Annotated in this window: 71 protein-coding genes (1 of these 71 running past the window's edge); 7 read left to right on the forward strand and 64 right to left on the reverse strand. The window is 58.3% G+C overall.

What is annotated here, in order from left to right; translation table 11 throughout:
• The 4 genes from AC6LJW_RS11260 to AC6LJW_RS11275 form a co-directional block, all read right to left on the reverse strand.
• A partial coding sequence (locus AC6LJW_RS11260; protein ID WP_498087261.1) for a hypothetical protein occupies nt 1–421 on the reverse strand: 421 nt, incomplete at its 3' end.
• Nucleotides 422–1,048: 627 nt separating this feature from the next.
• Nucleotides 1,049–2,215, reverse strand: a complete 1,167-nt coding sequence (locus tag AC6LJW_RS11265; protein ID WP_498087262.1) for a ParB/RepB/Spo0J family partition protein — start codon at nt 2,213–2,215, stop codon at nt 1,049–1,051.
• A gap of 2 nt (nt 2,216–2,217) precedes the next feature.
• A complete protein-coding gene (locus AC6LJW_RS11270) occupies nt 2,218–3,300 on the reverse strand; it encodes a ParA family protein (protein ID WP_498087263.1) in 1,083 nt (360 codons plus the stop codon).
• Between the two features lie 321 nt (nt 3,301–3,621).
• A complete protein-coding gene (locus AC6LJW_RS11275; protein WP_498087264.1) occupies nt 3,622–5,208 on the reverse strand; it encodes a DUF4942 domain-containing protein in 1,587 nt (528 codons plus the stop codon).
• A 214-nt stretch (nt 5,209–5,422) separates the two neighbouring features.
• Here AC6LJW_RS11275 and AC6LJW_RS11280 point away from each other — a divergent pair, with 214 nt between their 5' ends.
• Nucleotides 5,423–5,977 (forward strand): hypothetical protein, encoded by a 555-nt coding sequence (locus tag AC6LJW_RS11280; protein ID WP_498087265.1) that lies wholly within the window; start codon nt 5,423–5,425, stop codon nt 5,975–5,977.
• 113 nt (nt 5,978–6,090) lie between these two features.
• On the opposite strand, the gene AC6LJW_RS11285 is transcribed toward AC6LJW_RS11280, so the two are convergent.
• The 6 genes from AC6LJW_RS11285 to AC6LJW_RS11310 all read right to left on the reverse strand — a co-directional run bounded on the left by AC6LJW_RS11285 (nt 6,091) and on the right by AC6LJW_RS11310 (nt 9,355).
• Complete coding sequence (locus AC6LJW_RS11285; protein WP_498087266.1) at nt 6,091–6,642, reverse strand: hypothetical protein; 552 nt, start codon at nt 6,640–6,642, stop codon at nt 6,091–6,093.
• 149 nt (nt 6,643–6,791) lie between these two features.
• On the reverse strand, nt 6,792–7,331 hold the full coding sequence (locus AC6LJW_RS11290; RefSeq protein ID WP_498087267.1) for a hypothetical protein: 540 nt from the start codon (nt 7,329–7,331) through the stop codon (nt 6,792–6,794).
• A 145-nt stretch (nt 7,332–7,476) separates the two neighbouring features.
• Nucleotides 7,477–7,803 carry a hypothetical protein gene (locus AC6LJW_RS11295; protein WP_498087268.1) on the reverse strand — a complete coding sequence of 109 codons (327 nt, stop codon included), beginning with the start codon at nt 7,801–7,803 and terminating at the stop codon, nt 7,477–7,479.
• A gap of 87 nt (nt 7,804–7,890) precedes the next feature.
• On the reverse strand, nt 7,891–8,388 hold the full coding sequence (locus AC6LJW_RS11300; RefSeq protein WP_498087269.1) for a hypothetical protein: 498 nt from the start codon (nt 8,386–8,388) through the stop codon (nt 7,891–7,893).
• Nucleotides 8,389–8,431: 43 nt separating this feature from the next.
• A complete protein-coding gene (locus AC6LJW_RS11305) occupies nt 8,432–8,803 on the reverse strand; it encodes a hypothetical protein (RefSeq protein ID WP_498087270.1) in 372 nt (123 codons plus the stop codon).
• Nucleotides 8,804–9,061: 258 nt separating this feature from the next.
• Nucleotides 9,062–9,355 carry a DUF3892 domain-containing protein gene (locus AC6LJW_RS11310; protein WP_498087271.1) on the reverse strand — a complete coding sequence of 98 codons (294 nt, stop codon included), beginning with the start codon at nt 9,353–9,355 and terminating at the stop codon, nt 9,062–9,064.
• A 558-nt stretch (nt 9,356–9,913) separates the two neighbouring features.
• Here AC6LJW_RS11310 and AC6LJW_RS11315 point away from each other — a divergent pair.
• Nucleotides 9,914–10,255, forward strand: a complete 342-nt coding sequence (locus AC6LJW_RS11315) for a hypothetical protein (RefSeq protein WP_498087272.1) — start codon at nt 9,914–9,916, stop codon at nt 10,253–10,255.
• A 431-nt stretch (nt 10,256–10,686) separates the two neighbouring features.
• Here the strand turns inward: AC6LJW_RS11315 and AC6LJW_RS11320 are convergent, their stop codons facing one another.
• The 5 genes from AC6LJW_RS11320 to AC6LJW_RS11340 all read right to left on the reverse strand — a co-directional run bounded on the left by AC6LJW_RS11320 (nt 10,687) and on the right by AC6LJW_RS11340 (nt 15,115).
• Nucleotides 10,687–11,634, reverse strand: coding sequence for a hypothetical protein (locus AC6LJW_RS11320; RefSeq protein ID WP_498087273.1), 948 nt, complete (start codon nt 11,632–11,634; stop codon nt 10,687–10,689).
• A gap of 4 nt (nt 11,635–11,638) precedes the next feature.
• Nucleotides 11,639–12,592 (reverse strand): hypothetical protein, encoded by a 954-nt coding sequence (locus AC6LJW_RS11325; RefSeq protein ID WP_498087274.1) that lies wholly within the window; start codon nt 12,590–12,592, stop codon nt 11,639–11,641.
• Between the two features lie 547 nt (nt 12,593–13,139).
• A complete protein-coding gene (locus AC6LJW_RS11330; protein WP_498087275.1) occupies nt 13,140–13,802 on the reverse strand; it encodes an SOS response-associated peptidase in 663 nt (220 codons plus the stop codon).
• A 233-nt stretch (nt 13,803–14,035) separates the two neighbouring features.
• Nucleotides 14,036–14,515, reverse strand: coding sequence for a hypothetical protein (locus AC6LJW_RS11335; RefSeq protein ID WP_498087276.1), 480 nt, complete (start codon nt 14,513–14,515; stop codon nt 14,036–14,038).
• Between the two features lie 96 nt (nt 14,516–14,611).
• Nucleotides 14,612–15,115 (reverse strand): hypothetical protein, encoded by a 504-nt coding sequence (locus AC6LJW_RS11340; RefSeq protein WP_498087277.1) that lies wholly within the window; start codon nt 15,113–15,115, stop codon nt 14,612–14,614.
• Between the two features lie 375 nt (nt 15,116–15,490).
• Between AC6LJW_RS11340 and AC6LJW_RS11345 the strand changes: the two genes are divergently transcribed.
• Complete coding sequence (locus tag AC6LJW_RS11345) at nt 15,491–15,763, forward strand: hypothetical protein (protein ID WP_498087278.1); 273 nt, start codon at nt 15,491–15,493, stop codon at nt 15,761–15,763.
• Between the two features lie 59 nt (nt 15,764–15,822).
• The gene (locus tag AC6LJW_RS11350) at nt 15,823–16,467 is read left to right on the forward strand and encodes a hypothetical protein (RefSeq protein ID WP_498087279.1); all 645 of its coding nucleotides are present in this window, start codon (nt 15,823–15,825) and stop codon (nt 16,465–16,467) included.
• Nucleotides 16,468–17,716: 1,249 nt separating this feature from the next.
• Here the strand turns inward: AC6LJW_RS11350 and AC6LJW_RS11355 are convergent.
• From AC6LJW_RS11355 to AC6LJW_RS11495, 29 genes are all read right to left on the reverse strand, one after another.
• Entirely contained in the window at nt 17,717–19,129 is a 1,413-nt protein-coding gene (locus AC6LJW_RS11355; RefSeq protein WP_498087280.1) for a hypothetical protein, read from the reverse strand.
• Between the two features lie 394 nt (nt 19,130–19,523).
• Nucleotides 19,524–20,039 (reverse strand): hypothetical protein, encoded by a 516-nt coding sequence (locus AC6LJW_RS11360; protein WP_498087281.1) that lies wholly within the window; start codon nt 20,037–20,039, stop codon nt 19,524–19,526.
• Nucleotides 20,040–20,060: 21 nt separating this feature from the next.
• Nucleotides 20,061–20,345 (reverse strand): hypothetical protein, encoded by a 285-nt coding sequence (locus AC6LJW_RS11365; RefSeq protein WP_498087282.1) that lies wholly within the window; start codon nt 20,343–20,345, stop codon nt 20,061–20,063.
• Nucleotides 20,346–20,403: 58 nt separating this feature from the next.
• Entirely contained in the window at nt 20,404–20,709 is a 306-nt protein-coding gene (locus tag AC6LJW_RS11370; protein ID WP_498087283.1) for a hypothetical protein, read from the reverse strand.
• 366 nt (nt 20,710–21,075) lie between these two features.
• Nucleotides 21,076–21,549, reverse strand: a complete 474-nt coding sequence (locus AC6LJW_RS11375; protein ID WP_498087284.1) for a helix-turn-helix domain-containing protein — start codon at nt 21,547–21,549, stop codon at nt 21,076–21,078.
• Between the two features lie 95 nt (nt 21,550–21,644).
• The gene (locus AC6LJW_RS11380) at nt 21,645–21,824 is read right to left on the reverse strand and encodes a hypothetical protein (protein ID WP_498087285.1); all 180 of its coding nucleotides are present in this window, start codon (nt 21,822–21,824) and stop codon (nt 21,645–21,647) included.
• A 102-nt stretch (nt 21,825–21,926) separates the two neighbouring features.
• Nucleotides 21,927–22,181: a hypothetical protein gene (locus AC6LJW_RS11385; RefSeq protein ID WP_498087286.1), complete on the reverse strand. Its 255-nt coding sequence runs from the start codon at nt 22,179–22,181 to the stop codon at nt 21,927–21,929.
• Between the two features lie 169 nt (nt 22,182–22,350).
• Nucleotides 22,351–22,566 (reverse strand): hypothetical protein, encoded by a 216-nt coding sequence (locus AC6LJW_RS11390; protein WP_498087287.1) that lies wholly within the window; start codon nt 22,564–22,566, stop codon nt 22,351–22,353.
• Nucleotides 22,566–23,258 carry a hypothetical protein gene (locus AC6LJW_RS11395; protein ID WP_498087288.1) on the reverse strand — a complete coding sequence of 231 codons (693 nt, stop codon included), beginning with the start codon at nt 23,256–23,258 and terminating at the stop codon, nt 22,566–22,568. The genes AC6LJW_RS11390 and AC6LJW_RS11395 overlap by 1 nt, the downstream gene beginning before the upstream one ends.
• A gap of 14 nt (nt 23,259–23,272) precedes the next feature.
• Complete coding sequence (locus AC6LJW_RS11400) at nt 23,273–23,707, reverse strand: hypothetical protein (RefSeq protein ID WP_498087289.1); 435 nt, start codon at nt 23,705–23,707, stop codon at nt 23,273–23,275.
• A 360-nt stretch (nt 23,708–24,067) separates the two neighbouring features.
• Nucleotides 24,068–24,697 (reverse strand): hypothetical protein, encoded by a 630-nt coding sequence (locus tag AC6LJW_RS11405; RefSeq protein WP_498087290.1) that lies wholly within the window; start codon nt 24,695–24,697, stop codon nt 24,068–24,070.
• Between the two features lie 13 nt (nt 24,698–24,710).
• A complete protein-coding gene (locus tag AC6LJW_RS11410) occupies nt 24,711–25,061 on the reverse strand; it encodes a hypothetical protein (protein ID WP_498087291.1) in 351 nt (116 codons plus the stop codon).
• A 212-nt stretch (nt 25,062–25,273) separates the two neighbouring features.
• A complete protein-coding gene (locus tag AC6LJW_RS11415; protein ID WP_498087292.1) occupies nt 25,274–25,666 on the reverse strand; it encodes a hypothetical protein in 393 nt (130 codons plus the stop codon).
• On the reverse strand, nt 25,663–26,178 hold the full coding sequence (locus AC6LJW_RS11420) for a hypothetical protein (RefSeq protein WP_498087293.1): 516 nt from the start codon (nt 26,176–26,178) through the stop codon (nt 25,663–25,665). Before AC6LJW_RS11420 ends, AC6LJW_RS11415 begins: the two co-directional genes overlap by 4 nt.
• Nucleotides 26,179–26,574: a hypothetical protein gene (locus tag AC6LJW_RS11425; RefSeq protein ID WP_498087294.1), complete on the reverse strand. Its 396-nt coding sequence runs from the start codon at nt 26,572–26,574 to the stop codon at nt 26,179–26,181.
• An 11-nt stretch (nt 26,575–26,585) separates the two neighbouring features.
• Entirely contained in the window at nt 26,586–26,810 is a 225-nt protein-coding gene (locus AC6LJW_RS11430; RefSeq protein WP_498087295.1) for a hypothetical protein, read from the reverse strand.
• Between the two features lie 300 nt (nt 26,811–27,110).
• Nucleotides 27,111–27,617 (reverse strand): hypothetical protein, encoded by a 507-nt coding sequence (locus AC6LJW_RS11435; RefSeq protein ID WP_498087296.1) that lies wholly within the window; start codon nt 27,615–27,617, stop codon nt 27,111–27,113.
• Nucleotides 27,618–27,627: 10 nt separating this feature from the next.
• Nucleotides 27,628–28,179, reverse strand: coding sequence for a hypothetical protein (locus AC6LJW_RS11440; RefSeq protein WP_498087297.1), 552 nt, complete (start codon nt 28,177–28,179; stop codon nt 27,628–27,630).
• Entirely contained in the window at nt 28,172–28,555 is a 384-nt protein-coding gene (locus AC6LJW_RS11445; protein ID WP_498087298.1) for a hypothetical protein, read from the reverse strand. Before AC6LJW_RS11445 ends, AC6LJW_RS11440 begins: the two co-directional genes overlap by 8 nt.
• Nucleotides 28,556–28,595: 40 nt before the next feature.
• Nucleotides 28,596–29,816 carry an SGNH/GDSL hydrolase family protein gene (locus AC6LJW_RS11450; RefSeq protein ID WP_498087299.1) on the reverse strand — a complete coding sequence of 407 codons (1,221 nt, stop codon included), beginning with the start codon at nt 29,814–29,816 and terminating at the stop codon, nt 28,596–28,598.
• Between the two features lie 40 nt (nt 29,817–29,856).
• On the reverse strand, nt 29,857–31,626 hold the full coding sequence (locus tag AC6LJW_RS11455) for a carbamoyltransferase family protein (protein ID WP_498087300.1): 1,770 nt from the start codon (nt 31,624–31,626) through the stop codon (nt 29,857–29,859).
• A 10-nt stretch (nt 31,627–31,636) separates the two neighbouring features.
• A complete protein-coding gene (locus AC6LJW_RS11460) occupies nt 31,637–32,170 on the reverse strand; it encodes a hypothetical protein (protein ID WP_498087301.1) in 534 nt (177 codons plus the stop codon).
• 92 nt (nt 32,171–32,262) lie between these two features.
• Nucleotides 32,263–32,412, reverse strand: a complete 150-nt coding sequence (locus AC6LJW_RS11465) for a DUF5989 family protein (RefSeq protein WP_498087302.1) — start codon at nt 32,410–32,412, stop codon at nt 32,263–32,265.
• A gap of 463 nt (nt 32,413–32,875) precedes the next feature.
• Entirely contained in the window at nt 32,876–34,501 is a 1,626-nt protein-coding gene (locus tag AC6LJW_RS11470; protein ID WP_498087303.1) for an ATP-binding protein, read from the reverse strand.
• Nucleotides 34,502–34,840: 339 nt separating this feature from the next.
• Nucleotides 34,841–35,479 (reverse strand): hypothetical protein, encoded by a 639-nt coding sequence (locus AC6LJW_RS11475; protein WP_498087304.1) that lies wholly within the window; start codon nt 35,477–35,479, stop codon nt 34,841–34,843.
• Nucleotides 35,480–35,489: 10 nt separating this feature from the next.
• The gene (locus tag AC6LJW_RS11480; protein ID WP_498087305.1) at nt 35,490–36,122 is read right to left on the reverse strand and encodes a DUF6012 family protein; all 633 of its coding nucleotides are present in this window, start codon (nt 36,120–36,122) and stop codon (nt 35,490–35,492) included.
• 23 nt (nt 36,123–36,145) lie between these two features.
• Nucleotides 36,146–36,748: a hypothetical protein gene (locus AC6LJW_RS11485; protein WP_498087306.1), complete on the reverse strand. Its 603-nt coding sequence runs from the start codon at nt 36,746–36,748 to the stop codon at nt 36,146–36,148.
• On the reverse strand, nt 36,745–37,023 hold the full coding sequence (locus tag AC6LJW_RS11490) for a hypothetical protein (protein WP_498087307.1): 279 nt from the start codon (nt 37,021–37,023) through the stop codon (nt 36,745–36,747). The genes AC6LJW_RS11485 and AC6LJW_RS11490 overlap by 4 nt, the downstream gene beginning before the upstream one ends.
• 99 nt (nt 37,024–37,122) lie before the next feature.
• Nucleotides 37,123–38,025 carry a recombination-associated protein RdgC gene (locus AC6LJW_RS11495; RefSeq protein ID WP_498087308.1) on the reverse strand — a complete coding sequence of 301 codons (903 nt, stop codon included), beginning with the start codon at nt 38,023–38,025 and terminating at the stop codon, nt 37,123–37,125.
• Between the two features lie 183 nt (nt 38,026–38,208).
• On the opposite strand from AC6LJW_RS11495, the gene AC6LJW_RS11500 reads away from it, so the two are divergent.
• From AC6LJW_RS11500 to AC6LJW_RS11510, 3 genes are all read left to right on the forward strand, one after another.
• Nucleotides 38,209–38,934 carry a hypothetical protein gene (locus AC6LJW_RS11500; protein WP_498087309.1) on the forward strand — a complete coding sequence of 242 codons (726 nt, stop codon included), beginning with the start codon at nt 38,209–38,211 and terminating at the stop codon, nt 38,932–38,934.
• 99 nt (nt 38,935–39,033) lie between these two features.
• Nucleotides 39,034–39,942, forward strand: coding sequence for a hypothetical protein (locus AC6LJW_RS11505; RefSeq protein WP_498087310.1), 909 nt, complete (start codon nt 39,034–39,036; stop codon nt 39,940–39,942).
• A gap of 26 nt (nt 39,943–39,968) precedes the next feature.
• Nucleotides 39,969–40,394 carry a hypothetical protein gene (locus AC6LJW_RS11510; protein ID WP_498087311.1) on the forward strand — a complete coding sequence of 142 codons (426 nt, stop codon included), beginning with the start codon at nt 39,969–39,971 and terminating at the stop codon, nt 40,392–40,394.
• A gap of 119 nt (nt 40,395–40,513) precedes the next feature.
• Here the strand turns inward: AC6LJW_RS11510 and AC6LJW_RS11515 are convergent, their stop codons facing one another.
• The 20 genes from AC6LJW_RS11515 to AC6LJW_RS11610 all read right to left on the reverse strand — a co-directional run.
• Nucleotides 40,514–40,987 (reverse strand): hypothetical protein, encoded by a 474-nt coding sequence (locus tag AC6LJW_RS11515; protein ID WP_498087312.1) that lies wholly within the window; start codon nt 40,985–40,987, stop codon nt 40,514–40,516.
• A gap of 295 nt (nt 40,988–41,282) precedes the next feature.
• Nucleotides 41,283–42,608, reverse strand: coding sequence for a hypothetical protein (locus AC6LJW_RS11520; protein ID WP_498087313.1), 1,326 nt, complete (start codon nt 42,606–42,608; stop codon nt 41,283–41,285).
• A gap of 53 nt (nt 42,609–42,661) precedes the next feature.
• The gene (locus tag AC6LJW_RS11525; protein WP_498087314.1) at nt 42,662–43,195 is read right to left on the reverse strand and encodes a hypothetical protein; all 534 of its coding nucleotides are present in this window, start codon (nt 43,193–43,195) and stop codon (nt 42,662–42,664) included.
• Between the two features lie 44 nt (nt 43,196–43,239).
• On the reverse strand, nt 43,240–43,824 hold the full coding sequence (locus AC6LJW_RS11530; protein WP_498087315.1) for a hypothetical protein: 585 nt from the start codon (nt 43,822–43,824) through the stop codon (nt 43,240–43,242).
• A gap of 4 nt (nt 43,825–43,828) precedes the next feature.
• Entirely contained in the window at nt 43,829–44,419 is a 591-nt protein-coding gene (locus AC6LJW_RS11535; RefSeq protein WP_498087316.1) for a hypothetical protein, read from the reverse strand.
• A gap of 15 nt (nt 44,420–44,434) precedes the next feature.
• The gene (locus tag AC6LJW_RS11540; protein ID WP_498087317.1) at nt 44,435–44,851 is read right to left on the reverse strand and encodes a hypothetical protein; all 417 of its coding nucleotides are present in this window, start codon (nt 44,849–44,851) and stop codon (nt 44,435–44,437) included.
• A 159-nt stretch (nt 44,852–45,010) separates the two neighbouring features.
• Entirely contained in the window at nt 45,011–45,412 is a 402-nt protein-coding gene (locus AC6LJW_RS11545; RefSeq protein ID WP_498087318.1) for a hypothetical protein, read from the reverse strand.
• A 118-nt stretch (nt 45,413–45,530) separates the two neighbouring features.
• Complete coding sequence (locus tag AC6LJW_RS11550; RefSeq protein WP_498087319.1) at nt 45,531–45,746, reverse strand: hypothetical protein; 216 nt, start codon at nt 45,744–45,746, stop codon at nt 45,531–45,533.
• A 201-nt stretch (nt 45,747–45,947) separates the two neighbouring features.
• The gene (locus tag AC6LJW_RS11555; protein WP_498087320.1) at nt 45,948–46,268 is read right to left on the reverse strand and encodes a hypothetical protein; all 321 of its coding nucleotides are present in this window, start codon (nt 46,266–46,268) and stop codon (nt 45,948–45,950) included.
• Between the two features lie 54 nt (nt 46,269–46,322).
• The gene (locus AC6LJW_RS11560) at nt 46,323–46,565 is read right to left on the reverse strand and encodes a hypothetical protein (RefSeq protein WP_498087321.1); all 243 of its coding nucleotides are present in this window, start codon (nt 46,563–46,565) and stop codon (nt 46,323–46,325) included.
• A 409-nt stretch (nt 46,566–46,974) separates the two neighbouring features.
• Complete coding sequence (locus AC6LJW_RS11565) at nt 46,975–47,685, reverse strand: metallophosphoesterase (RefSeq protein WP_498087322.1); 711 nt, start codon at nt 47,683–47,685, stop codon at nt 46,975–46,977.
• 3 nt (nt 47,686–47,688) lie between these two features.
• Nucleotides 47,689–48,009, reverse strand: coding sequence for a hypothetical protein (locus tag AC6LJW_RS11570; RefSeq protein WP_498087323.1), 321 nt, complete (start codon nt 48,007–48,009; stop codon nt 47,689–47,691).
• A 76-nt stretch (nt 48,010–48,085) separates the two neighbouring features.
• Complete coding sequence (locus AC6LJW_RS11575; RefSeq protein ID WP_498087324.1) at nt 48,086–48,514, reverse strand: hypothetical protein; 429 nt, start codon at nt 48,512–48,514, stop codon at nt 48,086–48,088.
• Nucleotides 48,511–49,080 (reverse strand): hypothetical protein, encoded by a 570-nt coding sequence (locus AC6LJW_RS11580; protein WP_498087325.1) that lies wholly within the window; start codon nt 49,078–49,080, stop codon nt 48,511–48,513. Before AC6LJW_RS11580 ends, AC6LJW_RS11575 begins: the two co-directional genes overlap by 4 nt.
• 364 nt (nt 49,081–49,444) lie before the next feature.
• On the reverse strand, nt 49,445–50,440 hold the full coding sequence (locus AC6LJW_RS11585; protein ID WP_498087326.1) for a FitA-like ribbon-helix-helix domain-containing protein: 996 nt from the start codon (nt 50,438–50,440) through the stop codon (nt 49,445–49,447).
• Nucleotides 50,441–50,544: 104 nt separating this feature from the next.
• Entirely contained in the window at nt 50,545–51,354 is an 810-nt protein-coding gene (locus AC6LJW_RS11590) for a hypothetical protein (RefSeq protein WP_498087327.1), read from the reverse strand.
• 45 nt (nt 51,355–51,399) lie between these two features.
• Nucleotides 51,400–51,849: a DUF6283 family protein gene (locus AC6LJW_RS11595; protein WP_498087328.1), complete on the reverse strand. Its 450-nt coding sequence runs from the start codon at nt 51,847–51,849 to the stop codon at nt 51,400–51,402.
• Between the two features lie 154 nt (nt 51,850–52,003).
• Entirely contained in the window at nt 52,004–52,345 is a 342-nt protein-coding gene (locus AC6LJW_RS11600) for a hypothetical protein (protein ID WP_498087329.1), read from the reverse strand.
• A 16-nt stretch (nt 52,346–52,361) separates the two neighbouring features.
• Nucleotides 52,362–52,622 (reverse strand): hypothetical protein, encoded by a 261-nt coding sequence (locus AC6LJW_RS11605; protein ID WP_498087330.1) that lies wholly within the window; start codon nt 52,620–52,622, stop codon nt 52,362–52,364.
• On the reverse strand, nt 52,615–52,880 hold the 3' portion of the coding sequence (locus tag AC6LJW_RS11610; protein ID WP_498087331.1) for a hypothetical protein. 271 nt of this gene lie beyond the right edge of the window; 266 of the gene's 537 nt are visible here — the last part of the coding sequence; the start codon falls outside the window, past its right edge; its stop codon occupies nt 52,615–52,617. Before AC6LJW_RS11610 ends, AC6LJW_RS11605 begins: the two co-directional genes overlap by 8 nt.

The raw sequence follows: 52,880 nt of genomic DNA on the forward strand, positions 1-52,880 counted from the left end.
TGGGGGAAGGCTCGCTTTGGGGCGCGGTGGGGGCACGTTTGCCCCATTTGTCTTGGGCACTGCTCAGCGTGAAGATGTCCTTGATGACCCATTTGGCCCAAGCAATGGACGTGCAGCCCCAGACGCCTTCGCCAAGCCTGGGTTGTGGGAGCCGACTGAGCCACCCCAGTGCTTCGAGTTCCTTGAGAAGACGATCAATGGTCCGTGTCGATACGCCCAATACCGTTGCAGGTCGGGTGCGCTTGAACAAAATGGGGGAGCCGAGCTTATCGAGGTCCGTATAGGTGATGAGAACCTGGACCAAGGCCGTCACTTTCCCCTTTAGGAAAAGCTGGGGGTGCTCTACTGCACGAGCACGGGCCTTTTTGATAGTGATGGGGAGATTAGGGGCGAACAGACGCCCTACGGTATCAATAGCCATAGTAGATCCACGTTTCCGTTGACAACACGAAGCCCGCGGCACTATGATTCGATCAACATTCCCTCCAAAGGATGTTGGAAGTTCCGTTTCACAGCCTGCGCCAACAGACTGAGCAACGAATCCGAACCGTAGTACCTACCAGCCCTCAAGACGCCAATCTTGAGGGCTTTGTTTTGGGCGAAAGGGTTTCAATCAAGCTTTAAACGTTTTCTGGTTCCCAATATGCAAGAAGGTCGGGGTTTTAGCCCGACCTTCTGGTTAATTCGTTGGTTAGCGCGCTATCCGTTTGGACTTTCCGCGAAAACCGCTGTTTTGTTAGCGCGCTAACCGCGCCAGTTCTTCATTTTCTTGGTTAGCGCGCTAACGGGATTTTCATCCGAAATTTGGTTAGCGCGCTAACGCTCTGCTCGGCAAACGCCGCAACCAAAATATTCCAAGAATGATGTGTTAGCGCGCTAACCGCCATCGCTCGTGCCACAAAGCGTCCGATTGGAAGGTGGTAGCCGCACTGCCACGAAGCTTGGTCGAGGTGCGCTCTCCGATACTTCATTTGTAAGGGCGCTCAGTGGGGAACGTCCTTGCAAATAAAGCAAACCTGAGGCCGAACCTCAGGTTTGAATTCCTTTCTCAGCCTTCGTCCCCCGTTCGGGACTTCTCTGTCAACGACTTCAACGCAATCATCAGTGCTTCCTGAACGTCATGGGCGTTGTACGGGACTTTCTTGTCCCATTCCACGACCACAGAGTTTTCCTTCCCCTTTGTCCGGAAGGCAGTTCGCCCTTCGGAGTCGAGTACGATGCGCGGCTCAACTTTGGTGTGGAACGGAGTGTTGCCCGACAGCTTTTGTTCGATCCAATGAATCAGCCCAGTGAGGGGCGAACCATCGATAAGGCGCACGACTCCAGCCGTCATAACCTCGACCACGTTCTCATGCGGATTCCCTTCGGCATCGCTATGGGCATCCAAGAACTTCTTCAGATCAGAAGCGACGCGGTACGAAAACAGTTCGGGGTAGTCGTCGAGATACTCCCGAACGGCTTTTGGCAACTTCACGAACGTGAGGCATTGCGAAATGCGGCCCCTAGAGACGCCAAAACGGTCCGCAAGTTCTTGATGGGATCCGACGATGCCGTCATCAAGCAGTGCTTGATAACTGAGAGCCTTTTCGTAGTCCGAGCGTGGCAACATCGAATCGTTGTCGTCCACCGCCATGAGGCGGGCTTCCTCGAACGAGACGTGCTTGATGTTCACGCGGATGGCGGTCCACCCGATCCGTTTGGCGGCATTGAACCGATGATTGCCGCCGATGATCTCGTACTTGTCAGTTCCCTCAACCGGCCTGACGAGGATGGCGTTCAACTGACCAGACTTCTGGAACTTGTCCGCAAGCCCCACCACATGCTGCTCCGAGAGGCGCAGTCGAGGTTGCAGCTTTGGGTTCTCAACGATGGCGGACATCGCCATCATTACGCCATCAGTGTCAGACTTGACCGTCTGAAGGCCAGCGATGGCGCTCGCGATTTCGGAGCGCGCAGACGGGCCGTCGTCGGCTTTAGCTTGTCCATCAACGGGCGTATCGGGCGATGGTTCCACGGGCGCAGCGCTGGGCGGTGGAGACATGCGCTTCGGGGGACGGACGCTGGCCGACGCCAGAAAGGCCTGCCCCAGATCGCCAGGACCAGTGGTGGGCGCGTCCTCTCCAAGCAGCTCGTCGATGTTACGGCTGCCTGGGGCGCGGTTAAACGGCCGTTTCACTTTTCCGCCTTCAGATGTTGGGTTACGTTTTGATACCATCGTCAGTCCCCAGCGATCTGAAGCCGGTTCTCACGGCCATTCAACTTGATCTTGTATCGGCGAATGAGAAACTTCGCCAGTTCAAGAATTGCTTGGGAGCCGACCGTGCTCGGTTGTCGTTCTACGCCCGGCAAGTTCTCTTTGGGAGCTTCCTCGGTAAGGCTGAACTGACGTGCAAAAACAGGGGCCGAGGGAATTGCCTCGGGGTACAGGAAGTCTTGGAATTCCTTTCGGAGTTTCTTCAGTCCGAGGCGGGAATCTTGGGACAGCCGCAGTGCGTTCGTGACGATCAACGGTCGCAGGTTGTGCTTGCGACCACGTTCATTGAGATCGTAGAGAATGTTCGCGAGGACGCGCAGGGCTTTGATGCTTTGCCCATCGGTGGTGACGGGCGTGATGATTTCTTGCTCAACGGCATTGAGCACGATTTCGGTCAGAATGGATGTGGAGGGCGCGGTATCGATGACAACGACTTCGTACTGCGAAAAGAAGTCGATGTGCTTCGCCATAAAGTCGGTGAAGGCTTTATCGGAGATCGACACCTTCCCCATCCACTTGATCGCATCGGCGAGCGTGATATCGGCGGGGATCAGGTCCAGCATGTTTTCAGCGTAGATCGACGATACGGCGTTGTCGAAGTCCACATGCTTACCTTCGATGGACTGGCGCATCAGCGCCCCCAGATGGATGATGTCCTCGTCAGCGGTATCAACGCCGAGCATTTCGGAAGCCGAACCTTGCGGGTCCGTATCGATGATCAGGGTCTTGTGCCCGTACAGCGCAAACGACACGGCCAAGTTGGTGGCCAACGTCGTCTTGCCGACGCCACCCTTGCTCGTGTGCGAAGCGATAACGACCGGCAATTCCTTCTTCTTGGGCGTCTTGCTGTCGATTCCCAGGACGTGCATTCTGAGCCTGCGGATGTCGTAAGGGGTGTACATCTGGTGTCCACCGTCCTTCTTTTCCTTGTCAGCAAAGAATTCCCGGAATTCACGGGCGGAGCCAGCGAAGCCTGAGAATGCCTGTGCCAAGCGGCTTTTCACCCCGAAATCACGCGGATAGTTCAGTGCTGAATGCTCATTCATTGCTCAGTTTCCAGAAATCGTTCGAGCGATGATACTGTGCGCGTGTTCAAAAAATCAAGCAAAGTCAAAAAAATTGAACATCGCCAAGAAATTGAGCCGCGTCCGCAGATCGTGCTGCAAAAAATTTAAGGGCCGTCGTTGGTTTGGGTGCCGCTGCCTGGAAACGCATTTGCGTTACAATTAGTGGCGGAAATATTGCGGAGTATAACGGCAAAAATACTGTTTTGCATAGATTTAATACATGATTATTGTCTAATCGTCCGCTGCCGCGCCCCCGGGGCCGCTCCCACCGGGGCCAGGAAAGGGGGAAGACCCCGTGAGCTACGGCTGACTATCGAGCGTGAGGATGACCACTGAAACGCCCGTCCCGGTGAATTGATCCTTGAAGACCTCGGTGTAGGTGTGTCGCATTCCCGCGACAAGCTCCTTGCCCTTGAGCGACGCGGGCAAGATTGCCACAATGCGCCCCCCAGGCTTGAGCCATTGCCCAGCGGCGTGAGCGACGTGAAGCGTGGCGCGATTGCCCGAGAACGGCGGGTTCATGACGATTTTGGAGTACCGCTTGGCGGGCAGGGCCAGAAAGTCGCCCTCGACCACGCTATACCCCTTGGCTTGCAGAACCGCGCAATGTAACTGCGAAATTTCCACGCAGGTGAGGTTTTCCTTGGGAAGGTAGTCAGCAATCCCGCCCTGGCCCGCGCTGGGTTCCAGAATGTCATCCTCGTCCGAAATGTCTGCCAGATCCACCGCGTGGCGAGCAAGGTTCTCTCCAGTGGCGAAGTACTGGTAGGAAATGTCGGGCAGAGTGCCCAGCCGGATGACCTCGTGAATCACCTCGGGTGCCGAGTAGTCGAACGCCCAGCCCCCATCCGGCAACTTCACGCCCCCAATCCGCGCCAGCACGTTTTCAGCCTCTTCACGGGCCTTGGCTCCGGACTGACGCTCAGCTTCTCCAGCGTACGGGAACGTGAGCTTACGGCCCGTCTGGTCGCTTCTGAGGCCATTCAGTTGGACGATGGCCTTTTCCGAGATCAGATCCGAACTCAGGTTGAAGGTCTTGACCTTCGGCGGAGTCTTGCGGAATCGGCTCGGTATGGCGTGCGGGTGCAGCTTGGCCAGGATGGCATTTAGCCGCCATGCCATGTCCGGATGAATCTCAACATGGACCGTCCCTTTCTTGTACAGCTTGAACCGGAAGGCTCCGCCGTCGAAGTCGTGCCACTTCCCAAACGCCTCGGCATTGTGAATTCGCGTGATCGAGTCATGGGTCACTTGTCGCGACGGCTGCTCGCGACCCATGAAAGCTGCAATGACGAAGCGCAGATCATGGATGAAAGCGATTTTGTCCCAATTCAGACTGCCATAGCTGCTGATGAAGTAGTCGAGGATCATCCGCTTGGAGAAGCCCTCCGGCGCATTGGTGACGTGGGTTCCGCTGAGACTGCGGAATACCCCATCGACGCGTTCACTGAAAAAGCGCTCGCGCTGAAGGACGAGATTTTGGAGGGTATCGAGAACCATGCCGCGCTCGAACGAGGGGGTGGTGTGCAGGCGAATCGACTCGTTCCATTCATTGCGCTTCTCGGCGGGCATGATGTCCAGTACGTCCGTCAACAGGATCGCGCGTTGCCAATAGTCGGCGTCGAGCGCTTTGACGGCGCTGGACGCGTCGAACAGACGGTCGAGCTGGATGGTCGCAGCCCAGCGGTCGTGTACCTGCGCCGCTTTGAAGAAGTAGGTCAGCGCAGCGTTTTCCTTGTTGCCCAAGAACCCGGCGATCCCGTGGATGGCATGTACGGCCTGCTCGTGCGCAATGAACAGCGACTCCAAGGGGGACCGAAGCGTCAGAGGGAGAGCGGATTCTTGCGCGTCCGACACAGGCTCTACGAGTTCGAATTCGATGGGCATGAAAGGATCCTCAGCTTTAGTGATAGGATCATTATAACCCATGTCGGGTGCGTACTTTCATAATTGCGCGCCCCCGCTTCTGGCTCACCCACCAACTGCATCGAAGCCGTGAGGGGCGCGATGACCGTCTAGCCGCAGATGAGCATGACTATCTCGTACTTGGTCTGTCAAAGAGCGCTCTCTCTAGCGTTCGCCAGGGTTTACTGGAGCCATCATGAGCAAGCACTACATCAGCAACATCGTCACCGAAATGGGCGAGTTCCAAGACTCCTTGCCGGAGAAGATCGAGCTAACGGTGGACGAGGCGTTGGCCCGTGAAATCGTGCGGATCTCCGCTTGGATTCACGATTCGGCACCGGGGGTGTTCGTCCAAACTACGGAAGTGGCCCGATGCTTGAGGCACGACCCCGACCTTACGCCGGAGCAGGCCCTTGCGGATTCTGACGGGAACGTCATGCGAAGCCATCAACAGCGGTTGCATATCGCTGCCAATTCGTTCATGGTTTCGGCATTTGTGATTGATCCGGATTGGGAGTCCGAAGTTCAGACCGAGTGGTTCCCAGTTGCTGGTTTGATTGAGCACTTCGGCCTGGACGCCTCACCGATACCCAGCCCGCTTCAGGCTTTCGCAAAGTCTGTAGCTGATTTGCCAATTTGGCACTTCAACGCCACGTCTCAACGGGACTGCGCGCCTAAGAGCTACCTCGACTCCCACCTCAAGTTGATGGAAGCCATTGAGACGGCTCGAAAGGTCATTCGTTCAACGTAACTCCCAAAACCCCTGCGCCAATTGGCCCAGGGGTTTTTTTTCGCCTAGAAGAGTGGACGTGTCCGAAAAAAAAGCCCTGACTCGAATGGAGTCAGGGCTTTCGTACTGCTGCTTTAGGCGGGATAGTCGCCAAAGTGCGCATTGAGCTTGTCGCGGATTTCGATTGCCGCGCCTTGCCAAGCAGTCGGAGGGATCGTGCTGTCCTTCATCGCAGTCAGAAGATCCTCTTGAGAGAGAGAGGCTACTTCGTCTGCGCGCTTTCGCAAAGCATCGAGCACAAAGGACTGAGCTACGGCCCCATGACGAGATAGCTGCATCACGTCCGTCACGATTTCTACGTTGGTTGGCGGGATGCTCCAGTCGTCAGTCGTTCGCTTCTGCAAAGGTCGCGAGCTTCCTTGAGGCATCATCGCATCGATATACGGCTTGGCCAGATAGAGCAAGGCGTCCCGTCGTTGCAATGAGCCACGATGGTCGGAAAGCAGTTGGTAAACCTTCCAAAATAGCTGCTGCGCGTCCTGATCGCGGAGTTCAATCGGCCCGTGGCTGTCGTCCAATGCGACGACGCGAAATGTCCACGGTTCGTTGGTCAGGAGAACACCATGGGTGTCGCACAGGTCTTGGGCGATCTGAACGATTTCGTTGAGTGTAGGCTGTTGGTTCATGAATGGCTTCCTGCGATAAAGCTTGGAGAGCACCAGAGAGGGTGATCTTTTCGGACCAAGTGTCTGATAGTCATGCTCATTGGCCGCTACGAAAAAAACGCCCTGACTCGAATGGAGTCAGGGCTTTCGTACTTCAGGTTCGGGAGCGGTTAGTCGCCAAAGTGCGCCTTGAGCTTGTCGCGGATTTCGATAGCGACGCCTTGCCAAGCAGCCGGAGAGATCGCGTGGCCCTCCATCCCGGCCAGCAGTTCCTCTTGGGAAAGATTGGCCACTTGGTCTGCGCACTTCCTCAGTACATCGATCACGAAGACTTGAGCCAAAACCCCAAACTTGGAGAAGTCCATCAGGTCGGATACGAACTCCGTGTTGGTCATACGGCGTTCCCCGTCATCATTTTCCTCTCGTAATGATTCCGAAGTAGGGTTGGCCATCACCGCGTCGATGTACGGCTTGGCGAGATAGAGCATCGCCTCGACGTGATCCAGGGAGCTGTCGTGCTGGGCGGCGAGGCGGGTGAAGTGCGTGTAGAACTGGTGTGCGTCCTGGTAATGGAGTTCCACCGGGCCATGCTGACCGTCCAGCTCGACAATGCGAACCGCCAGCGGGTTGAAGCTCACTTGCACGTCATAGTTGGGGCGCAGTCCTTCGGCGATTTGAACGATATCAGCGAGTGCAGGTTGTTGGTTCATGGTTTGTTTCCTGTGATCAAGCTTGGCGAGCACCAGAGAGGGTGATCTTTTCGGACCAAGTGTCTGATAGTCATGATCAGTAGTGGCTAACAAAAAAGCCTCTACTCCCAAATGGGAATAGAGGCTTGTGTGGACTGCAAAAGGATCAGGCGGTTGCCAATTCCTTTTCCTTGCTCGCGTAAAAAGCGACCATGCGAGCTTTGATTTCGCTCACTTGTTCGAGCGCGGTGTCGTGCTGAAGCTTCACCGCGCCGGAGGTCACACGCACCTTCTGCGAAATAATAACCTGGCTGAAATCGTCCATGGGGAAGCTCGAAAATCCGCCACCTTCCTCAAGTTTCACGCGCGAAGCGGTGGTGGCGAGCATGCCCCCATTACGCTTCATGGTCTTGATTCGCAGGGCGTATCCGTCTTGCAGATCGATCTGCGTCGTTGCTTCCCAACCATAAAAGCCCTGTTGAACGTTAGACATTTTGTTCTCCAAACGGCTTGGCGAACACCAGAGAGGGTGTTCTTTGCTAGACCAAGTGTCTGGATAGACATGATCAGAAGGGGCTAGTCAGCGGGCATGCAAAGAAGAGACGAGCGTGTAGAGCATGATGACTACGCCAATCGCGGAAAACGCGCGACCGAACCACCGGGGAGTGGTCAGCCAGACATGGACTCGGGAAGCTTCCGAGAAGACGTGTCGGCTTGTTCCCCACACCAGCCCCAGCAGTGCGCCAATGAGGACGACGACCTCGGCCCCTCCTGGGTAGTCGTCTCCGAGCATCCAGCTCGCAACGCCTGCGGACAGAACAACCCCGAGAATGATGCACCCGCAACTGAAGGCGAACTCGGCGTTTCGGTCATGCAACCACCTGCACGCCCGATACCATCTGGAACCGACCGGAGCTGCGAACGCGAGGCAGCAGAAGGTGAGGGCCACAACCGCAGCAAAGGAAAGCAGCCGGGGGGCCAAGAATTCGTTCAGCGTGGGTATGAGGTTGTTGAAGGAACCGGGCAGCGCCTCAGCGAGTAGGGCCAGGGCAATGGTGTAGATGAAAGGTGCGCTCACCCGGGTTGTAGCATGGTCGCCCTCAACTAGACCAAGTGGGAGGCTAGGACTCGTCCTTTCCAGCGTTGGCGCGAGCGAGGGCGTCGTGTGCCCAGTGCCGCTCGCTGCGCTCGATGGCGTCCTGATAGCGACGTTTGTAATCAACGGGGTTAGCTTCGTGCGCACATGGCTCCAGGTTGATCCTGGCGATAGCCGACGCAGCTCGCTCGCGTAGAGGTCCGCCCCGGTAGTTCTCAAGCTCGCTCTTGACCGACAGAAGGGCCTTTTGGAGCCGTCTGATCTCTTTGAGTAGGTCTCGGGTGTCTGCCGTGGGGTTGCGATGGAAAAAAGCACGTAGCTCTTCCGCAGTTCGACGCGGCAGCGGGTTGAACGGGTCTGTAAGGTCGGGAGGGTAGTTCTTGGTCAGGATAAGCATACAGCTATTGCAGGCGCGCCGCGCCCAAGCTGTTACCCGCACCTTTTGCCAAATGTGAGGGCCAGCGCCTGCCGCCGTACACGGCGATGGCTCCGGCAATCTCAGAATCCCCGCTTCAGCCGCCGCGACGCGCGTTGGGCGCGGGGATAGAGACGCGTTAGACGACGCGCCCCCCCCCTGCTTCCCCATCGCCCCCTTGCCTATTGCGCCTGCGATGCGTTCACTGTCAGGCGACGAGCTGCTGTCAGGCTCTCGGGCCTAAAACTCGGGCAAGTTTTCGAGGTTGTCGCGCTTGCGATTGTTCGGATCGGTCGTGATGTAGATATCGTCGATCACATGAACATCAGCGCCTTTCTGGTACTTCCCGTTCTCCGGGTTCACGGTGCGAGTAATAAACGTCGCCTTGCCGAGGCGGATGAGGTCCGCGACAAATGCACGCGGCACCACGCGTACTTCGCCGATAGTTGTGCTCTTTTCCTCGCGCACATGTACTGCTTCGATGTGAGTTTTGCCCGTGGCGTAACGGACCTTGGTGATACAAAAATCAGCCATTACTGCTGTCTCCATAAGCGGCGGATTGCCGCTCGGAAAAAGTGGGGTCGAGTTTGTGAAATAAAAGGGGTTGACCCAAATTTAGAAGCATCACCCTGGTCGTTGGGCGAAAATACGGGCATTATCGACACACGCCACATTCGACAATTTGATCGAATTGACAAGGGGGCAACCTGACGATTGGCGTCGTGGGCACCTCAACGCAAAAGCCCCACCGAGGTGGGGCTTGCGCTTGAAGGGTGGGAAGACAGCCGCGATTCGTCGGGCGTACTAGGTAGCCACGACACAACGACCTATGGACCCGTGTGGTCTGCACAGCCAGAAGGATGTGCAAACTTAGCCGTTCCGGCAGCCTGGGCTGCCACTACAGGCAAAAAGAGGAAAAAATCGTGCTTTCCTCGCGGACTGCCTTCCCATATCGTGGTTTATCATAATATTTCTAATCGTGATAATCCTGCGGCGTGCAGGAGCATGCGTGCCCGGGACGCCGCATGAGTTATAATGAAATCAATGACTGACCGTCCGCAGCGTCCGCGCTGCTCCTAGGAGAAAATTCGTATGTATGTACGACTGTGGCTGAAGACGATATCGTTCCTCTGGATGGCGTTCGTCGCGGTGTACGGCTGGAGCTTGGTCTGGCGAACGTGGAATGACGACAGCGAACCCTTCACAGGGGCCGCAATCATTTTGGTGACGCTCGTCGCAACGTTTGTGGGCTGCTATGCATTTCAGAGCCTATTGCACACCGTGCGGGTCGAAGCGGGCGCTCGCAAGCGGTGGGCCAATGCGATGCAGCGAGATCGAGAAAAGCACCAGTCCCAGTGGGACGCTGGCGCAAAGGACTCACTCAGCGCGTCTCGAAAAAAGTTCATTGACGGGCTAGGGAAACGCTCAAGCTGAGCGGAACGACATCGACGACGCGGAAATGGGCTGGGCCTGTATCAGTGCGGAAGACGATCTTCAGTCCAGATTGAAAAGTTTGGCGAACAAGGAGGTGGTATGGTTTTCAGAGTGTGGCTGAGGGTTATCGTGGGGCTGGCGGTGACTCTATACGGCGCAATCGGGACGTGGCGCTTGGTTGCTAAGGGTGGAGTGGACTCTCTCGACATCATCGCAGTCGGGTCGGTAACGGTTGTCGCAGCATGCATGACCGGCTACGCGGCATGGTGCTTGGTTTGGGCGATCAGGGGCCAAGCGGGTTCTCGCCAACCGGACGGGCAGCGCCTTGGACGCTGACCCGCCAGCGGTCGCCTAGTCGGCCATATAGCGTCGTAGTAATTACGAATGGCCCGGTCCCCCCGGGCCTTTTTATGAGATTTCGCTCGCTGATGCTACAGACCGAGTAGCCGATCCACCGCAGCTTTCAGACCGTTGGAAACCTCGTCTACCGAGGTGGCGGCGCGCGGTGTCTGCCGCAGTTGTCGAAGCTCACGCTCTAGGGTTTCGGAACGCGCCCGCGCGTTGGCGGCGGACTGCCTTTCAAGCTCGATGGCGGCCTGCTGCCTCTTCGCTTTCCCAAGCTCGACCTCCAGCGCAGCTACCTTTTCTTGAGCGCGCGCGAAGTTCTCGCGCCACTCTTTCGCCTCGTCCGACATAAGCTCGGTGACACGGCTAAATTCCAGTGCGTCCGCGTCCGCCAGTACGCGAATCTCGCGGCGGAGGCGGTCGGCGATGAGCGCATGCGCATGGCGCGCGGTTTCTGAGAGAGAAGGGAACTCTGCGATCACCCTCGCTGCGACAGCTTCAAAGAAATACGGGTCGTGCTGCGGATCCTCGACGCGCAGCATTGATGCGGTTGAGGGCGAATCTACAGTGTCCCAGCGCATCGTCTTGTTCAGACACATGCACACCGCGAAACCGCCCTGGTCGTCACATAGCGCCAGGGCAAAGATCGGTTCCACGCCTTCAGGATTGAGAGGGATAACTAAGCAGGCGACCGACCACAGATCCCCAGTGCGGACCTTTGCCACCTCAAAAAGATTCTGCTGAATTTCGGTCGCGGAGGAAAAACCAAAGATCGCGGCTCCGGAGCGGTCGTCGGTCCACATGATTTCCTCAGGGATTGCGCTTCGGACCGCAAAGCGGAAGATGTGCCGCCGACAAGCGTCGTAGCGTGCTAGGTTGCCCAGCTCGTCCAGTAGACTGGGGCCTTCCTTTTCCATCACCTCCCTCAACCGGTGAAGTTCGGGGTGCCGGGCAAAGAAGAGATCCGGGTGGTGTACATGTTTTTTTGCTGCGGGCGGCTTACGACGGCTTTGGGTGCGCGATTTCTTTCCCATGGTCCTAACTCAAGCTGTTATCGAGGTGGGCGGGCAGCGAACCAACGACGGCTCTCTGAGAACCCGTATCCCAGAAGAAGTAAAGCCGGAAGCAGTAGCGTTCGTCGCGCCCCCCTCCCTTGAGTAGATGAAGCCCTAGAAAGTGGCGTCGTTTACCCCATACGACAAAATACGCCTCGCCCTGTTCGCCCGCGATGCTTGGGGATACCGACCCTTCTAGCCTGAGGCCGGATTTCATCAACGCGTCGGAAAAAGCTGCGTGGTCGATGGTGCCAAGCCTCAAGTCTCGATACGGCCCGGCTAGTAGCTCCAACGCCGCGCAGATCAATGCTGGATCTTCATACAGCGATTTTTTTGCTCCGGCCCGTGCCCGGGGCAGCACGACAATTCGTTCTTCATTCTGCGCACACCATTCCCCCAGATCGTCGAGCCTCCACTGGGTGTCAGAAACGTCTTCAGCCTCCTGGCCTTTTGTGGACGAGTGCTGCTTAAGCGTCCTGAGCTGGGCTTTGACCCGACGCACCTCGTCGCCCTGTTCCGCCAGTAGCTCCTTTAGGTAGGCGATCTCAGCTTGAGCGCTTTCGGACTCGCGATCAACGATTGTGACTCTCCCGGCGCTTGCGAGAAGTGCAGTGAGCGACGTGAACGAAGGCAAATCGTCACATCGGTCATCGAGCCGGAGCCATGGCCGAAGCGGGGGTGGGATCTCGGTCGCGCAACCGTAGGCAGCCATTCCAAGCTGTGGGGGCGCTTGAGTGGGCGTGATTAAAAACGCCTCTAAAACGTGGTCGTGCTCCTGCAAACGGGCGGCAAAAAAGCCTTCGTCAAGGTGTCTGGCCACCGATAGCGCACCGCGCGCCGTCTTCGTCTCCGATATGTCCGGACTCGCCCCGTCCGCAGGAACCTCGAAAAGCTTCGCCAACGCTTCGTAAACCGCCAGATAGTCGGTTTGGTTCACCTCGGTCCTGAATTTGCGCCACCCCATGCACGGGCCTCCCAACAATGATGCGGGAGTATTGCACGCGGCATCAGCCATCGGAAAGCGAGGACACGCCGCACGACTCTCTGATGGTCAGCATCTGCTCCAGCGCAGCACCAAGCAGCCAGAGTGCTGTCATTTAGCCGGAAGTGCCGCGCTCACTGCCTGTCGGAGCCTCTGCGCCTTGCACCCATTGCAACCACCAGCCCTGGTAATAACGTCGGCCTTCGACCTCTTCGAATCCGCAGACCATCATTCCCCTAGCAGAGTTGAAGGTCAAAAGTTGCGGATCAATCAAATCCGGGATGTGGTGAGGCCCGGTCCCAGTGACCAAGGTCATCACCCGGACTTGACGGCGCAGATCGGAGTGCTCAATCGAGTAAGTGCGGACCGATCCGCGCACGGGGGGCGCAGGGTCATTGTCTCGGCGCTTCTGGCCCAGATAATGCGTCCTAACAACAGAGCAAAGCATGGTGCTGCCAAGATGTAGCTGTACGAATATACAGTATAGAACAGCGACACCGGTTCACGGCATGGCGGTGGCAATCAGCTTCTCGGAGGGGAAGGGCACCAAAAAATCGCGGCTCTCATCAGCGCTGGCCGTAAGCCAGTCGGCATAAGCGCCTTCAGGCAAGATCGCGACCATGCGCTTTTCTTTGCCCGGTTGGTGGTAATGCTTGAACAGGGGATCCTGATCCGCATTGATCGTGAGCATGGTGTAGCTGTCGCGCCACTGGCCCGATGCGTCTCGGTAACGGTCCCATAGCCCGGCAATGCCCAACGGTGCGCCATCGGCCCGCGTGAAGCGCGTGGCGATGGCCTTGCCGGACCGCCAGTCGGGTTCAAAGATGGCGTCGGCGGGGATGACGCAGTGCTGGGCGCGACGCCAAGCGCTGCGAAATGTGAATGCACTGGCCACTCGGTCGTCTCGGGCATTGAAGGTAGCCAACTTCTCAGCGCCGACCAGGGCATTCGGCCCGGTCGATGATGAGATCAGACCCCAGCGACCAATTACGGCCTCGCGCTCGGGCACAGCGTCGTCGCCAGCCTCGTGCTCCGGAGGTCGGCGCACGAACAGGCCCTGGTAGCGCGGCCACATGTCGTACTTGCCGATGGGGGGCGCGCCCCGGACGCCAAATCTCTCAAGCAGCAGATCCGCATCTTTTAGGGTCTGGTAGTGGCTGCACATAAGGTTCTCCGTGCGTGCTTGAATGGAAGGCGGGGCGCGCATGACCACCATGCGGGGCGGAACGTGCAAACGAGCGGAATCCTGGATTCATGACGCCAGAACCCTTACAAGGGATGAGGTGCCTGACTGCCGGTTTCCGTCGCTAAGCCATTCCGGACACTGCTCACCGAATCGGCCTCAGGCCGGGGCGGGGCGAGGCGAGAGCGTGCCGACCTCCATCCGTTATAGCAAAGCTACCGCAAAGCGTCCGCTATGTTTAGGATGCCTGCGGCTAGGCACATACACGCAGGGATGAAGGGGAGGTGCATCACCACCACGGCGATCTGCTCGTAGGTGTTCAATGCATGGAAGTCGTCGAAGATCGAGTGCATTGCCAAAGCCGATACAAACCATAGGATGGCGGCGAGCATGCACAAGGCGAGTAAAGTCCTCTTGGCCTTCTGCTCGCCATGCTCGGGCAGGTGGTCTGCAAGGCAGCAGGCCCACGCCGCCACCACAACCGCAAAAGTCCCAACCGCGATGCTTCCCCAGAACTGCCCTCCTATGGCCACGAGCCAAAGCAGGGTTTGGTGGTGATCGATGATCACGCCAAGCAAAGCCAGTACAACGACTGTTGCAACAATGCCGATCCCCACTTTCATTGCGCACGCCCGCGCGGCCTGGGGAAACGCGAACCGACTTTCGGCGGTGTAGGGTGAATTGCTCTTAGCCATTTCAAACTCCAACTAGATTGAGGTGGTTAGGTGTCAGACGAGGGTTCCAGCCTCGCTCAACACTCATTTAGCTTTCGAGGTGGTCGCCTCTTAATATCAATCGTCATCCCACGGGACTACGAATTTCAGCACCGCTGCCATAAGGGCAATGGCGGGGAGGCCGTGCATCGCGACCACTGCAACCTGCTCGAAAACACCCAACGCGTCAAAATCATCAAACGTTGAGTGCATCGCAATAAACGCCAACAGCCACAGCCACGTAGCGAACACGCCCACACCAGCCAATAGGCCTTGGATCTTTTCCCGCTCGGGAAGGTGATGGCTAAGGCAGCCAGCCCACGCCAACGCAGTTAGCGCGAAAGTTCCAACCGCCACGCTGCCCCACAGTCGCCCCCCTAGGGCCAACATCCAAAGCAGACTTGTCCAAAAACCCTGGAGGGCGTTATGAACCGTTTGGCGGTGTTCGAGGGCCACACCGATCAGTGCAAAAAGACTGACGGTAACGAGAAGGCCGATCCCCACTTTCAGGCCGCACGCCCGAGCGGCTTGAGGGAATGCGATATCACTCTCGGCGGAAGAGGGTAAAGTGCTCTTAGCCATTTCAAACTCCAACTAGGTTGAGGTGGTTAGGTGTTGGGCGGGGGTTCCAGCCTCGCCCAGCACCGTCTAAGGTTCCCGCTCCGGTCGCAATGCGCGTCACACTCAGGATTGCGGCTATCGGCAGGTTTAGGTGTATTGTAACCCATGTCGCGAGCGTTGGCGAAAAGGCGGCAACTGACCACTTCGCCAGGTAGGGGGCAAGCCTGGGCGTCATGTGCGAACCGGTCGCGCCCTGGCCAGGAGGGTTCGCGAGAGCGCTAAAACGGCGTGCTGGATGGATATACAGCACACAAGCGGCCCGTCTTGTTATGCGCTTGTCGCTATGGATGGGCGTGATGTAGCGACATAGACGCGCTGATGTGGGACAATAATTGCATGGAAAAACGCGCACCTGCCAAGCTCTCGACGAAAACCGCAACCCGGTATTCGCGGGTGACGCCTGCCGCAGCTAAGCCGAAGGCTGGGAAGAAGCCATCTATAGTGACTGTGCGGGCCAAGAAATCTTCCCTCCCGAGCCGAATCCAAGTTCTCAAAACCGTCGTGCCGAATGGGAACCCCTATGACATCGGCGTCGAGGCCACCTTGAAGGCCTTGCGCCAATCCGGCGTCCTCACCGCTGCTGGGAAACTTGGCAAGACCTTCCGGTGAACGCCGGGCATCTAGTTATTGGCTATCACGGCTGTGATGCCGTAGTCCGGGATGATCTAGTGTCCGGACGACTGGATGGACTGACCCATAGCGCGAACCCCTACGATTGGCTCGGCCCCGGCGCATACTTTTTTGAAGGCGATCCCGAACGGGCGTTGAACTTCGCAGAAGCATCCCGCGCCCATCCCGAAAAGATGTATACCAAGCAGCCAATCGTGACCCCGGCAGTCGTGGGGGCTGTCTTGCGGATCCACAACTGGCTGGATATGACGACCCAGCACGGTATTCGCGAATTTTCCTTCGCGCATGACGCAATGCTTAAGGCGTTGGCGGCCAACGGGGAAGCTCCGCCCAGAAACGTGCCAGCACGGGACGATGACGCCGATATCTTGCTTCGGCGCTTGGACAACGCGGTTTTCACGCACTTGCATACGGTACGAGAGAAGCACCTCAACGCGCCGCCGTATCAAGCAGTCAGAGGTGCATTTCCTCAAGGCCCTGCCATTGCAGAGAACTCTGGATTTCGCCGCGACTCGCATATTCAGATCGCCGTGCGCGACGATGCCTGTGTCGTCGGATGGTTCATGCCGCCCGGGTCGAAGCTGTTGGCTCAGGATGTCTACGAGGAATTGGCGAGGGAACTGGCCAAGGCAAAAGCTGCCGCTGGAGCGGCGCGTAAACCTCGCATAAGAGCGCAACGATAGCCGGATAAACGAACAAAAACCCCGCGACTTGTGCGGGGTTTTTTGCTTCTGCGAATCAGCAGGGATGCAAGACAGAAGGGGAGCCAGGGTATTGAATCGCCGGGCGTTGTGGTGGCCACGGCACAACGGTGTCCAGCCGTAGCATTGCACCCAGTGGGCGCAATGCCTAGCCCTTCAGGAGAGCCGAGACGGCTCGCTCCATTACAGGCAAATGGTATTTTGGGACCGTGCTTGTCATCGCCACCCTGCCTCCCCAATACATATTATATCTCGATGTAACTACCACCGCAGCGTCATTTCCGGGCGTGATTTGTAATGTGCAATACAGCCAGAGCTTGCCGCAAGCCGTTCGCGCCATCAGCGCGGATCCGCACCAGGGACTGTGGATGATACAAATGAAAAGCCCGACCTCATGGGTCGGGCTTAGCTGGTGGCCGTAACGACAAGTTGGCAAGGGGGAACTGACCTTCCAGCGGCGGCGTCTAGGGCATAGCGCCCGTTTCGACTGTGCCCGTCATGACGGACTCTAAACGCAGGGACCGAACTTGCTTTGCCTCAGCTTTGTGGCGTCGGGTGCGGAACCTTGAGCTTTTACAGGTTCAATAGCCTCAAGGAAATAAGGGAAGCGAGCAGCTTACCCATGGCGTTCTCCTTGAAACGTGCTCCGAGCGAACTGCTCAGAGCGGGTAGGAATTCTAGCGCAGGGGATCGTTTGCGGCAACGGATCGAGGCGTTGGCATCGACTCGACAAACGTTCGCACAAGGGGGCGGTGATGGTTCATAAATTTGTATTGCGCAACGCAAAGCGAATTGGTCGTCTGAGATCCCTCGCCAAGCCATTGATTTTGCTCGCCAAAAATTGTAGCTCCATCGATTCCCCCTATTTTTTCGTTAAATCTCGCATGTACTATTATATAAGTTATGGGAAAAACGACAGTGATGCGTTTTCGCACAGAGTGCGATTTCGCGCAGCAAGCCCGTCTTTTTAAGACAATAGCCGTACAGTTTTTAAGACGCGGTGGTGAACTGTGCAGATAGGTATCTCGGCAGCCGAAGGCGTCATCGGCGGGTCGCCTCAGAAAACGGAAATCGAAGCACGAGTGGAATTGGAACTCTCCGACATGCTGGCCGTGGTGATGGCACTCACGCCAGCGGACTTCTGCAAGAGCCACCCATGCCGATCACACGGTATGGCAAGACGTGTACCGCCCCAGCATGCAGGCGGGCGACGTTTAACTGAAACTGACGGTTAGGGAGCTGGGGGCGCAGTAAGCCGGGCTACCCACTTGGCCCTTTCTATGGTCCAGGCTGCGCTGGTGTAAACCCGCGTCACGGCCCCGGGGCGACATGTCAAGAATGAATACGACTCGCGATCAGCCATGAGCACGTCAGGCTCCGCCAGAAAAGCAACGCAGGCCTTCCGAAGGCGTCGTGTCGAAATGTAGGTTTTCCAGGAATGGCGAAAGAAGCGCCTCATCGTATTCGGCCCCTCCAGAACATTACGCGGGTCGTCTAGCCTTGCTATCCCGGGCTTTTGGAGTAGGTGCATTTGTATCGCTGGGAAATCCAGCAACGCCTTTGCCAGCTCACTCCGGAACACCGTGCCTCGCATCTCTCGAAATGCGAAGAACGCTCGGGTCAAGGAGGCAAATGCTGATGAGTCGTTATCAAGCGCGGCTAGCGCTCGGCGTGCGGCTTCTTCATCGCCCGTGTCGAGAAATAGGAACGGAAGGCAGTAGCACATGTGATACGCATCATCCGTAGCCCTCCTTTGCAGCTTAAGTGCCGTGGAAAGAACAGCCGCATAGTCTTGTTGAAAGTTCAGAAGCCCCATCTGCTCATCCAAGAGATCCAAATAGATCCAGTTGCTATCTGCATCCAGGGAGCCATCGAAATACTTCGGTATCATCGATTCAGCAGCATCTACAGCGCGCGACACGTCCACCAACTCGGTCTTCAAATCACGGTCAGACAGAAATTTTTGCCTTACGGCTGCCCCTAATAAGTAATCGGGGCGCTCCGCGAGAACAGCCCTTAACTGGTCGCAAGCGAGCGTGTATCCAGGACAATTTTCGTTAGACTTAACAATAAGATCGAGGCGAATATGGCCAGCCAAATCTTCACACGCTGGCGTCGGGACGAATTCTGCCCAAACCGCCTTCCCCGATGCGTCGCGGGAAACTTCGAAGGTGTAAAGAGCCGGATCAATGGCACCGCAGCCGAGATCGGGGCGACCTTGCGGGTGATCCAGCTTTTGCTGCCCGCTAAGCGGTAGGGCCACGCCATCGATCAGGGTGGAAGCAGGGAGTCCACACAGGAACGCAAGACGCGTGCCGAATTCGGTGAAGCTCGCGAGCTTTTCGTCAACGGGCATCTGTGGTTCGTCATGCAGGTCCACCAAGAACGCAATGGATCGCATGCTATGACGCCAGTCTTCGTAATGTCGCCGTGCTGCGACCACAGAAGCACTGGAAAGACGTGCGGACAGGCTGTGCCATGAAGCGAAGTCGAGCGCCTTCGCGACAGCTTCTAAAGCTTTTGAACGGGACAAGCCGGTCACGTTTGCGACCAATTTGGCAGCTAACTTTACTCGCCGTGATATGAGGCGCGCGTCAGCAAGCTGGCGCGGGTCAGGATGCCCGCGAGAACTTTCATTCGACACGAACATTCTCCATGCAGGCTGAAGATAGGCTGTCCGCTCGTCCAGCGCCTGCCAAGAGGTGTTGGGAACTTGAAAAATTATTTGGGCCGCTGGGGATGCTTCTCCGTTGCAGACGCAAGGCGAGCGACGGCCACCAGAAGTCACTTTACACCAGGACGTGCATAGATGGGATTCTCACCGAGCGCGCGACGCGCAAGCTGAGTACTCCGAGGTTTACTATGTCATCCGCAGCCAGCGAACCCTTAGAGTCCTAGAGACGCTGGGGGCTATCAGTTCGTGGCCAGGGATGAACGTCTTTCGCCCGGGTAAGGCGTAGTTTTGCCCCTGTTTTTCCGACCGCGCATATCGTGAGATTGGCCTAACGCACCCCGGGCCGAGATTGGAGGAATCGCCGCTATTTTTGCTGAGATTTGAGCGGGTACTTGGGAAGGGCTGCTCGCAAAAGATCGAGTACTGGTTGGCGACCAATCTTAGTGACCGCCGTCTGAAAGTATGGACAGTTTTCCGAAACACTAAATCGCTCAATCCGAATGAACCAACCCTTGCTAAAGTATTCCTCAGCGGGACGATAGTGGATCGCATCGTCGCCTTCGTACTTCAACAAAACGCCTTCGGCGGCAAGCACCCGCAGTACGCGTTGACCATTGGTGCCCAACGCGTAGCCGATATCGTTCGACGAGTAATATTGTGGCTCGGTTTCGTCAGCCGTAGCCTCACTTGCTGGAAGATTCGTCGCGGCTGGGATGAAATCCTTGAGCGCGCCGCCAAGCACAGCGCCCCGCAGCACCCCTTGCGCGTACCCTTCCGTAAAGCCAATCTGAGCGGCCTCCCGTTCTCCAGGAGTTCCATACTTTAGGTATTCGTCGTACGTGTCACCGAGTGTCTGGCGGGCGTTGTTTTCTGCAATCATCGTTATCGAATGGTGTTGTCGTCAGTTGCACGGATCAAGTGGGCGTCTCGCAATCCAGCCCTGTGGTTCATCATTGCCAGTTTGCAGCTTGCGGTACTCGGCCACTGCGAGTTCCGCTTTGTTGTAGCAAAACCGCTGCCCCCATCCCCAAAGCGAGAGATCCATGTAGATAGCTGTCGTGTAGAGCAAGCGCCCGATACCGACAATGGTTCCGTCGTCCAACTGGCGCACGTCCTGGTACGACCCTCCGCCCATGGCTTTGATGTCGTCCAAGAAGCTATGTGAAGTGCGTTCTGATGTGTTCATGCTTACTGCGTCCAGGGCAAGTCGAGTTCCGTCGCAGCTCAATGGCGATGCGCGATACTCATGCGCCAGCGCCCTTCCCTCGCTGGTGCATGGCGACGGCCCTGCGGATCTCGGATTTGACGTAGGCCTCTACTGAACCGTGGCCACTGTTCTGCGCGACCTGTTCCGCAGCGCGGTTCCACCCGATCACTACGTTGTCCTCCCAAGGTGAGTGCGGAGGATAGCTCTCCCATGGAAAAGGCTTGATCACTATTGAATAGATTCCACAAGGCCCGTGGTAGGGATTGAAGAGCACAGCGATCGGCACATCATCTAAGTCAGGAAGATCTGCCTCAACAACCAGATGTTCGGTGCGTAGCGCCATTCCCCGCTCTACTTGGACGATTGATGAACTGCCAGGGGAACATTGGGCGCGCTCAAGGCTGAAGGCGCGCTCGAATCTTGACCGACCTCCGCGACTACCGGCCCTTCCGTCTCAAGGTATTTGGAAAGCGCCGCAACAGCTTCACGTACATACTTCGGAACGCTTCGTGCGCGGTCGTACGATTCAATCAGCCGCAACTTCGCTGCATCGGACATTTCGGGGTGTCCCAACCCATCCGCGACCGATTGCGCCGTGGCCACAATCTCTGCGTGGCGTCTGCCCTACTTCAACGCGCACCCATGCTACGAGGCGGCGCAAATGATTGAGGTCTGATCTTTTCATAGAGGTCTTTCTCGGGGCGAAGGGTCAAAAACGTGCGCCTGGGCTGATGAAGACGACTTGGCCTGAAAACAGGTCGATGATGCGTCGAAGCCCTTCGCTTGCAAGCGAATGAGCCTCTTCAAGAGTGTCCGCACGGGCGAATGTGTCCCAACGCCACTCGTGATCCTGACGCTCGATCAAGTAGCGCTCCAGCTTCAGCAACGCGAACACTTCCGCCAGAGCACCCGCTTCCAGCGCTCTCACGCGCTGCAATAGGTGGTGCTCTGCGTGAGACGCTACCATCGCGGGCGCGCTGCCCTTCCCGGTCAGAATCCAGTTCGCGTCAACACCGTAGCACATCATGAGATTGAGTAGCGAAGTCCCGTTCGGCAGCAACTCGCCTTCTTCCCAGCGGCGGATCGTGGTGCGATTCACTCCCAGCCGCTCTGCGAACACGGCCTGCGGTGCGTCCCCGCGAACCTGACGAATGCGAGTGCCGATTTCAATGGAATGTTTCACTAGCGCCTCGCTGAAGCCTTGGCAAAAAAAGGAAGTCTTGCGGAAGCCTACGCCTCCGGCATCGCACCGATCTTAGACGGGACTCACCTAAACACCTAAGGCACCATGGGATTCATGTTCCACAGCACAATCGAGCCGAAGGCCAATGCCATAGATCCAAACGCCGTCACCAGGCTGTCGGTCCGGCGCGAGTTAGGCCTGAAGCTGATCCCCAGGCCTATAAAGCTCACAACCAGCATAAAGATGCCGATCCAATGGGTAGCCACGAGATTCATTTGTGCTTCCATAGCAAATTGTTATTTTAACCCATCAAAACGAGCTAACTTTGATCTTGCTCAGCCATTGAGCTGGGTTTGCGGGTGTGGCGTTCTTGCGCCTTAGACGCGGGCCTCATCCGGTGTATTGGACGCGCTCGGATGGGACGGGCTGGTTTGTGGCGGCGTCAAAGTTGGCAGGCTTTTCACGTCGAGCAGCGCGGCAGCGACGGACAGCATGCAAAACGCCACTCCGAGGCCAATGAAAAACCGTCCCGTTCCCACGCCATACAGGATTTGGAGGCCTCCTGCCCCGATGAGCAGCCCTCCCATTGCCAAAGGTGCAATGAGCAGGAAATAGTCAGAAAAAAAGTCCATCAGTGTCGCTCCTTGAGCTAGCTATTATAACCCATACCAAGCCATGAGGCGTGCTTTAAGGCTGAAAGCGCTTCCCGTTGGTTCGATGTGAGGAAGCGCTGCGATGCCAGCGTGCGCGGCGACGACAAAAGGTCGGGTATGCCCGACCGTTCGACGCGTCGTGTCGGACTTAAGGGGTATGTCCGAACACGTAGTCGAAGGTGACGATCACGCTCAAGATCGAAGTCGCGAAGAACAGGATGGAAATCGCGACCCAAGCTCTATCCTTAACCCCGATGCGACGCAACACTGCGCTACAGCGATACGACTTCCAAGCGAGAAGCAACGGCGCGAAGATCAGAAAGGCAAAAACGAAGTACATGACGCTCACCAAAGTGATGCTCATTATTCCGTTTTGTCCGCAGGAGCGGGACGGCCCTGCTGATCCCGCAAGTATTCGTCAATGATTGCGGAGATCACCGGGCTGAGCGCTTTGCCGAATGCTGGTTTGAAAGCCTCAAGTCGATCCATAGTTTCCTTGCGAGTTCGGAACTGGAAGGACGTTTGCTTGTAGATCACCATGTCGGCTGGCCGGTGGTCGCCGCGAGGTTGCAACGCGTCTTCGTCCTCGAAGCGGCTGAAATACCATGCCACCATCAGGTTGATGAGGCCATTGAGGCTGCGGTCGCTTTCAGCGGCGCGCTTGCGCAGCTCGACCTCCTGGTCCGGGTACATGCGTATGGAGCGCGACACCATGTCGGGCTTGCCGCTGAAGGTGCTTCGCTTCACGCTGCGCTTCCAGTCCGCAGTAGACGACGGCGACGCCTTGCGCTTAGCCGCCTGCTTTTTTGCAGAGGTCGCGGTCGAGGCGCTTTTCGCAGGCGTTTTCGCGCTGGACGCGCTCACCTTGGTTGCGCGCACGGGCGGCTTAGCCTGCGAAACCTTAGCAGGACTCGCGGGCGAGGTCTTCTTGCGCGCAGCTTTAGCTGCGCGAGAAGCGGGCTTCGTGGACGCAGCAGCTTGCGCGGACACCTTTCCTCGCTTTGCAGCGGAGGTCGAAGTGCTCGTGGTCTTCTTCTTATCTTCGGCTTTGGTCATTCCCTACTGCCCCATTATTGCGATTCAGACTGGTGCTTCAGAACGGCGTACCGCAAGATGCTGTTCACCGAAAGAGGCCCTGCGGAATAGGCGGTCTTGGCCAATCGCGAAGCCTTCGCGGCGTCCTTCTTCAATTGAGCATGAAGGTTGTTTGGCAGCCGGACGCTAAACGTGGTGGTGGGACCGCCTACACGCATCGAGGCGTCGAACTCGATGATGCTCCCTACCCGGCTCTCATCCAGGCCGTCCTGGAGCAGTGCCTTGAGCATGTGGAGTATCTGCGCGTTGATGGTGCGGAATTCTTTCGTCGCGGCGTTGTAGACAAGCTCGCGCTCGGGCGCGAGCAGTCGCAGGATGAGCGACTTCACCTTGTCACCCGTGAGCTTAACGGGCCGCTTCTTTGCGGGTGCCTTCTTTTTGGCGGAGGGCGGATTGCTGGTGGTGGCCACTGCGATTCCCAATAAATGCTGTTGCTTTTCTTGTTCTTGTGGAGCTATCCACGCTCGCCGCTGAAAATGTCAACGGTCGAGCGGGGGACTTTAATAGCATTTTAACTCATCGCAGCAAAAAAAATTGGTACAGATCGTTGCAGCGGCAGGGCCGCGCCAACATGCCCACGGCTCTCGCCAACTCGCAGAGCAGGACTAACGGTCAGGCAGAGCATTGCGCGCCGTAGCTGCTGAAACGCAGGAGGTCAACGGTTTGTCGGCAGTCAGGCGGCTTTTTTGCCTGTCATCAGGGACGCGGAGATTATGCCGAACGCTATGCCACCCCAGATCAACTTGCCCAGGAGATCCATGTGCGCTTCCTCACTGCATTTGGCAGCCATCGTAATGCGCTCCGCGCTGCTGCGTCCGTAGCTGCGTGATCTGGAGCGCGAGCTGCACTCGTGTGTTCATGCAAATGACCAGAGGATACGAGGCAGCAACGTCGCGCAGAATTGCCATGTAGTCTTCCTGGGACAGCTCGCCGTACGACATCCAGTTGAGCAGCGTTTCGGTGCAGAAGAATGAGGGGGGGTGCGCCGGGTGATAGCGATTGAACAAGGCGCAAAGCTTCACTGTGTCGAGCATCCACAGCAGCCCTCGCTCACCCTCGCAAAGAAAGATGGACTTCTCGCCCGGCCCCCCAAGGCGCTCACCCGCCAGTGTCGGGAACCTTTCTTCGCAATAGTTTTGTGCGGCCTCTTCCTCGGTTTCACCGCTGACGATGATGTCCGTGGCGTGTATCGATCCCAGCCCGTGTTGGATGTACCCGCGCCAGCGCTTCGCATCCCCGCCCTCTTCCACGCGCCGCATCAAAAGCTCCGTACCAGTCTCTTTGTGAAACATCGATACAAGCGACGCTCCGCCACCAAATCGATACACAGTCTTGTTCGCGCTGCGGTCGTGCAGGTAGAAAAAGAAGAGCTTTCGCGGGTCGATAGGATGCGTGTTCATGGGACGACCTGTGCTAGTGAATTTGTAGGTTGGTGGTCTTGCTGCCATAGACGAAGACGCCATGTGCGCCGAGCGCCGAGAATTCGAGGCCATAGTCTTCCAAGCAAGACTTGAAGAAGGGCAGGAGTTCCATGCAGTCGGCTGTCGCGTAAAGCTCGACGCCCTTCTCGTCGTAGCGGACGCGAAACTCCGTGGACACCGACGTGGCAACGTCGGCCTGAAGACCTTGGCGCGCTGCGTTGATCGCTGCTCTCAGTTGCACCACGATATGATCGATGCGCGGGCATTCCGGATGCGACGTTGCTTCGACATGCGCGTTGGGCGAATGGTCTTGGGCGAAGGGTCCGACTTCATTGGATCTCATTTTTTTTCTACCCTGCGTGGTGGAATGTTTGAAACGTTCCAGTGTTAGCTAAGTGTTAGTTTAACGCAAAGGCGTTATTTAGACGCCGATTTGTCCGCTCTCCGTGGCTCGGAGCTTGCCCACGGCGCACATCGTGGTGCATATAGCAATAGGATCATTATAACCCATACGAAACAGGCTATTTTGGCTGCGCTTGGGCGGTAACGCGTGAGTCAACCCTCGATCCGACTATCACGCCGCGTTCCGAGGTGAAGAGAGTCGGCGCTCTGATGCATCCAGATCTGTCGGCGTTTGTTGAAGCTCACATGGTGCCAATACCCGCCCAGGCCTTTGAAGAAGGTGTGCGTTTGACCGTTTGAGTCGCGAACGAAAACGTCAGTTGGCTCATGCGTGATAGAGCATTCAGGATCCTCCAGAATCTCATCTTCCTGCACCTGGACGAACAGGCGCTCGCCTTCGAGGAATACGTGCGTGACGGTCGCGGCTACCCTGTCCGTTCTGCGGAGAACGGTCGCAGCCATTCCTGCTGAGGGATTCGGTTCATCAACCCTTGGCTGAGCCAAGCAATAGTTGGTGTAGCTCGTGGTGTCACTTCCAAGCTTCATGCTGCACGCTGATTCATGTATTGAGCGATCATGCGCTGCGCTTCTTGGAGCGCTTTGACCACAAGGTTAAAGGGTGCGGCCTCCGCCAGTTGATCCAGCATTACGATCATGGACCTGATCTGCTGGATTTCTACACCCGAGCCGCCATACTTCCCTTGCCGTTTGAAGCGCTCGGCGATGCTGGCCAGTGCATCGGCGGTGGCGTAGGTGGTCTGGATGTTTTCGGTCATCGCCGTTTTGACGCGCTCGGTTCCTTGGTGGCTTGTGTAGCAGGCAAGCCAGTACAACACAGCGTTCATGGAATTGAGTGTGAAATAGCCGTCTTCATCCAACCCCCCCTTCTCCAACATCGACAGTGCGGCGTATGCGGGAAGAATGATTTGAGCATGTCCCTTAGCCGTCTGCGGTTCTGGCATGCTCCCGACGAGGGTGGTTTTGATGATTTGCCATCCGCGAGCTGGATCGAAGCGCTTCTGCTTCGCGGCACTGGGTTTCCCCCTCTTGCCCTTCATCTAGCAGCCCTCCATGGCGAAGATGGCGGACCGTGCCGCTGCGCTGGCGGTGGTCGAACGGTCGGACGGGTGCTCATGGCGATGCCATTCCTTCGCGGCGCTTCGCCAGTACACCTGCTTTGCGTCAAGGCTGACGCCTGAAGCTCGCACTATTGCGAGAGCCGCATCGATAGAGTCATGGAGGGGCTTGCTGAACCCGTCGCCAAAGTCCACGAGGAAAACCGCACCGTTCGCCGTCCAGTAGAAAAAATTGGGGCCGGGATCAGTGGGGTTGCGGCCAGGGCGAATGCCAGTGGCCGCAACTGCCTCAACTGAAAGACGCACCCCGTTTTTTTGGAAGAATTCGGCAGTGAGGTGTTCGTCGGCAAGCGCAACTGCGCCATCTGCAAAGGTCATAAAAGTCCAGGTCACGGCCTGAGTCTGGGCGGGGCACGACCGCTCTTGGCGATCTGTCCCGCAATCAGGCCTTCTCGTAATGAAAACAACACTTCCCGAATGCGCGCATTTTGCGCACGCGCAGTCGAAATCCGTTTGAGGCTTTTCGCCTTCTTGTGGGCGTCGGCAAAGAACAGGTCGGCCTTAGCTTGGCAGTCCTTTTGCTCGTCGGATTTGGGTGTGATCTTCGTGTCCATGCTTGACCTCCGAAAAACTCGGATTTTGCGTGTCGCGGAGATCCCACTGTAGCGCACCGCTGTGCATTCATACAGCCCCACACCCCCCTCTATGTGCTACCAAAGGGTACTTATGTCGCAATTTAGCCGCATTAAACCCCTCCTTCGTACCCTGCGCAGGTTCAAATCTCGGTTAGCGCGCTAACGCGACGGTCGGTTAGCGCGCTAACCGAGCGACCTAACGCGGACGGTGACATCATTATAACCCATGCGTTCACGAAAATGCGGCTTGGCGTTGGCCAGCCGCATCACCCAGCCACATCACTTACGTATCGACTTCCACGACACGTACAAGCCGTAGGCGCTCACCAATCCGAAAGCACATGCCGCGTAAACGTACACCATCGGGGTGCTTTGAACGATCTGGAAGCTCGCACCGTTGGCCTCCCCAGGCGCAGGCGCGCTTCGCAGTCCATAGGTCAGGACAAAGACAGCGATGCCGACCAAAGCTCCGTAGACCGCCGTTAGCCAGAATCGGGCCTTGGCGTGCCCAGGTTCCTTCGGGAATGGACCAATGCCGCTCCGCCGAATCATGCGCGCCAAACTAAGAAGATCGCGGTAACTGTTTCGTACCCCACTCGCGCAAACTCCGACGATCAGGCCAAGTGCAATGATCAGAAAAACCCTCCACAAATCGTTGAAGCGGATCGCATCGAAAAGCCCTTTCGCTAAGGCCGGGAGAGCGATGCCAAACCCGGCCGAAAACATGGAAACCGAGACGAATCGGGCGCGAAGGAACGGTGCGAAGGGATTTGAACCGTTTAGCATGTGAAAACTCCTACCGCGATTTAGCGGCGCACTTGAAGAGTCGATTGACCAACTCAACGATTGCAACCATGGCAACCGCTAAGTCGAAGAGCAATGCGGACCAAAGAAGGAATCGCGTAGCCGGAAGCGAAGTTCCATTGACGAGCAAATCAATGACCCAGGCTGCAATGTTTGCGGCCACCCCCACCATCACACCAAGGAGTGGAATCCAGAAGAAATCCCAGAAGAGATCCCAGAAGCGATCCCTTTTTGCGTCGGCAGCAGATTTCGCTTTGGAGAGGTGTGGTTGCGCCATCGCGCCCACCCCTTCGTCGCCATTTAGATTCCGCACCGGAAAGAACCGCCTGTAGCGCTGCCAAAGCGCCGCAATACCGATGGCCATCGTAAAAAGGAGGCCAAGCAGGGCAAGAATCGCAAGGTTGCGGTTCTCGTAGCGAAAGAGGTACGGGACAGCGACAAACAGCACCAGCCATGAGCTTAGAACGATGCCGCCTGCCATCGCCGTTTCAATGAAATCTTTCCGGCTAAAGCTCACCGCCACCTGTGTCTCTGCGCTACTCATCGCGACCGCTATTCTGCAAAAGTAGGATCTTTTGACCGCCCCTGCGAAGCGCCCCGAGGGCCAGCGCCGCGACGATTCCCACGATAATGGAAAGGATCGCGGGGGCTTTCTCCCAGAGGGTGAACTCCACGTTCTTCCAGTGCGAGTAGTACGCAACGATGAGCGCGGGGATCAGAGTCATCGCCAGCGCCACCCACTGACCGAAGCCGCAGGCCCAGATGCGTCGGCGCAGTTGCGCAATGCGATGCGGGTCCAACTGTTCTTGGTCGCCGGACGGAGCGCAGTCGCCCCACGTTTGCTGCTCGGGTGTCAACATAATGCTTTGGATGGCCTCAAGGATGCCAGCGTGGTTGAAGGTGTAACCGTATGAGAGCATTATAACTCATTACCCGTGCAAACTGCTTAGATGTATTAATTTAATTCTTGTCTAGCGAATTGGGCCGCGCCGAGCCTGCCGACTCAATCATCTGCTGCACCTGCCCTGCAACGCGGGCGTACCCGTCCGGGGAATAGTGCTTTCCTGCCGGGGCGAAGCCAGACCTTCCCAGCGCCTTAATGCTCTTGGACGTGTCTAGGAAGCTAGACGCTCCTGCCCGGGATTCCACATAGTGCCGGAGGGACCGCTTGTAGGCGTCCGCACGGTGGTCCGGACTCCAATAGTCGCTGTTGGCCACGAACACAAAGGCAGCGGTACAGGAAGGCTTTCGGCAGACCGCGAGCGTCGTATCGACCGCCAGACGAGTTGACCAGGGAAGATTCGTCTCCAGGCGCTCGCCAGAAGAAATCGCGGCGAACGCCGCTCTCAAGTGGGTCAAGCGAAGAGAACGCCCCACCCTCGCAAGAAAAGGCTCGTCCACACCCTCCCTTGTTACGAGCGGCGCAGGCTTGAGTTCCGCCCCCGGCGAAGGATAGCGCAGCATTTGGGAGGCCTCAGCGTAAAGCGCCCCCAGCGCCTTCGAGATAGGACGTGCATGTGCGTCGTCGGGACCGTCGAAATACTGCGCCGCGCTTCTCCCAAAAAACACGCTGCGGTAGACGCTGCCCGTCTCGTCTAGGTTGTCGTTGGGATGGAAAAAGACGAAAACGAAACGCGGCGACGTGCGCGGCAAAAAGGTCTTCGCGAGCGCGGCGTACTGGATTGGGCCGTTCCCCCCAGTGCCAAGATTCAGCACGGTCAACCCGGCCCTGGCCAAGTGACCCGATATCGTTTGGTCGTCGCCTACGCAGGCTCCGTGGACAAAGGAATCACCGACCAAGACCGCATCAAGCTGCTCGTGGTCCCAGGTGGCGTCGGAGTTTCGGAACCCATATCGATCAGAGACATACCGCACTAGGCCGTATCCCTCGTTGCAGTATAGGAGCCTGGAGCGGGGTTGCGGCGCGAGCGGCGCGATGCCGTATTTCTCGGCCAACGCTCGATGTCGTGCGCTGGTATCGAACGATGATAGGTAGAGGCTTTGGGCGTAGCCGTCTGCCACGGCGGCCTGGATCTCTGGGATATCCTGTTCGCGAAAGCGCTTCGCCTCAATGGCGGAAGCCTCGGCGTACTGCGCAGCTACGTCCTCGTCCAGGGTCTGTTGCCGCCAGGCCAAAAGGCCGTCGCCCATCACCGCCGTGAGGTAGACCGCCGTCAGCATGACTGCGCCCCCAACCGCACGCACACCAAGGCTGGCGCGATTAGTCGAGCGGGAATTCGATGGGCGGGATCTGAGGCGTCGGTTGTTCATGTTTGTAGAGCACGAGGTTGCCAATAGCGAGCACGTCCAGGTCCGTGGCCATAAAGCAGCGGTAGGCATCGCGGGGAGACGCGACGATTGGCTCTCCCCGGACGTTGAAGGACGTGTTCACCAATACCGGGCATCCGGTGAGCGACTTGAAGCGCGACAGCAAGCGGTGGAAATGCGGGTTTGCGTCCGCATCAACGGTTTGGACGCGGCTCGTCATATCGACGTGCGTAACGGCATGGAGATCTTCAGTTTGGGCGGTCGCCACGAACTGCATATGAGGGCTGTCTGCACGCAGATCGAACCATGCCTTCGCATCCTCGGCGAGGACGCTGGGCGCGAAAGGACGAAAATCCTCCCGCCGCTTGATCTTGCGATTGAGTGTTGCCTTCATATCTGGCAACCGAGGATCCGCCAGAATGGACCGCGCGCCCAGCGCTCTGGGGCCGAACTCCATCCTGCCTTGAAACCAGCCAACGATGCGCCCTTGCGAAAGTGCGCTGGCCACCGCATCGGTAAGGGCGGCGTCGCCTAGCCTGCTGTAGACCGCGCCCATTTGGTCAAGCTGCTCGCAAATGTCCTGGTCCGCGAACTCTGGGCCAAGGAGGCAGGCCTGCATGGCGTCCGCGCCCCCGCCATGGGCCGCTAGGCGCTCGTTCTTGAGCGCATGGTAGTAGACCCCTAAGGCCGCGCCAATCGCGCCCCCTGCATCGCCTGGAGCGGGCTGCACCCAGACGCGATCAAATAACCCGGCCTGTTGGAGCCTGCCGTTCGCAACGCAGTTCAGCGCCACGCCCCCGGCCAAACATAGCGACCGGCTTTCAGTAGTCCGCGCGGCTTCAGCGGCCAAGGCAAGGACGACGTGTTCCGTCACCGCCTGGATCGACGCCGCGATGTCCATATGGCGCTGCTCGATGTTGGATTCCGGCTGTCGCGGAGCGCATCCGAACAATGACGCAAACCTGCCGTTGAACATCCTTGGACCCCATGCGAAGTCGAAATAGGACATGTTCAGCGCGAAGGATCCATCGGCCCTCACATCAATCAGGTTGTCCAATATCGTAGGGGCAAAGCACGGCGAGCCGTAGGGCGCGAGTCCCATCACCTTCCCCTCGCCGGAGTTCACCCGAAACCCGAGAAAGGCGGTGAAGGTCGCATAGAGAAGACCGAGGGAATGAGGAAACCGAATCTCGCGGTCGATGCTGAGGGTGTTGCCGCGCCCCCCGCCGATAGTGGTCGTGGCCCACTCCCCCACTCCGTCCATGGTCAGCACCGCAGCATCCTGAAAGGGCGACGGAAAGAAGGCGCTGGCGGCGTGGCTGAAATGATGCTCTGCAAACATCAGGCGGTTGGCCCAGTCCACTTGCTGGCTCACCGCCCCCCGCAGCTCTTTGAGGATGACTGACTTCTGGAACAGCTTGTCCTTGACCCATACGGGCATGGACTTCACAAAGCTGGCAAAGCCGCGCGGGGCGCAAGCCAAGTAGGTTTCGAGCAGGCGCTCGAACTTCACGAATGGCTTGTCGTAGAAGACCACGAGGTCAACATCGTCAGCGGCGATACCCGCGATGTCCAGGCATGCCCGGATCGCATGGCGGGGAAAGCTCGGGTCATGCTTGCGGCGCGTGAAGCGCTCTTCTTGCGCTGCCGCCACGATGCTGCCGCCTTCCACCAAACAGGCGGCGGCGTCGTGGTAGAACGCCGAGATTCCCAGGATACGCATGTTTTGCCAATCAGACGGAGCTTTTGGTCATGCCCAGCGCTTTCATGGCGGTGTCGAGTGAGGTGCGCTTCTCTTCGACCGTGATGCCGTTGGTGGTGAACAGCACGTCGCCGCGCATCAGCATGTCCTCCACCTGGAGCGCCAGCGCCCGTTCGTTCACAAAGTAACGCTTGGACTTGTCCGCAGGATCCACCCACTGAGCGCCGCAGAGAAGCGAGAACAGCATCCCCAACTGGTTGGCGTTTTCTTCACGGGTCAGGAACCAGAGCCAATGCGGCCACTCAATCGTGATCGACTGAAAGAACGTGCGGACTTCCGGGATCTCGAACAGTTCGCGAGGATCGTCGTCGTAGCCCGCGACCATGAACGCCACGCTGTCACGATACTTCTTCACTCGTTCGGGCGTATCAGTGAGGCCCCGAAGCTTGTCAAGCGTGGGCGCGAAATGGTGCCGCTCAATCTCCGAGCGCGCGATCTCCACAACGACCAACGCTGCTTCCTCTCCGTCGAACGGATCCAGATCTTCTGCCAAGACTACTTTCATCCTACTTGCTCCTGTTGGGTTGATGAATCAGTGGCCACGAGAACCGCCTCGGATCAAGGCATCGCATCGTGGCGTGGGGTGAAAACCAGTCGTCAGAACAGCGTGTAGACGAAGGGTGCGAGCACAGAGCCTTTCGCGACCATCATCAGGCTGCCGACCACGATCATGACTAAGATGATGGGTAGCATCCAAAGCTTCTTTCGACTGGAAAGGAACTGGTACAGCTCCGTGATAAATGCCATGGTCGTCGGTCAGTACTGGTTGTAGAAAGAGTCGGACGAGGCCTCTCGCTGGGGGCGTGCCGTCCAGTAGCTGCGCGAGCTGGGGCGTTTCAAGCCAAGCTCGTCTCGCCCCCGAAGCCGTCCGATGAGGGCGACAGGCGTGATCAGCCCGAAGAAGATGATCGCCAGGGGCAGAACAGCGAGAGCGCGCCCGCCCTTCTCAAAAAAGCCGGACGCGCGAGGCATCGCCCTCACCTTTACGGCCTGAACCGCTGAAGACTTGAGGCTCATACCCGCCACCCCGCGCCGCATCGTGACAGATGGGGCACGACGCGGCGCGGGCCAGAGCGCGGGGCGGTGGTGGGAATGCCAAGCACAAAACCTCCAAAAATGATTACGAAGCAAAACGCTTCCGGTTGAGGCGTCAAGCCTGCTGATGACTGATTCTAGGAGGCCGGATCGCATACACAAAGGCAAAACGGCATCAATCTTCGGTTTTCATCTTGATGGCGCGGAACATTGCGCACATTCGGAACGTATCGAGTGTCAGTTCCAGCTTTTTGGAGCGCGCAACGCGCAGGGCGAGGCGAAACAGCATCTTGATGTCCCGGGCGGCGATCCCTGGAAACAGGCTCACGAGCTTGTCTACCATGTCGTCGTCCAACTTCGCTTTAAATTGGGTGGCCATGACCCGCCAAATCGCAGCCGCAGCCGTTTCAGTGGGGGGGCTGTAGTCAATGATCGCCGCGCAGCGCGGAATGATTGCGTCGTCGATGTCGTCGGGGCGGTTGGTGGTCATGAAGAGCAAGCCATCGAAGTATTCGAGCGCGCGAAGGAACTCGGCCACGATGGCATTCTGTTCGATGTTGTTGCCCCGTCGAACCACGAACACATCGGCCTCATCCAGCAGCAGCACGCAATCCCAACGCTTGCCTCGTTGAAAAATCTCTTCCAGGCCCTCCTGAATCTTGTCGGCGGTTGTGCCCAGCTCCCCCGAGTGAACCCTGTAGAGGGGGCGGTCGATCAGTTCCGCGTAGACCTCCGCCGTGAGCGTCTTACCCACGCCGGGGACGCCCTTGCAGAGGATGACATTGCCCGCGCTCTTGCCTTCGATGATATCTTCCACGAACGCGCCGATATCGGTGGTCAGCACGTCCAGCAGGTCGCGGTGGCTCTCCGGCAGGATGAGCTTGTCGCGCAGGCTCTTGTTGTAGACATAGGGCGTCATGTTGTCGGCATGCACCCAGAAGAACTCGTGCGTCTGAAGGTCAAACACCTTCACGACGGGGTGCTCCGGCACCACTGCGGCATCGTCAGCGTCCTCGCGGCCTTCAAAGATATAGGACTCGCCATGACGGACAATCGCCCCGAAATCCTTCGGCTCCAGGTCATGGACGACACGTCGATTGATCAGCGCAACGCTGTTTCGCCGATACGGGTCGGCGTATGCGTATGGCTTGCCCGAAACCCGGAATTGCTGAGCAAAGGCATCTTGAGTAAGGCTGCGATGGCGCTTGATAGAGGCTTGATATTCCTCGCGCAGAGCCGGAGTCTCTTTGTAGATACCGTCCTCGGCCAGGATGTCTGCGATTCGACGACGCACAACTGCTCCTGGATAAAACGAGAAAGTTCGCGAATAAACGCCTACCTTCTCATCGCGATTTCCCTCGTTTTTGAACCCATAGCACATCGTATGGATGCTCACAGTGGGCTGCGGCTTATCGCGCGAAGACCGCCTGCCATCGTCGTAGACCACTTTCATAACGAGGTGGGGATACAACAGGCCGTCATTGCCCGTGGCGTAAAGCCACCCGTCGATGGCCTCATGCTTGAGGAATGATTCGAGCACTCCCTTGAACGCAATGAAGCTGGGCACCGGCTTATCGAACTCGCCGGACAGCGCGCTCAGAATCGACTCAAATGCCCGGCCAGCCTTCTTGTCATCCACATGCTTCGCCGCCGCGATCAGCTCGTTGAGCACTTCGGAAGAAATGTCCTTGCTGCTGATCTCTACTTCGCGGTCGCGGTGTTGCTCGTTGACGGCGCGGTAGCGCTTGAGCGCGGGATGTTGGGTCGCATTGATGAGTTCGGACGAAACGACGAGAGACATTCAACACTCCGGTTGTGCGGGCGCTGTCGGCCTGCTGGCATTGTGGATGCGGACAGGCCGCGATGGTGACGGTATTATAACCCATATGGCGCGGCAGCGCGGCTGTCGGGAATTGCAACGTCGAGGGGTTTACTGCGGGGAGAAGAAGGCGGATAGAGGGAGCGACTTGCGCCGCTCACCTCTCCAATGAGGGTTCTCAAGGCCCTCGCCTACTTGGTCTAACAAGTTCTTTGATCCGATCAGCGATTGCGATCAGGTATGTCTGTGGCTGAATTATATGCGCATCTGGGGCCATCAGCGCGCCGGGCCAGCGGCGCTTACAAAATCAGCCGTTTCGCCTCAGATGATGACACGGGGGCGCAGTTCCGCGATCTGCACGGCGCGCTCCAGCTTGTCGGCGCGTCGCCTGAGGTCGGCAGCCGTCGAAGCGTTATCCCAACCCGATTCAAAGTGGGCTTCAGACCGCAGAGCACTGACCTGTTCAAGCAGTTCCGGCCATCTTTCCTCGGGTTCGATCAGGGACCAGCTCTTGCCGTCGAACTCATCGATTGGCCTGCCGAATTGGTCTTTGAGGACGATGGTGGTGCCTGCAATGAACTTCCCATCCCACTCGTCCTTGTCCTCGTCGTCGTCTTTGCGCTGGGCGTGCCAGATTTCGAGCGCGTGCTGTTGCGCGTCCGCAAGGTGCCGATACGGGGTAAGGTCCGCGCTGAGAGAACCGTCCCTGTAGAAGTAGGCGTAGCCCGGATGCTCATCGTACATATCGCAGCACACCGACCCATGGATGACGCAGTGGTCAACGTATAGTGGCGACATCCTGCGCGCGATTGCGCTCACGACGTTCAGGCGCTCCAGCGATGCCGCGAACCCCAGGCGTTGCACTGCCGCATAGACAGCTTTCTCGGTCTTGATGGTAAGGGTGTGCTGCGCGGCACTGATGCGAGCCGCCAAGCGCTTTTGAAGGGAAAGATCGGACATGTTTTCTCGCTCAGGCGGCTTTCTTCGGCATCACGTCGGCAAAGAACGCATCGCCAATGGTCGGAAGGCGCAGCGATGAAGGAAACTGGCTAAGCAGTCGTTCGCGTTCAAGTGAGGGGATCGGGAAGGTTTCCTTCCGATCAAACACCACGCCGTACATGTCCCGCATTTCTACCACTTCGAGGACTCGTTCGTCCCGGCCCGCCAAGATCATGCGAGGCTCAGCTTTGACGGGACTCCACGCGCGGGCAGACTCGGGGTATCGATTGCTCCAGTTGGAGCCATCGCGCTTGCAGCCACCCCACAGCACCATGTTGTCGCTGACCGCATCGAACTCCCCGTCTAGGACTTCGTATGTCACTTCGTGAGTGTGCAGGCCGTAGGCTGTTCGCCACCGCGTCACGACCGTGAACGTAGCCAGCCTCACTTGCGACTCAACAAGGATTCCCGACACCGCGAAACGACCGACTTTGCGGCACGCGACGAGGTAGTTCTTGTTGGGATACGGTTTGCGCGCAACCAGATCCTGCTTGCCGTCCAGACGCAGGCCCAGCTCGGGGATCACCACGTCATAAAGAGTGCAAGGAAGGGCTTCCTCGGGGGCGTACTGGAGGTAAATCCTGGGCGTGACGTGGATGAGCATCAAATTGCCTTCTTTGAGGGGGTCTAGTCTGAGAGGTATCCAAGGGAGCGACACGCAACGGCGGCGCGCTCTCCAGCATCAACGATTGCGGCAAACGCCCGCTGCCCGCTGCCCTGCTCTACGATCCCAAATACGACATTGAAGCGGTTGTTCGCGTCATCGAGCCGGGAATCGTTCAGCCTTGCGCAGAACGGGCGCACCGGGTTGCTTGTGGCATCGATTCGCGCACGCACAATCGATACGGCATTGGGATCCTCTGCCGACTTGGATACCGCAATGGTTATGGCTGCCAGCTCGGGCACGCTGACTGACCGCTTTGGCGTGTCGGCCTCGGGCCGCTCGCGAACGGGCTTGTCGTTCAGGACTTGATCTTTCTGGGGGTGATACTGCGCCCCGCCGCGATTGAGGATCCCGTCTGATGTCGAAAGCGTGGTGTCCTGGCCGCCCAACTGCTTGTCGTAGCCACCCAGAACCACGTCGCGTTGCGGAGCCTGCGGCGCGTTATGCGCGTTCAGGACCATATCGCCGTGATCGGCTTGCGAGGGGGGCGTAGAGCACCCCAACAAAAGAAGGGAGGTCGCCGCCAGGGTAGCGATGCTGCGCGCACCTGTGAGAGCGCGGTTCATTCTTCGTCGGCCTCGACGATCTTCAGCGGCCCTTTGAAACCGATGGACGAGAGGTAGAGCTTCGTCTTCTCGATGACCTCTTGCCGGGTTGGCGCGTGCTGGTAGATCGGCACGGGCGCGTCCGCCTGCACAATCCAGGCCGGAGCGCTGGGAGTGTGGCCGGAGGGGTGTTCCTCCGGGCTGACAAAGGAGATTTTCGCGACGACCGTTCGAATGTTCTTGTCCACGAGTCTGCCCACCCCAGGAATGGTTTGGATCATGTCGAGCATCTTCATTTTTGGAACTCGGTAAGAATTGTGCCCCGGCCAGCGATGAGGATGCGCGTCGGAAAGCATGATGTCATGAGAGCTGAGCCTTGATCGTCTGCTGACGGGTTACGCGTCATCGTGCTCGCCGCCGCAGGCCGCGACGAGTTCCGCGATGACCTTGGACAGCTCGCCCGTCATGAGCGTGAATTCGCCGTCGAAGCGCTCTTCGGCGTTCGAGGCCGAATCGCTCTCCTTTTTCAGCACATCAAGCGGTGCAACGCGCTTGATGTCAAAGTTGTCGGTGATGACGAAGCTGATTCGGCTGTTCCACGTCAGCGCCAAACGCGTGACGCGCTTGCCATCTTGGATGTGGCGCATCACGTCCGAAGCATCGACGGACTGACGCACGTACTTCACCGTCGCCTTCTCTTCGGTCGCGGAGCGCATTTCAGTGTCCTGGTCGATGGAGAAGACTTCGGGCGGCTCATCCGTCGCGAGCCAGTCGGTCATCACTGCGGCGGGGTAAGTCTTCAGATGCAGCGTTTCAACAGGAAACGGGTCAATGGCCTTGCCCAGCATGCCCATAACTTCATCTGCCTTGGCGCTGGAGGCCGTCTCAACCACCAACCACTTGTTCCTTGTGTCGAGCCAGACGTTTGTATCGCGGGGAACGGAGAAGGCCTTCGGCAGAAGCTCGTCAATGATTCGCTCCTTGATGTCCTTCATCTGCTTGCGGCCCGGCTTGTAGCCTTGCTGCTCTTCGATTTCCTTGGCCTTCTGCTTTGCGTGCTTGTTGACGACTGCGGTCGGCAAAAGCTTTTTCTCGACCCGAAGCGTGAGCAGGTATTGCCCGTCGAGGGCATGGACCACCCCGTGGCTTGAATGCGAGCAAGGGTCCACCCACCCCATGGTGCCTGATTCGACGGCCTGCCCTTCCTGGTACGGGAACTTGCTGAGCGCGTCGCTCAACGCCGCTGCACTCAGGTCAAACGCACCCAGACGGTAGATCTTCAGGTTCTTGAAAAACATGTGGCCTCGTAAAGAGAAGACGGGTGGCTTGAACGGAGGGATATCAATATCAAATAGCGTTAAAATAATACTCCAAAACATTCAAGCGCTGCACGGCGGGCTGCGGACCATCAGGTCCGGTGCCGCCACCCCTGCTAGGTTTCCTTCACTATCCATCCACCCCGACCACTTAAGGTGCCTCCATTGGCCAATACCAATTTCCATGCTGAGAACGTCGCAGACGCCTTCAAAACGCTGAACGAGGGGGCCTCAGGCCTCTTTCAGGCCCGCAAGGTCGGCGTCCGAGTACACGTTCCTGCGGGCGTGAGGGAGCAAATGATCGCCGCGCATGGACAGGAAGCGGTCCGCGTCCTTGCGCTGATTGACGGTAACGTCGATTTGGATATGCCCAACGGCGTTGCCATTCCGAGTCAGACTGCCCAGCATGAAAGTCTGGCTAGCACTCCGGCGTCTGTTTTCGAAGACCAGTCGTTGGAAAGCAAGCTACGAGAGCTGGAGGCGATTTGCACAACCATTCGCTGGGAACGAAGAGGGCGAAATCCCCGCCTGGAGTTCACCCTTTTGTTGGGCGCTTTTTCGTTCGCAATCCTCATGGGCGTGGAGTTCTTGATTCCGGGTCTTTGGCAAGTCCCGTACAGCCGTTCGCTGTTCGCAGCCATATTGATTGGGTGGGTTTGCTATTTGCGCTCGTCGAAGCCGAGATCGATGCGGCCAATCTGGGAAAAGCAGATTGCCCGCTACCGCCCAGTGAACAAAGATGCCCATCAAAGTCTGATCAAGAAGATGTGTCGATTCGATGCGAAAGAGCGCGACCCGATTTACTGGATCGCGCAGGAGCGTGAGGCGTTGATGAATGCCGCCCGAGGTACGGAAGCGACACACCCCGCCTTTGAGGACAAGGTTGTCTGAAGGACGTTCAAGGACTATTGCGCCACGTCGCCTCATCCACCGCAAGGGTTGAAGAAACCATTGAACTCGGGGCGGCAGTACAACCCAACAGGAAATCTTGTGAAAACAATAAGCCAGGAATTCGACGCGAAAGCGCTGCAATTGAGAGAGATCAGGGATGCGACGGACGCGATCTGCCCCAACTCCAGCCCACGCGCGCTGGCTCCGGCGCGCGGCGGCTGTATAACCGGCATTGCGCTCCTGGCAGCGTGCTACTACTGGTTGGCGCTGCCGCTATGGCAGACGCTTTGCATTGCGCTTGCGGGCGGCGCTGCGGTGTGCATTGCGGTGCGTCGCTTCGGAAAGAAACCCGAAGACGGAACGCCGCGCTTGGAATCCCTTTTACTGGCCTACGACCCCGTTGATAAGTACGCATTTCGCTCACTTCAACGCGACGTTGCAAAACTCGGTTTCACTGGTTATAGGCTTGGAGCGTGGCTTAACCGTGAGTGTGTCGCATTGTTTTCAGAGCATGCGCATCACTCAAATGGCGTAAGCGCTGCATCGGATCAGCGCGGCCCGACTGATCTGGATGAGAAAGCGCGGCAACTCAAGCGGCTTCGTCGCACGACACAACTTATGTCGATGGGCCTAAGTCCCCCGATGCTGCGTGCCTTGGCGTGGGGACTCCCCGTTTTCGCAGGGATCGAGATTTTAGAGAGATACGACGTTTCGCCCGGAAGTGATTGGTGGCGTCTGCCGCAAATTCTCTGGCTGCTGTCGATGGCTGCTCTTTGGCTTGTCAGCAAGAGGCACGCGCCATGGAATTCTCAGGTGGAAGAGCAAATTCGAGCGTATCAACCAGTGAACACCGATGACTATCAGCAGCTTCTCGCAAATGCTGCGGTGCACGGTTTGCAGGTGCGTGAGGTGCAAGATTGGATCTTGTGGGAGACAACGGAAATCAACGCCTTGCTGAACCCGAAGGGCGCGCCCGATAGCCCGTTCGTTCAGAAGCAAGTCGAATGAGCAGCCGAATCAGATAAGGAATGAGGATGTACGAATATATTGCTGAGCGCCAAGCCAAGCTGCGCCAATTGGATGAAATCAATCTCACGCTCGCGATGGCGTGGAAAGGCGCTAATCCGCGCCTCAACTTCGCGATTCTGCATGCGGCTGCGGCAATGGCCGGGATTCTCGGCGTCGAACACCTGGGCCTCGAACCGTGGCGCGTTTCGTGGGCGCTCATGCTGGCGGTCGCCCTGGCCGTCGTCGTCATCAGCTACCGCTACGGCAAAAGACCGAAATCACTGCATGACCGACTGGTGGCGCAAATCGCTGCGTTCGATGCGGTGAGAGTGGACCGTCATGCATCGCTGCAAGCGAGCGCGGCCCGGGGGGTGTTGACCTTGGAAGATGTGCGCGATTGGACGCATCTGGAAAGAGAGGCGCTGGAGGATCTGGCGCCCCTCTATTCCTAAGTGCTGAAGCGTTTGATAGCAAGCAAGCGTCCACGCTCCGTCACCCCAGCTCGTCTGAAAAAGCTAAGGGCCGCGACTCATGTGAGTTGCGGCCCTTTCTGTTGCCTGACACCGGGCTGCTAAATCAGCATGTGGGACTCGTAGAGCACTACCGGAGCGCCGTCAGGACGCAAAAATTTTACCCCCTTGTCGCTGCGTTCGACGGCCCACGTCTCTGTCGCGTCGAGAGAGTCATCGAACAGGAGGGTCACACGTACCTGCGCCGTTGAAGGTCCGACGACGATGCAGTTCGCCGTGCCAACACCAACCGCCGCTGAAGATAGCGAGCGCAGTGTGTCGCGCTGCGTACCTAAACAGGTGTCGGTTCCCACCGTGAATCCGACTTCTCCCGAAACCGTGACGGCGAGCATCGGACCCACGACAAGCGCGACGTGTTTAGCTTCGTCCAAGACGCGCTCCGTGATCGTGGCCATGGCCCGGTCCACCAGCCGTTCTCCAACCTGCAAAGCTGGATAAAGCAACGCTAGGCCGCATAGCGCCAATGCTGCCGCAGCCTTCAGCCTCAGGCGTTGCGGGGTTGCGCCGTTATTCATCCCTCGTCCTCGTTATCTTGGTGTTGAATCGCTTTTGATCGACCGCTCAGCTTCGTCGGGAGCGCTTTCGCAGCGCGGCAAGCGCCCTACGCTGCATTCGATTCTCGTTGTCGTGGAGATCTGGCCACACTGCGTATGAGCCGCCGCGCCCTGCAACCGCCAATGGGCGCTCTCTCAGGGCGTACCTGACTGTTGCGAGCGATATCTTTCTGCTCAGAAAGAGCCGCATCAAGCATAGGAAATATCTCATCGGGGAGTCGGGTGGGCTATGGATCCGAGGCAAGGCAATAGTGGGCTACGCGTGCGTGGCCGGGCAGCGGATGGTGTTGTCACCGACCCACTCGTCGGAGAACTTTTCGAACGCGCCAAAGGGCATTGGAAAGCCAGAGGGCAGATTGATCCGGGTGATAAGGTCGATCACTTCGGCTCGACCCAGCGTGCGCTTTACCTCAAGTTCGGTCACAAGCCGCTCGAACACATCCACGTTCAGATCAAAGAGCACGCCCAGCATCTTCAGTTGTTTGCCTTGCAGCGCATGGAGTGCGTCGGCGTTGTGCTTCTGTTCGAGGTCCGTCGTGGGCTGGGCGTAGTAGATGCCGTCAGACAGCGTGCTCAAGTAGTCATGGGCGAGCGCGAGCCATTGAGCATGATCTGCCCGGCTGCCGAAGGTCGTTTCGCCCTGCATTCGGGCTTCCCCCATCTTTCCCGCGAGAAGCGTGAGCATCAGCCACTCGGCGAACGTGCGCTCCACAAGTCGATGCTCCCTCTGAAAGCCAGAGACATAGCCCAAAATCCCCGTGCCATCCATGCCCTGCTTTACTGCCACGGTGAAGTCTTCTGGCAGGCTTCCCAACGCTCCATAGCACATCACATGCCCTGCCTCGTGCGCGGCGATGTAGCGTGTGTCGCGGGCCGTAGTTTTGGAAATCTGGTGCGACATCGACGCGAAGGGTTCGTGCTCGTCCGCCGAACTGGCGGGAGCGTCCCGAAGGCTCCCTGTAGCCCATGCCAGCATGAGAAACACTGCGATGAGGACCGCTCCCGCAATCGCCGCGTGAACGTGGGTGGACACGAATGCCAAGCCGTGATCTCCAAACTTCCCGCCCAGCCAAAGGACGAAATGCAGGATAGCCGCGTTATGCAAGAATCGGACCGCGAACCCCATCAAGCAGAACCCGGAGCTTCGGTAGAGGTACGCGGCGGCGGGCAAGAAGGCCAGAAACATCATGCCAAAACTGTCGGCCAAAGCCAGCACCTCCCTCAGCTCTGGAGACGCGGGCTGCGTGCGGTAGGCGTTAAAAAACGCGCAGATGCCGATGTAGGCCGCTGCGCGTAAGCATGAAGCGCGATGCTCGTAGAGGAAAGCGCCAAAGGCGCGAACGGTCGAGCGAGAATTGTCCCATGGATGCAACACGATCCAAGCGATCATGAACGCCAACATGCCGAGAACGAACGGCAAGCCGCCTGGAACTGGACCCAACATTGACGCCAAAAGATTCAACCCCAGGCCAATCGGAATCGATAGCGCCAGAAGGGCAATCGACGAATGGCGAAATGCTTTTAGTGTTTTGATCACTCGCATGATTGTTTTCTCGCGCTGCTGTGTTTCGGGGCGGTTCATTTAGCTCGCCGCTCTGTTATTGGACGTTCTGGCCAAGGGGTGTAGTTGAATGCCTAGTCGTGTGCGGGGTGCTCTTTGATCACGAGCCTTCCGTCGAACAGGCCCAGCACACCGCGAAGTCCTTCCTGTTCCTTCTCGGTCATCGCGTACTCGCTTTCGCACAGCTTGTACTTGACCGATTCGGCGGCGGCAACGGTACGCAGGTCGTGAACCGTAAAGACGCTGTTCAGGTTCTCCAACACGCCCGCCTGCGGCAGTTTGGCGATGTGGTTGGCTTGCTCTTGAGGCTTTATCACTGCGCCGTCTACGGTCCATACCGCATTGCGGCATTCAGGGCGAAGCCCCTTTGCGGTCTTCGCGCTGATGACCATCGTGGGCGCTTGGGGACGGCGGCTGGAGTCCCGCTCCACGAAGAAGCCTAGATATGGGCGGTTCAAGGAAATCTCCGCCGACGAAACGGCCCAGGTGTAGATGTCAGCATCACGGTTGGGATCGCGACTGGCGAAGAGGTTCGGATCTGTCGCGACTTGCGCAGCAACAGCAATCGAGGCCGGGAGCATCGCGAGGATGCCGATGAAGAGGCGCATGGTCTTTCCTTATGGGATGGGTACGGGAGCGATGTGACAGGCTTTCAGGGGGTAGCGTCGCCCGGTGAGCGCGGCGGTGCGAAGCGCCGCATGAGCGGATGGTCGAATTCGTCGGAGAGTCGAAGCGTTCCATCGAACAACCCGATCACCTTCTTGAGGCCTTCGCGCTCCTGGCTTGAGATCTTCGATCTCATCCCGCAGATCACATACTCAACGTCTCCAGGCTCAACGATGGCGCGCAACGTATCGAGCGAGACGGTCTTGCTGCGAATCTCCAAGACCCCCGCCTGCGGCAACCGCGCCGTGACGGTCGAGCTTCGCGCAGGGCTGATCGCTTTGCCGCCGATCTCGATAGCGCTGGTGGCGCACCGCCTGTCCAGAGGCGCAGTCGTCTTTACGTTCAGGACAATGGTTGGTTCCACCGCCCCCGAATCGCCGCCCTTTTGAACGTGAAAGCTCATGTAGGGAGCGTTCATGGGGATCCGGTCCAGCATGGGCGTCCACGCGTAGATTTCACCGCCCCCCTGCCCTGTAGGGGTCGCGGTGAGGTTCGGATCCTGAATCGCCTGTGCAGCGAACGCAGTCGGGGTAGCGATCACCCAAGCAAAGAGAAGGGGTTGCAGGCGCATGGTTCTACTTCGTGGCTCGCTGCTCAGTGCTCTCGGGATGTTCGTCTACCGAGTGCTGAATCAAGGCCTCAAGCATCTTCCGAAGGGCGATCTGCTCAATCGGCACGAGAGGAATGTGTTCCTGGCAGAGGCGGACTCGGGCGCGCTTTGCGCCGGAAAGCTCTTCCAGGTCCGCCCATGAGAACGCGAACCGGAAGGTTTCGGTCGTCACGCTGATGCGTGCGTGGTGCTTGTAGTCGTGGCCCAGCGGCTCCAGAGTGTGGCCATCAACCTCCCATTCGATGTCGTCGCAGTCCTGGAAGTACAACCGATCACGCAGGAAATGGAGGACCACCAGCGGAGCCACCAGCTCTTGGGGCATGGCCTTCGCTGTGAAAGCCACCACTGGGAAGCCGCTGGACATAAAGCGCTGGGTGTGCTCCCAGCTAAACGATTTGACCAGGGTCTGGCGATCAAAGAACGACCTTGGGAATGGCGGCGTCTGCTTGGCCTGAGCCTGCCCCCAGGCCAGGGGCGCGGCGAGTGCCAGAATCAGCGGCAGCCGAATCACCGCGCCGCGATTGAGAACGTGGGCGGCACCCGCCAGCTTGGCCAAGATCGCGGCTCGCAACTATTTTGCCCCGGTCGGATAGTGCATCTGGCGGCAGAGCGCCTTTGCGTCGCGGCCCACGGAAAGCACGTTGGCGTCCACCACCTTGCCATCGTCCACGATGTTCCCGGTGATGATCGCCCAGGGCATCATGCGACCCGCAGCGTCATTGCCCCGGGCTTGGGCGCAATAATTACGGATGTTGGCCGACGAATCGTCAGCCCACATGTCCTTGATTTCAACGCTCGTCGGTGCGATTGCCCCGGCTTTCATTGCGGCGGTGACGGCGGAAAGCTCGGCGGCATTGGCCTGACGCTTGGGCTTTTGAGCGGACTGCTCGCGCTCGGGGGAAAGGGGCTTGCTCGCGTTCTGCGTGGCGCACGCGGCGAGACCCAGAGTCGCAGCAAGGAACGGGACGGCAATCAATCGCTTCAGCATGAGAATTCCAAAGGGCAAAGTAAACGGAGTGGATTTAAAGTAATTCATACCGTCTATTGATCGGTATTTTATAGCACTTCTGCGGACGCAGCCCGGAAGAGCTGCGTCGCGGGCACGGCGGAATGGACCGCTGACCGGAGCCGGATCAGCAAATGGGCGTCAGGCGAACCTGTCTGCATCAAAAGCGTTCATGGCGGCGTTGAACCCGTCAGGATCAGACGCCAGATAAGTCCAGTCGCTGATGGTATCGATACCGTTGCCCAGCACGAGGAAGATCTCACGATCACCATCGCATTCGGCCTTGCGCACGCGAAGCCACGCCTCGTCCAAGTTGAAGATCAACTCCATGGCGGATTTCATGTCGGAGCACGGCTCAAGCTCTTCGCCGTCGTAAAGCCCAGTGACCTGAAAGCCGTTGGCCTCCAAGTGGGCGATGAGATTCGCCACGATTCGGCGCTCCAAGCGCCCCCGGGGGCTAACCTTGCTGCCGAATCGGCGCTCCATCATGGCGTCGTGATCCAGGGGCGGCGGTTCGATGATGGCGGTTCGAGTCTGAGGCATGGCGTTCTCCAGGTTCACGCCGTGCAGACGGGCGTGGGGGCGTCGGTTAAAACTATTATAACCCATGCCCGTAGAAGCGCGGGATTCTGATGCTCAGCAGCTTGCAGCCTGCACCCGACTAACGCAGAGGGATCCGGACTTCGCAACCGCCGACCCGTTCGCACTCGGCTGGTATGTCCAGATCAGTGTGCTGTGTGCTGGCGAGGAAGCTAAATTGCGAGCGGTCGCGATAATCAAACCCGCCGTTGTCGTTCTTCCGAAACACCAATCCGACAGCCCAAGGGGCATGGCTGTCGTTCATCAGGCCGAGGCGGACAGCCGCTTTGGGCGACATGATGATGTCTCTTTGGTAGTAGAAGAGGCTGTGAGCGAACGCGAGGGAAACGTTTACGAGAAGACTCAGGAACGCCACGACGCAAAAAGCGCGTGCTGTGAAAGACGACTGTGTTGACAGCATGAGTTCTATAACCCTCGATGGTTGATGAATTGCAATAGCTCGACGCCAACAGTGCGCGGATGCGATACGAACGCCGCCTTAAGGCTTCCCAAGCGTCATTTCGCAACCGCCGATACGTTCGCACTCGGCGGGAACGTCCAAATTGGTATTGTCAGTGCTGCGGGCGTATGCCAGGGCCTTCGCGTCCCGGTAATCGAAGCCGCCCAGCTTGTTCTTCTGGAACACCAGTCCACCAGATCGGGGCGCAAAGCTCTCGCTCATCAAGCCCAGGCCGACAGCCGTTTTGGGAGTCATGATGATTTCCGCGTGGCGGACGAAACTCGCGTGGGAGTACACCCAGCCCATGTTCAAGACGAGAAACGCGATTATGGATGCATAAAAACCGAAAATAACGCGCATACAGCTTCCTTTTGCTGTGGGTTTGAAAATAGACCGGATTTCGCAGCCAAAAGGCTATTTTTCCGGATCCACCTGCTTGCGCATCCAGCCCTGCATCAAGTCGAGGGTGACATCTTTCTTTCTGCCCACGGCGGGAAACCGCACGGTGCATTGCATCCAGAAGGCCGGATGGCCGTCCACAGGATCCCATGCTGTCAGGACCGTACCCACTCGCCCTGCTATCTGCTTTCTGACCCGCGCCAAGATGGGCAGATCAGGATCATCCTTCAGCGTCACGAGGTCGTCGCGTTGAACCATTGTCGAGAGTCCAGTAATTGCCAGGGTCGCACAGCTCAGAGCTGGTTGGAGCCGTCTTTGAGCGAAGCCCGGCGCTTTTTCCATGCCCGGTAGTAAAGCGGTGCCGGGAGCACCAGGAACACGAGGACCGCCCCCCAAACCCACATAAGAGGCTCATTTCGGGCCGCAATAATTGCGACCAAAAGCGGGCGATCACTGAGCGCTTTGTGCAAGACGCCCACTCCAATGATTACGCCCAGGATGAAAAGCAATGTTCCGTTCGGCTTGTGGTCATGCATAGTTCGCGGCCCCTATAACGTTGGTCGTACGTTCATTCACGTCCGGTAGTCCAGCGGCGACGCCCGGGCGGCTGCTTCAACTCGCACCGCACGCGGCTGGCGATGGTGCTTCGTGGTTGCTCACGCGAATTCTACTTGCCGTTACTGACCTGGACGGTTTGAAGGGTGTCCAGGCGCAAGAAGGTGAAGTCACCGCTGCCGTCCTGCGCCCATCCTTTCGTGTCGATATGCACGACGTTGCCGAGCCAGACGGGCTGGGTGACAGGCGTGTGCCCCACGACCACGGCGCGAAGACCTTGCACGCCCGCCTCGTCCTTGCCCTCGAATCGCTTTCTGGACCACATGCACTCTTCGCGTACGCGCTTTTGCGTCGATGCGGTCGCTTCACCACTGAAAACCGACTCGATCATCCACCATGCCTCCATGGGGCAATCGGCGTGCAGGATCCCCACCGCACCGCTGCTGGTTTCGACCTCGATGGCGATGGGCAATGCAGCGAACGCGGTGCCGAACCGCTGTTGCTCCGGATGGGGCAGATCCAAAAACCATCCTCCCCCGTTGCGACGGTAGTTCTCTGCGTCCACGGGATTGCCCGCCGCGAAGCGGACCGCATAGTCCTCATGGTTGCCTCGCACCGCATGAAACCACGGCAGCGCCAGCCAGTTGAGCGCGTCCGTGCATTCCGGGCCTCGGTCCACCAGATCACCCACAGAGAAAAGGCGATCAACCTTTGGGTCGAAGTTCACCGCAGCCAGAGCGGCGCGCAGACGGCTGAAGTGCCCGTGAACATCACCCACGGCGAAGTCCCGGCCAGCGGTGTTGCGGGAGAAGCGTTGCAGCATGGATCAGAGTACCTTTGTCGTACCGTTCAGGTGAGCGAAGACGCCGAGTTGCGTGAGGATGTTGATGATTCGGAGCTGGCCAACAGTGGGCCATTCGATGCTGAAGCTGCGCCCCCGCTCCGTCTCCTGCGTGAACTTGATTTGGTCATCGCCAGACCGCACGAGATAGTCGGTTGCTCCGAACGCGGCGGGCTTGCTCAACACCTTCAAAGCGGGATCCACGGAGCCTTCCCAGCCCGGCGTGGCCGCAACATTTCTCACGATACGCTGCACCAACATTTCGTTCTCCTGTGCGCTCATCTTCTTGGCAGACTTGCGAGCCATGGCGCACGGCGCTCGCTTGTTTGATACATCTATTCTAACCCATATGCGAGCGGCAATGAGTTGCCGCCGCCGCGCGTTACAGATCTTCGCTGTGGCGTGCATCGTGCGCCTGGACGCTGGTGGCCGACCGCCGACGTACCCACCAAGCCGCTGGCCCCTCGCTGTCGCTCATACCTATGCAAAGAAGAAACCAGCCCTCGCCCTGTGGCGCGCTTGGCTTCCAAGCTGCGCAGTGCTCCGCGATGATGAGGGTTGGCGCGCCCGCAGAATCACGCGCTTCGCCATCCTCGGTCATCAGGACGATTCGGCTTTCGAGTTGGTGATGGGAGTACCACAGCTCGAACGCTTGGTAATCCGGGAACGGGTCCGGCATCTGGGTGTGCCGCCAGAAGCCGCGTGAATCCCGAACTACGTGCTCAGCCACGATGAGCGGCGCATTGGCCGCGTCCGTGTCTTGCCCGGGGTTCGCCCCCGGCCTTGCCGATTGGTTGATGGATCGGGTCATGCCGGACGAGGCTCGCTGGCGACCGGATCGAACGCGCCTTTCGGGGCAGATGCGGCGGCTGCCAATGCCTCGTCCACCATCCGATCAAACACACTGGTGCTCGGTTCGTGGCCGCTGCACGATTCCTTGTAAAAGCGCAGGGCCGAAAGCGCCAACTGCGCGACGTTCGCGCCGGGGGCGGGCGTGTCCGTCGATTGGGGCGTCGAGAGCGCGGTTTCGTAAGCAGCTTGGCGTTCCAGCAGGCGCAGGCGATCCAGGTCGGCAGCCATCGCGCCGGGCAACTGGCGAAGCGGAATCATGGAGACGACGTTATCGAAGCCGTTGATGTGCTTCAAATCGGGCCGCGTGCTGGAGCGGGCGAAAAGCGTGGTCGTCTGCCCCACCACCAACCAGCCGAACGGCTCGCGAGCCGCCTGGGTAAGGTGCCATCCCTTGTTGATGAATGGTGCGAGCGCTTCGGCCAGCGCCCCCGCCCCCAGCTTGTGATCGCCGTTAACGCGGCGAATCTCTTGCGCCAGGGCGTCAACGTCGATGTCGATATCAGGTTGCACAGGGGTCAAACTCATCGCGGCTTCCTTTGTGAAGGTGATAGACGCATTATAACCCATGTCATCGCGCAACCGCCGATTTTTGTTCCGGTGATGCCACCAGCCTTGCCGTTCACGCCCCCGTACGACTCCAAGGCACTCGCGACACGGCCCTCTTCCACAAGGAGCCTAGGCTCGACGATTGGACTGGCTGACAAGCCGCTTTGCTCGGTTGAGTTTGGGCGGCATGGCGTTGCTGGCTGGTCGCATTGGCGCTTTGGAGCAAGACGGTGCTCCTTGCCGTTAGCCTGTTCTCGTGGCGGTCACAGTGCCATGAACTGAACGGTGTTCAGGCGTGTGGGCATGCCTGCCTCGTTTCCATTCCAGATTCGCCCGATGAGGCCTAGCGCGACAGATGCGTGGCAAGCGTCGTGAGCGCCGGGTGATCGCCTGTGCGGATCTGTTCCCGCTCGTGGGCCAACCGCTTTGTCACGTCCACGGCCTTGCAGATGCGTGTCGTGATTTCGGGCCAGCGGTGCCAGTACGTCTTGCTGTTGGACATTGATTCGTCCCAGAAGTCTTCCCACCACAGCTTGGTCACGCTGCCATCATCGAGTGATAGCGGGTGAATCGTCCCCGCCCTCAGGGCATTGAACATCTTATCCGGGACGATCCAGCTCGTGATGAGCGGCACGCCCCCTTTGGGAAGCTTACATAAAAGCTCCAACGTCACCGAGAGCGCCATCAATTGGGCCTCACCCGTAGCCCCGATTTCTTCGCTGATGTTCATCCCCGTCCGGTAAGTGACGCACCGATGGTCGTCGCGCTGCTTAACGATTGCGAACGATCCAAGCTCGTCCGCAGCACGAACCAGAATCAGCCGCTTCAGCCCCGGGAAAGGAGGCGCTGGCTGATCCGACTGTGGTGATGTTTGCGGATCGGCCGGGAGGTTGAGCAACCATCGGGCCGCTTTGGTCGGATCCTCGCTCAGTCGAACGTCGCCCACGGGGAACGGCGCTCCATCCCCGTGATGCAGCCAGTTGCGACTCAAGCCAAGATGCTCGGCAATCCTCTGCAACTGCTGGAAGGTAGGTTCTTCCCATCCCAGATACCAGTTTTCGACCGACTCGACGGTGGACTCGCCAATGGCCTCAGCGATGTGCGACGGACGCCAGCGCTTGCGCGTGGCTGAGTTGATCTGCTCCAACGACGAATCCAAGCGCTGCGACAGTTGTTTGCACCGCGCACTGCGTTCTTCCTTGTTCAGGACAGGTTGGACCCAGTTTCGAAGCGCGTGGCGCGCTTCCGCTTCAAGGGATCGGTCACTTGCTCTCGCCATCGACTCCAGGGCATAGAACACGTCGTCTTCAAGGCCGCGTACCAGAATCTTGTTGCTCATACAGATTGATATCATTTTGTTTTGCGTGACAGAATGACATCAATGAAACCGCATCAGTCAAGGAGAACAGGAAGACTGTTTGAACCTCCAGGGGGAGCGCACCCCTATTCGTCGGCCTGGGGCAGCGCCCGCTCGGGGCGAATGAGGGAGCACGCGCCTCGGAACGCGAATGCGGGCAGAAGGATGAAAAGCAGCGAACCGCAAAGCGCGAGCGTCACCAGGGTGACTGCCGCGCGCATCATCCACCATAGGCCCGCCTCAATGGCTGCCAGGGCGGAGGCAATGAAGTTCGGTAACGTGGAATCTTGCGGAGCGAATCCGGTGAGCGCGTGCAAAGCAAGGAGTACGCCCGCCCCTATGGCCAGAAGCGTGAGAAAGCCCCTGAGGCCAATCCTGATGTCCGCCACGCTCGGGATGCAGTGCATGCTGACGACCACCACCAGCAGCGCCAGAAGCGCTCCACGGGCGCTTTCAAGGGCGAGGTGATAGCTACCCAGCATCGCGTCGCGAGAAGCCGTCCACAGCCATTGCGCAAACGCTGCGGCCCCGGGCGCTGGGGGCGCGACTTCGGACGCTCCCAAAATAATTACGACCAGAAATCCGCCAGCGATCAACGGGGCTATGCCCTGGATGAGGCAACCGACTTGATGCCTCAGCGAACGTGGGTTGTAGGAAAAGTTCACGTAGCCCATCGTGCCCGAAGCGCGGTCAGGGGCGTACAAGGCCATCTTCGTGATGCGTAGGCCAAAAGCGAGGCAGGCAGTCGCGTGCGCAAGCTCATGAAATGGCGTGCCGACAATCCCGGTGATGCGATAGACGACCCATGCACGCGGCACCAGGGCGAAAACAAACCGGTCCCAAAGAAAGATCAGCAGCGCTGGGCCAAGCAACAGGCATAGGTACAAGAGAATCACATCACCACCCGCAGGCCGGGCGCGCGCGGCGCGCTGCGGAGGCGATCAGCGGCATGGCTTCAAGACGGGATCATCGGGATCGACGCCATTGGCGATGGCCATGTCTCGGTAGCTGTCGTGCAACTCTGCACCGCCATCCGTCACGTCGTTCTTCAATCGGCCCTGAATTCGCATCAAGCGCACCATGAAGTTGTGGTCCGCGCCTCGAAGCAGAAAACCAGCACAAAGGGAAGGACTCTTCACGCCGGATTGATGGCAGGCGAACGTGTTTTGCGCCATGTCGTAGGCCGTGGATGCGGAATGTCGGAAGGATTCTGCCGAGAACTCGCCGACCGCCGAGACGCGCCAGGGGCAGTCCGAGCACGGTTTACGGCGATACGTCGCTCGCCCACCTTCTACAGTGACCACCTGATCCTTGTCGCTGGCGGGACGCACGGCCACCACCCTCGCTTTGGAGGTCTTCTTCTTCGCAGACTTTTCAGGAGATTCGCTCATCGGCCAAAGCTCGCGGTAGTTTGCTCGCCTTGAGCCAGATTACAGCACAAGAGCATGCGGAAATTGGAGACGGCGACTTATCGTAACTCATCGAGCTTCATATACGCCTTGCGCCAGTGAATGACGAGCCTCAAATTCGTGAAGCGAGAGTTGGCTAACCAGCCCCGAAAAGAAGAATAGGCACGAACTTAATGACGGCAGTTGTGATTGCCGCAAACGCCACAAGCGCCAACAGTTCGGTGCCACGCCCATGCGATGGCTGAACTGGTGGGTGCTCCGCGCCAGTGCCGGGAACGGTAAACGCACTGGCCCTTACCACGCCGCGCAACCAATCCACAGCAACGTAGCCAACGCGCAACCATGCGACGAGTAGTACCAAACGGATGGTGTCAAAAGCAAGCAATCGAAAAGACTCGAACAGCGGCGCGTCGTAGACCAGCGAAGCCACGGCCCACATCAAAAGGCCGCCGAAGTTCAGCCCCATAACAATCCACATGTAGGCCTCCAGTGCCTTATTTCGGAAAGGAGCGCTCAGCCCACTTCATCACGTTGCCGTTAAAACTCTCAACCACTTCTTTGGCGCGAGTGGTCGAGAAATCGACCTTCATGCTCCGCATCCAGTCCACGCCGGATTGGCCCATCGCGACCTGTCGCTCGAACTCCGCCTTTGAACGACTTTTCTTCATGGCCAATGTTTCCACCGTGGCCAGCGTGCAATCCACGATGTAGGCCAATGCCTCGCCGGGCGTCCTTACGGTGTGCTTGTCAACCATTGCCGTGCCCTTCCCCGCTCGGTCCGGAACTGGGCGGGGTCGGCAGCAAGGTCACGATGCGTTGGGCGAGCACCCCCGGATCACCTTGTTGGAAAGGATTCACGTCATGGAACTCCGACGCCGAAACCTTAGGGCGACTATCGCCGCGTTCGAAAGGTGGCGGATCTACGACAAGCACTTGGGGATGCGACTTCAACCGCGAACGAAGAAAATCGCGGTCCTGCTGTGCCTGGAGCAAGATTCGCTCGCGCGCGGGGC

This window comes from Achromobacter sp. 1012554356, assembly GCF_059760815.1.

Excerpts from the sequence above, each read along its gene's own strand:
- AC6LJW_RS11540 (WP_498087317.1), bottom strand. The coding sequence starts at position 44,851 with ATGCTGAAGCGATTGATTGCCGTCCCGTTCCTTGCTGCGACTCTGGGT.
- AC6LJW_RS11570 (WP_498087323.1), bottom strand. The coding sequence starts at position 48,009 with ATGGCTCGCAAGTCTGCCAAGAAGATGAGCGCACAGGAGAACGAAATG.
- AC6LJW_RS11520 (WP_498087313.1), bottom strand. The coding sequence starts at position 42,608 with ATGAACCGCCCCGAAACACAGCAGCGCGAGAAAACAATCATGCGAGTG.
- AC6LJW_RS11430 (WP_498087295.1), bottom strand. The coding sequence starts at position 26,810 with ATGGACACGAAGATCACACCCAAATCCGACGAGCAAAAGGACTGCCAA.
- AC6LJW_RS11470 (WP_498087303.1), bottom strand. The coding sequence starts at position 34,501 with ATGTCTCTCGTCGTTTCGTCCGAACTCATCAATGCGACCCAACATCCC.
- AC6LJW_RS11530 (WP_498087315.1), bottom strand. The coding sequence starts at position 43,824 with ATGCGCCTGCAACCCCTTCTCTTTGCTTGGGTGATCGCTACCCCGACT.
- AC6LJW_RS11360 (WP_498087281.1), bottom strand. The coding sequence starts at position 20,039 with ATGATTGCAGAAAACAACGCCCGCCAGACACTCGGTGACACGTACGAC.
- AC6LJW_RS11485 (WP_498087306.1), bottom strand. The coding sequence starts at position 36,748 with ATGAACCGCGCTCTCACAGGTGCGCGCAGCATCGCTACCCTGGCGGCG.
- AC6LJW_RS11265 (WP_498087262.1), bottom strand. The coding sequence starts at position 2,215 with ATGGTATCAAAACGTAACCCAACATCTGAAGGCGGAAAAGTGAAACGG.
- AC6LJW_RS11425 (WP_498087294.1), bottom strand. The coding sequence starts at position 26,574 with ATGACCTTTGCAGATGGCGCAGTTGCGCTTGCCGACGAACACCTCACT.
- AC6LJW_RS11295 (WP_498087268.1), bottom strand. The coding sequence starts at position 7,803 with ATGTCTAACGTTCAACAGGGCTTTTATGGTTGGGAAGCAACGACGCAG.
- AC6LJW_RS11455 (WP_498087300.1), bottom strand. The coding sequence starts at position 31,626 with ATGCGTATCCTGGGAATCTCGGCGTTCTACCACGACGCCGCCGCCTGT.
- AC6LJW_RS11525 (WP_498087314.1), bottom strand. The coding sequence starts at position 43,195 with ATGCGCCTCTTCATCGGCATCCTCGCGATGCTCCCGGCCTCGATTGCT.
- AC6LJW_RS11495 (WP_498087308.1), bottom strand. The coding sequence starts at position 38,025 with ATGTTTTTCAAGAACCTGAAGATCTACCGTCTGGGTGCGTTTGACCTG.
- AC6LJW_RS11315 (WP_498087272.1), top strand. The coding sequence starts at position 9,914 with ATGTATGTACGACTGTGGCTGAAGACGATATCGTTCCTCTGGATGGCG.
- AC6LJW_RS11380 (WP_498087285.1), bottom strand. The coding sequence starts at position 21,824 with ATGAATCTCGTGGCTACCCATTGGATCGGCATCTTTATGCTGGTTGTG.
- AC6LJW_RS11320 (WP_498087273.1), bottom strand. The coding sequence starts at position 11,634 with ATGGGAAAGAAATCGCGCACCCAAAGCCGTCGTAAGCCGCCCGCAGCA.
- AC6LJW_RS11600 (WP_498087329.1), bottom strand. The coding sequence starts at position 52,345 with ATGTGGATTGTTATGGGGCTGAACTTCGGCGGCCTTTTGATGTGGGCC.
- AC6LJW_RS11415 (WP_498087292.1), bottom strand. The coding sequence starts at position 25,666 with ATGAAGCTTGGAAGTGACACCACGAGCTACACCAACTATTGCTTGGCT.
- AC6LJW_RS11365 (WP_498087282.1), bottom strand. The coding sequence starts at position 20,345 with ATGAACACATCAGAACGCACTTCACATAGCTTCTTGGACGACATCAAA.
- AC6LJW_RS11515 (WP_498087312.1), bottom strand. The coding sequence starts at position 40,987 with ATGAATAACGGCGCAACCCCGCAACGCCTGAGGCTGAAGGCTGCGGCA.
- AC6LJW_RS11335 (WP_498087276.1), bottom strand. The coding sequence starts at position 14,515 with ATGGCTAAGAGCAATTCACCCTACACCGCCGAAAGTCGGTTCGCGTTT.
- AC6LJW_RS11555 (WP_498087320.1), bottom strand. The coding sequence starts at position 46,268 with ATGCGCGTTATTTTCGGTTTTTATGCATCCATAATCGCGTTTCTCGTC.
- AC6LJW_RS11450 (WP_498087299.1), bottom strand. The coding sequence starts at position 29,816 with ATGCTGACGGCGGTCTACCTCACGGCGGTGATGGGCGACGGCCTTTTG.
- AC6LJW_RS11310 (WP_498087271.1), bottom strand. The coding sequence starts at position 9,355 with ATGGCTGATTTTTGTATCACCAAGGTCCGTTACGCCACGGGCAAAACT.
- AC6LJW_RS11280 (WP_498087265.1), top strand. The coding sequence starts at position 5,423 with ATGAGCAAGCACTACATCAGCAACATCGTCACCGAAATGGGCGAGTTC.
- AC6LJW_RS11465 (WP_498087302.1), bottom strand. The coding sequence starts at position 32,412 with ATGGCATTTATCACGGAGCTGTACCAGTTCCTTTCCAGTCGAAAGAAG.
- AC6LJW_RS11445 (WP_498087298.1), bottom strand. The coding sequence starts at position 28,555 with ATGCTCTCATACGGTTACACCTTCAACCACGCTGGCATCCTTGAGGCC.
- AC6LJW_RS11580 (WP_498087325.1), bottom strand. The coding sequence starts at position 49,080 with ATGAGTTTGACCCCTGTGCAACCTGATATCGACATCGACGTTGACGCC.
- AC6LJW_RS11330 (WP_498087275.1), bottom strand. The coding sequence starts at position 13,802 with ATGTGCAGCCACTACCAGACCCTAAAAGATGCGGATCTGCTGCTTGAG.
- AC6LJW_RS11480 (WP_498087305.1), bottom strand. The coding sequence starts at position 36,122 with ATGCTCATCCACGTCACGCCCAGGATTTACCTCCAGTACGCCCCCGAG.
- AC6LJW_RS11460 (WP_498087301.1), bottom strand. The coding sequence starts at position 32,170 with ATGAAAGTAGTCTTGGCAGAAGATCTGGATCCGTTCGACGGAGAGGAA.
- AC6LJW_RS11385 (WP_498087286.1), bottom strand. The coding sequence starts at position 22,181 with ATGGACTTTTTTTCTGACTATTTCCTGCTCATTGCACCTTTGGCAATG.
- AC6LJW_RS11550 (WP_498087319.1), bottom strand. The coding sequence starts at position 45,746 with ATGTCGCCCAAAGCGGCTGTCCGCCTCGGCCTGATGAACGACAGCCAT.
- AC6LJW_RS11345 (WP_498087278.1), top strand. The coding sequence starts at position 15,491 with ATGGAAAAACGCGCACCTGCCAAGCTCTCGACGAAAACCGCAACCCGG.
- AC6LJW_RS11565 (WP_498087322.1), bottom strand. The coding sequence starts at position 47,685 with ATGCTGCAACGCTTCTCCCGCAACACCGCTGGCCGGGACTTCGCCGTG.
- AC6LJW_RS11370 (WP_498087283.1), bottom strand. The coding sequence starts at position 20,709 with ATGGCGCTACGCACCGAACATCTGGTTGTTGAGGCAGATCTTCCTGAC.
- AC6LJW_RS11605 (WP_498087330.1), bottom strand. The coding sequence starts at position 52,622 with ATGGTTGACAAGCACACCGTAAGGACGCCCGGCGAGGCATTGGCCTAC.
- AC6LJW_RS11585 (WP_498087326.1), bottom strand. The coding sequence starts at position 50,440 with ATGAGCAACAAGATTCTGGTACGCGGCCTTGAAGACGACGTGTTCTAT.
- AC6LJW_RS11285 (WP_498087266.1), bottom strand. The coding sequence starts at position 6,642 with ATGAACCAACAGCCTACACTCAACGAAATCGTTCAGATCGCCCAAGAC.
- AC6LJW_RS11395 (WP_498087288.1), bottom strand. The coding sequence starts at position 23,258 with ATGACCAAAGCCGAAGATAAGAAGAAGACCACGAGCACTTCGACCTCC.
- AC6LJW_RS11420 (WP_498087293.1), bottom strand. The coding sequence starts at position 26,178 with ATGAAGGGCAAGAGGGGGAAACCCAGTGCCGCGAAGCAGAAGCGCTTC.
- AC6LJW_RS11560 (WP_498087321.1), bottom strand. The coding sequence starts at position 46,565 with ATGGTTCAACGCGACGACCTCGTGACGCTGAAGGATGATCCTGATCTG.
- AC6LJW_RS11440 (WP_498087297.1), bottom strand. The coding sequence starts at position 28,179 with ATGAGTAGCGCAGAGACACAGGTGGCGGTGAGCTTTAGCCGGAAAGAT.
- AC6LJW_RS11410 (WP_498087291.1), bottom strand. The coding sequence starts at position 25,061 with ATGAGATCCAATGAAGTCGGACCCTTCGCCCAAGACCATTCGCCCAAC.
- AC6LJW_RS11475 (WP_498087304.1), bottom strand. The coding sequence starts at position 35,479 with ATGTCCGATCTTTCCCTTCAAAAGCGCTTGGCGGCTCGCATCAGTGCC.
- AC6LJW_RS11390 (WP_498087287.1), bottom strand. The coding sequence starts at position 22,566 with ATGAGCATCACTTTGGTGAGCGTCATGTACTTCGTTTTTGCCTTTCTG.
- AC6LJW_RS11490 (WP_498087307.1), bottom strand. The coding sequence starts at position 37,023 with ATGAAGATGCTCGACATGATCCAAACCATTCCTGGGGTGGGCAGACTC.
- AC6LJW_RS11340 (WP_498087277.1), bottom strand. The coding sequence starts at position 15,115 with ATGGCTAAGAGCACTTTACCCTCTTCCGCCGAGAGTGATATCGCATTC.
- AC6LJW_RS11275 (WP_498087264.1), bottom strand. The coding sequence starts at position 5,208 with ATGCCCATCGAATTCGAACTCGTAGAGCCTGTGTCGGACGCGCAAGAA.
- AC6LJW_RS11510 (WP_498087311.1), top strand. The coding sequence starts at position 39,969 with ATGTACGAATATATTGCTGAGCGCCAAGCCAAGCTGCGCCAATTGGAT.
- AC6LJW_RS11270 (WP_498087263.1), bottom strand. The coding sequence starts at position 3,300 with ATGAATGAGCATTCAGCACTGAACTATCCGCGTGATTTCGGGGTGAAA.
- AC6LJW_RS11290 (WP_498087267.1), bottom strand. The coding sequence starts at position 7,331 with ATGAACCAACAACCTGCACTCGCTGATATCGTTCAAATCGCCGAAGGA.
- AC6LJW_RS11405 (WP_498087290.1), bottom strand. The coding sequence starts at position 24,697 with ATGAACACGCATCCTATCGACCCGCGAAAGCTCTTCTTTTTCTACCTG.
- AC6LJW_RS11545 (WP_498087318.1), bottom strand. The coding sequence starts at position 45,412 with ATGCCTCAGACTCGAACCGCCATCATCGAACCGCCGCCCCTGGATCAC.
- AC6LJW_RS11575 (WP_498087324.1), bottom strand. The coding sequence starts at position 48,514 with ATGACCCGATCCATCAACCAATCGGCAAGGCCGGGGGCGAACCCCGGG.
- AC6LJW_RS11595 (WP_498087328.1), bottom strand. The coding sequence starts at position 51,849 with ATGAGCGAATCTCCTGAAAAGTCTGCGAAGAAGAAGACCTCCAAAGCG.
- AC6LJW_RS11435 (WP_498087296.1), bottom strand. The coding sequence starts at position 27,617 with ATGCTAAACGGTTCAAATCCCTTCGCACCGTTCCTTCGCGCCCGATTC.
- AC6LJW_RS11305 (WP_498087270.1), bottom strand. The coding sequence starts at position 8,803 with ATGCTTATCCTGACCAAGAACTACCCTCCCGACCTTACAGACCCGTTC.